This window comes from Methylobacterium sp. GXS13 (genome assembly GCF_001455965.1).
Taxonomy (GTDB): Bacteria; Pseudomonadota; Alphaproteobacteria; order Rhizobiales; family Beijerinckiaceae; genus Methylobacterium.
Genome location: NZ_LKKO01000023.1, coordinates 1 through 57671 on the forward strand (window position 1 = coordinate 1; position 57671 = coordinate 57671).

Annotated in this window: 49 protein-coding genes, 1 tRNA gene and 2 pseudogenes (1 of these 52 running past the window's edge); 25 read left to right on the top strand and 27 right to left on the bottom strand. The window is 68.0% G+C overall.

Annotated elements, in window-relative coordinates; all coding sequences use genetic code 11:
- From AO398_RS07580 to AO398_RS07610, 7 genes are all read right to left on the bottom strand, one after another.
- Positions 1 to 1931 (bottom strand): sensor histidine kinase KdpD (locus AO398_RS07580; protein WP_058191455.1); only part of this gene is annotated, 1931 nt, incomplete at its 3' end.
- Between the two features lie 166 nt (positions 1932 to 2097).
- Positions 2098 to 3357 carry a hemolysin family protein gene (locus AO398_RS07585; protein ID WP_280139119.1) on the bottom strand — a complete coding sequence of 420 codons (1260 nt, stop codon included), beginning with the start codon at positions 3355 to 3357 and terminating at the stop codon, positions 2098 to 2100.
- A gap of 274 nt (positions 3358 to 3631) precedes the next feature.
- Positions 3632 to 4237, bottom strand: coding sequence for a K(+)-transporting ATPase subunit C (locus AO398_RS07590; RefSeq protein ID WP_058191457.1), 606 nt, complete (start codon positions 4235 to 4237; stop codon positions 3632 to 3634).
- 22 nt (positions 4238 to 4259) lie between these two features.
- Positions 4260 to 6350 (bottom strand): potassium-transporting ATPase subunit KdpB, encoded by a 2091-nt coding sequence (kdpB, locus tag AO398_RS07595; protein ID WP_058191458.1) that lies wholly within the window; start codon positions 6348 to 6350, stop codon positions 4260 to 4262.
- A gap of 50 nt (positions 6351 to 6400) precedes the next feature.
- Positions 6401 to 6598, bottom strand: a complete 198-nt coding sequence (locus tag AO398_RS07600) for a hypothetical protein (RefSeq protein WP_058191459.1) — start codon at positions 6596 to 6598, stop codon at positions 6401 to 6403.
- Between the two features lies 1 nt (position 6599).
- On the bottom strand, positions 6600 to 8315 hold the full coding sequence (gene kdpA / locus AO398_RS07605; RefSeq protein WP_058191460.1) for a potassium-transporting ATPase subunit KdpA: 1716 nt from the start codon (positions 8313 to 8315) through the stop codon (positions 6600 to 6602).
- Positions 8316 to 8337: 22 nt separating this feature from the next.
- A complete protein-coding gene (locus AO398_RS07610; protein WP_007559906.1) occupies positions 8338 to 8427 on the bottom strand; it encodes a K(+)-transporting ATPase subunit F in 90 nt (29 codons plus the stop codon).
- Between the two features lie 472 nt (positions 8428 to 8899).
- Here AO398_RS07610 and AO398_RS28170 point away from each other — a divergent pair, with 472 nt between their 5' ends.
- Complete coding sequence (locus AO398_RS28170) at positions 8900 to 9535, top strand: hypothetical protein (protein ID WP_152997450.1); 636 nt, start codon at positions 8900 to 8902, stop codon at positions 9533 to 9535.
- Here AO398_RS28170 and AO398_RS07615 read toward each other — a convergent pair.
- Positions 9463 to 10311 (bottom strand): transglutaminase family protein, encoded by an 849-nt coding sequence (locus AO398_RS07615; protein WP_058191461.1) that lies wholly within the window; start codon positions 10309 to 10311, stop codon positions 9463 to 9465. The genes AO398_RS28170 and AO398_RS07615 overlap by 73 nt on opposite strands.
- 324 nt (positions 10312 to 10635) lie before the next feature.
- On the opposite strand from AO398_RS07615, the gene serA reads away from it, so the two are divergent.
- Both serA and AO398_RS07625 read left to right on the top strand, forming a co-directional pair.
- Entirely contained in the window at positions 10636 to 11886 is a 1251-nt protein-coding gene (gene serA / locus AO398_RS07620; RefSeq protein WP_058191462.1) for a phosphoglycerate dehydrogenase, read from the top strand.
- 136 nt (positions 11887 to 12022) lie between these two features.
- Complete coding sequence (locus tag AO398_RS07625) at positions 12023 to 12499, top strand: hypothetical protein (RefSeq protein WP_152997451.1); 477 nt, start codon at positions 12023 to 12025, stop codon at positions 12497 to 12499.
- A 51-nt stretch (positions 12500 to 12550) separates the two neighbouring features.
- On the opposite strand, the gene AO398_RS07630 is transcribed toward AO398_RS07625, so the two are convergent.
- A complete protein-coding gene (locus AO398_RS07630; RefSeq protein WP_058191464.1) occupies positions 12551 to 12820 on the bottom strand; it encodes a hypothetical protein in 270 nt (89 codons plus the stop codon).
- Between the two features lie 209 nt (positions 12821 to 13029).
- Here AO398_RS07630 and AO398_RS07635 point away from each other — a divergent pair, with 209 nt between their 5' ends.
- Complete coding sequence (locus AO398_RS07635) at positions 13030 to 13245, top strand: hypothetical protein (RefSeq protein ID WP_058191465.1); 216 nt, start codon at positions 13030 to 13032, stop codon at positions 13243 to 13245.
- 328 nt (positions 13246 to 13573) lie between these two features.
- Here the strand turns inward: AO398_RS07635 and AO398_RS07640 are convergent, their stop codons facing one another.
- The 3 genes from AO398_RS07640 to AO398_RS07650 form a co-directional block, all read right to left on the bottom strand.
- A complete protein-coding gene (locus AO398_RS07640) occupies positions 13574 to 13906 on the bottom strand; it encodes a hypothetical protein (protein ID WP_058191466.1) in 333 nt (110 codons plus the stop codon).
- A 415-nt stretch (positions 13907 to 14321) separates the two neighbouring features.
- Positions 14322 to 14900, bottom strand: a complete 579-nt coding sequence (locus tag AO398_RS07645) for an NADPH-dependent FMN reductase (RefSeq protein ID WP_058191467.1) — start codon at positions 14898 to 14900, stop codon at positions 14322 to 14324.
- Positions 14901 to 14921: 21 nt separating this feature from the next.
- Positions 14922 to 15527, bottom strand: coding sequence for a hypothetical protein (locus AO398_RS07650; RefSeq protein ID WP_058191468.1), 606 nt, complete (start codon positions 15525 to 15527; stop codon positions 14922 to 14924).
- Between the two features lie 933 nt (positions 15528 to 16460).
- Between AO398_RS07650 and rpsA the strand changes: the two genes are divergently transcribed.
- The 5 genes from rpsA (at position 16461) to AO398_RS07675 (ending at position 21715) form a co-directional block, all read left to right on the top strand.
- The gene (rpsA, locus tag AO398_RS07655) at positions 16461 to 18173 is read left to right on the top strand and encodes a 30S ribosomal protein S1 (protein ID WP_058191469.1); all 1713 of its coding nucleotides are present in this window, start codon (positions 16461 to 16463) and stop codon (positions 18171 to 18173) included.
- Between the two features lie 367 nt (positions 18174 to 18540).
- Positions 18541 to 19671, top strand: a complete 1131-nt coding sequence (locus AO398_RS07660) for an NAD(P)/FAD-dependent oxidoreductase (RefSeq protein ID WP_058191470.1) — start codon at positions 18541 to 18543, stop codon at positions 19669 to 19671.
- Between the two features lie 316 nt (positions 19672 to 19987).
- On the top strand, positions 19988 to 20950 hold the full coding sequence (gene sppA / locus AO398_RS07665) for a signal peptide peptidase SppA (protein ID WP_058191471.1): 963 nt from the start codon (positions 19988 to 19990) through the stop codon (positions 20948 to 20950).
- A 62-nt stretch (positions 20951 to 21012) separates the two neighbouring features.
- On the top strand, positions 21013 to 21324 hold the full coding sequence (locus tag AO398_RS07670) for an integration host factor subunit beta (RefSeq protein ID WP_007559930.1): 312 nt from the start codon (positions 21013 to 21015) through the stop codon (positions 21322 to 21324).
- Between the two features lie 19 nt (positions 21325 to 21343).
- Entirely contained in the window at positions 21344 to 21715 is a 372-nt protein-coding gene (locus tag AO398_RS07675; RefSeq protein WP_058191472.1) for a LapA family protein, read from the top strand.
- 10 nt (positions 21716 to 21725) lie between these two features.
- On the opposite strand, the gene AO398_RS07680 is transcribed toward AO398_RS07675, so the two are convergent.
- The 9 genes from AO398_RS07680 to AO398_RS07720 all read right to left on the bottom strand — a co-directional run bounded on the left by AO398_RS07680 (position 21726) and on the right by AO398_RS07720 (position 32070).
- Positions 21726 to 22385, bottom strand: coding sequence for a phosphoribosylanthranilate isomerase (locus AO398_RS07680; RefSeq protein WP_058191473.1), 660 nt, complete (start codon positions 22383 to 22385; stop codon positions 21726 to 21728).
- 18 nt (positions 22386 to 22403) lie between these two features.
- A complete protein-coding gene (locus tag AO398_RS07685) occupies positions 22404 to 23510 on the bottom strand; it encodes a DUF2125 domain-containing protein (RefSeq protein WP_058191474.1) in 1107 nt (368 codons plus the stop codon).
- A gap of 141 nt (positions 23511 to 23651) precedes the next feature.
- Positions 23652 to 24098 carry a hypothetical protein gene (locus tag AO398_RS07690; RefSeq protein WP_058191475.1) on the bottom strand — a complete coding sequence of 149 codons (447 nt, stop codon included), beginning with the start codon at positions 24096 to 24098 and terminating at the stop codon, positions 23652 to 23654.
- A gap of 148 nt (positions 24099 to 24246) precedes the next feature.
- Entirely contained in the window at positions 24247 to 25026 is a 780-nt protein-coding gene (locus tag AO398_RS07695) for a lysophospholipid acyltransferase family protein (RefSeq protein WP_058191476.1), read from the bottom strand.
- Positions 25027 to 25110: 84 nt separating this feature from the next.
- A complete protein-coding gene (locus AO398_RS07700; RefSeq protein WP_058191477.1) occupies positions 25111 to 25629 on the bottom strand; it encodes a hypothetical protein in 519 nt (172 codons plus the stop codon).
- 122 nt (positions 25630 to 25751) lie between these two features.
- On the bottom strand, positions 25752 to 28949 hold the full coding sequence (locus tag AO398_RS07705) for a multidrug efflux RND transporter permease subunit (protein ID WP_058191478.1): 3198 nt from the start codon (positions 28947 to 28949) through the stop codon (positions 25752 to 25754).
- Between the two features lie 107 nt (positions 28950 to 29056).
- Positions 29057 to 30214 carry an efflux RND transporter periplasmic adaptor subunit gene (locus AO398_RS07710; RefSeq protein WP_058191479.1) on the bottom strand — a complete coding sequence of 386 codons (1158 nt, stop codon included), beginning with the start codon at positions 30212 to 30214 and terminating at the stop codon, positions 29057 to 29059.
- A gap of 147 nt (positions 30215 to 30361) precedes the next feature.
- Entirely contained in the window at positions 30362 to 30682 is a 321-nt protein-coding gene (locus AO398_RS07715; RefSeq protein WP_058191516.1) for a rhodanese-like domain-containing protein, read from the bottom strand.
- Positions 30683 to 30789: 107 nt separating this feature from the next.
- A complete protein-coding gene (locus tag AO398_RS07720; RefSeq protein WP_058191480.1) occupies positions 30790 to 32070 on the bottom strand; it encodes a glycosyltransferase family 1 protein in 1281 nt (426 codons plus the stop codon).
- Between the two features lie 159 nt (positions 32071 to 32229).
- On the opposite strand from AO398_RS07720, the gene AO398_RS07725 reads away from it, so the two are divergent.
- Positions 32230 to 32306: transfer RNA gene (locus tag AO398_RS07725), tRNA-Pro, on the top strand.
- A gap of 106 nt (positions 32307 to 32412) precedes the next feature.
- Here the strand turns inward: AO398_RS07725 and AO398_RS07730 are convergent.
- Positions 32413 to 33315: an MBL fold metallo-hydrolase gene (locus AO398_RS07730; protein WP_058191481.1), complete on the bottom strand. Its 903-nt coding sequence runs from the start codon at positions 33313 to 33315 to the stop codon at positions 32413 to 32415.
- Positions 33316 to 33555: 240 nt separating this feature from the next.
- Here AO398_RS07730 and AO398_RS07735 point away from each other — a divergent pair, with 240 nt between their 5' ends.
- The 4 genes from AO398_RS07735 (at position 33556) to AO398_RS07750 (ending at position 36610) form a co-directional block, all read left to right on the top strand.
- Entirely contained in the window at positions 33556 to 34221 is a 666-nt protein-coding gene (locus tag AO398_RS07735) for an SCO family protein (RefSeq protein ID WP_058191517.1), read from the top strand.
- Between the two features lie 94 nt (positions 34222 to 34315).
- Positions 34316 to 35905, top strand: coding sequence for a glucan biosynthesis protein (locus AO398_RS07740; RefSeq protein WP_058191482.1), 1590 nt, complete (start codon positions 34316 to 34318; stop codon positions 35903 to 35905).
- 98 nt (positions 35906 to 36003) lie between these two features.
- Positions 36004 to 36234: a hypothetical protein gene (locus tag AO398_RS07745; protein ID WP_058191483.1), complete on the top strand. Its 231-nt coding sequence runs from the start codon at positions 36004 to 36006 to the stop codon at positions 36232 to 36234.
- A gap of 4 nt (positions 36235 to 36238) precedes the next feature.
- Positions 36239 to 36610: a hypothetical protein gene (locus tag AO398_RS07750; protein WP_058191484.1), complete on the top strand. Its 372-nt coding sequence runs from the start codon at positions 36239 to 36241 to the stop codon at positions 36608 to 36610.
- A 9-nt stretch (positions 36611 to 36619) separates the two neighbouring features.
- On the opposite strand, the gene AO398_RS07755 is transcribed toward AO398_RS07750, so the two are convergent.
- Positions 36620 to 36898, bottom strand: a complete 279-nt coding sequence (locus AO398_RS07755; RefSeq protein WP_058191485.1) for a hypothetical protein — start codon at positions 36896 to 36898, stop codon at positions 36620 to 36622.
- 355 nt (positions 36899 to 37253) lie between these two features.
- Between AO398_RS07755 and AO398_RS07760 the strand changes: the two genes are divergently transcribed.
- From AO398_RS07760 to AO398_RS29310, 9 genes are all read left to right on the top strand, one after another.
- Entirely contained in the window at positions 37254 to 37964 is a 711-nt protein-coding gene (locus AO398_RS07760) for a Crp/Fnr family transcriptional regulator (RefSeq protein WP_058191486.1), read from the top strand.
- Between the two features lie 331 nt (positions 37965 to 38295).
- The gene (rpoN, locus tag AO398_RS07765; protein ID WP_058191487.1) at positions 38296 to 39873 is read left to right on the top strand and encodes an RNA polymerase factor sigma-54; all 1578 of its coding nucleotides are present in this window, start codon (positions 38296 to 38298) and stop codon (positions 39871 to 39873) included.
- A gap of 78 nt (positions 39874 to 39951) precedes the next feature.
- Positions 39952 to 41331 carry a bifunctional UDP-N-acetylglucosamine diphosphorylase/glucosamine-1-phosphate N-acetyltransferase GlmU gene (gene glmU / locus AO398_RS07770; protein ID WP_058191488.1) on the top strand — a complete coding sequence of 460 codons (1380 nt, stop codon included), beginning with the start codon at positions 39952 to 39954 and terminating at the stop codon, positions 41329 to 41331.
- 149 nt (positions 41332 to 41480) lie between these two features.
- Positions 41481 to 43307 (top strand): glutamine--fructose-6-phosphate transaminase (isomerizing), encoded by a 1827-nt coding sequence (glmS, locus tag AO398_RS07775; RefSeq protein ID WP_058191489.1) that lies wholly within the window; start codon positions 41481 to 41483, stop codon positions 43305 to 43307.
- A 1279-nt stretch (positions 43308 to 44586) separates the two neighbouring features.
- On the top strand, positions 44587 to 45084 hold the full coding sequence (locus tag AO398_RS07780; RefSeq protein ID WP_058191490.1) for a PRC-barrel domain-containing protein: 498 nt from the start codon (positions 44587 to 44589) through the stop codon (positions 45082 to 45084).
- A 351-nt stretch (positions 45085 to 45435) separates the two neighbouring features.
- Positions 45436 to 47439, top strand: coding sequence for a PAS domain-containing sensor histidine kinase (locus AO398_RS07785; protein WP_244498695.1), 2004 nt, complete (start codon positions 45436 to 45438; stop codon positions 47437 to 47439).
- Positions 47440 to 47457: 18 nt separating this feature from the next.
- Positions 47458 to 48123, top strand: a complete 666-nt coding sequence (locus AO398_RS07790; protein ID WP_058191491.1) for a response regulator transcription factor — start codon at positions 47458 to 47460, stop codon at positions 48121 to 48123.
- Positions 48124 to 49201: 1078 nt separating this feature from the next.
- On the top strand, positions 49202 to 50602 hold the full coding sequence (locus AO398_RS07795; protein WP_082643174.1) for a DUF2254 family protein: 1401 nt from the start codon (positions 49202 to 49204) through the stop codon (positions 50600 to 50602).
- 115 nt (positions 50603 to 50717) lie between these two features.
- The gene (locus AO398_RS29310) at positions 50718 to 50933 is read left to right on the top strand and encodes a DUF808 family protein (protein ID WP_244498696.1); all 216 of its coding nucleotides are present in this window, start codon (positions 50718 to 50720) and stop codon (positions 50931 to 50933) included.
- A gap of 410 nt (positions 50934 to 51343) precedes the next feature.
- On the opposite strand, the pseudogene AO398_RS28180 reads toward AO398_RS29310, so the two are convergent.
- The 4 genes and pseudogenes from AO398_RS28180 to AO398_RS07815 all read right to left on the bottom strand — a co-directional run.
- Positions 51344 to 51850 (bottom strand): annotated as a pseudogene (locus tag AO398_RS28180) (integrase core domain-containing protein); the annotation flags it as partial.
- 65 nt (positions 51851 to 51915) lie between these two features.
- A pseudogene (locus tag AO398_RS28185) lies at positions 51916 to 52071 on the bottom strand (IS630 family transposase); the annotation flags it as partial.
- Positions 52072 to 52202: 131 nt separating this feature from the next.
- Positions 52203 to 52508 carry a DUF3862 domain-containing protein gene (locus AO398_RS07810; protein WP_058191495.1) on the bottom strand — a complete coding sequence of 102 codons (306 nt, stop codon included), beginning with the start codon at positions 52506 to 52508 and terminating at the stop codon, positions 52203 to 52205.
- Positions 52509 to 52581: 73 nt separating this feature from the next.
- Positions 52582 to 53790, bottom strand: a complete 1209-nt coding sequence (locus AO398_RS07815) for an efflux RND transporter periplasmic adaptor subunit (protein WP_058191496.1) — start codon at positions 53788 to 53790, stop codon at positions 52582 to 52584.
- Between the two features lie 136 nt (positions 53791 to 53926).
- Here AO398_RS07815 and AO398_RS07820 point away from each other — a divergent pair, with 136 nt between their 5' ends.
- Positions 53927 to 57076 carry an efflux RND transporter permease subunit gene (locus AO398_RS07820; RefSeq protein WP_058191497.1) on the top strand — a complete coding sequence of 1050 codons (3150 nt, stop codon included), beginning with the start codon at positions 53927 to 53929 and terminating at the stop codon, positions 57074 to 57076.
- A gap of 302 nt (positions 57077 to 57378) precedes the next feature.
- Positions 57379 to 57671: the 5' portion of a DUF808 domain-containing protein gene (locus AO398_RS07825; RefSeq protein ID WP_058191498.1), read on the top strand. It continues 700 nt past the right edge of the window; the window shows 293 of its 993 coding nt (coding positions 1–293); the start codon lies at positions 57379 to 57381; its stop codon lies beyond the right edge, outside the window.

Sequence of the window (57671 nt, forward strand, 5' to 3'; positions counted from 1 at the left end):
GCCAGCGCGTCGAGCAGGCGGCGCCCCTCCGGGCGCCGGATCGGCCCGGCGCCATCCGCGTCGAGGCCGATCACCCCGATCGTGCCGCGCCCGGTCCGCATCGGCAGGAACAGCCGCTTGGCGCCCGGCAGGGTGTCGGCGCCGCGACCCGCCGGCCTGTCGTTGTCGAAGGCCCATTGGGCCGCCGCGAGATCGGCCGCATCCAGCCGATCCTCCGGCGGGTAGCCGGCCCGCACGGTGACGGTTTGGCCGTCGGGCAAGAGCAGGACCACCCGGACCCGCAGCATGGCGGCCACCTGCGCGCAGGTCGCCCAGAGCACGTCATCCAGGGTGCCGCAGCCCGCGAGCTTGCGCGAGAATCCGAACAGACGCTCGGTGGACGTGGCCCGTCCCTGACTGACCAGGGCGATCCGGCGGGCGCGGGCGGCGAGGTTCGAGACCAGCACGGCGACCAGGGTGAACAGCAGGAAGGCCGCGACGTTGGTCGGGTCGGCGATGGTGAAGGTGTAGACCGGCGGCAGGAAGAAGAAATTGTAGGCGAGGGAGGCCGAGACGACGGCTGCCAGGGACGGCCCGAGCCCCCAGCGCACCGCCACCGCGACCACGCCGGTCAGCAGCATCAGATCGGCATTCTCGACGCCGGTATAGGGCTGGAGCAGCAGCGCCACGACGAGCGACGCCGCGGTCGCGAGCAGGGCCGTCAGGTAGGGGCCGGGGGCGACGGTCGCGGCCGGGGAGGCGGTGGCCACCGGCCGGCGCGACGGGGCCTCGGCCGGCACGGCCTCGCCGGGCACAACGTGGACGCTGATATTGCCGCTGCGGCGCACGAGGTCGTGGACCACCGAGCCGTTCACCAGCTCGAACAGCCAGGAGCGCGCCGCCTTGCCGACCACGATGTGGTTGACGTTGGCCGAGCGGGCATAGGCCAGGATGTCGTCGGCGACGCGCCGGCCGCCCGGCAGGGTGACGGCGTCACCCCCGAGCCGGTCGGCCAGCCGCAGGGTCTCGGCGATCCGGTCGCGCTCCGCCTCGCTGCCGGCACCGGCGCGGGGCACCTCGATGAACAGCGCCGTCCAGGGGGCGTGCAGCCGGTCGGCGACGCGCTTGGCGTAGCGCACCAGGCCGGCGGAGCGCGGATCGTCGCTGACGCAGACCAGCACCCGTTCGCCCGCGCTCCAGGGCCCCGCGATGGCGTTGGCCTGCATGTGGCTGAGCAGCTCGTCGTCCACCCGGTCGGCGGTGCGGCGCAGGGCGAGTTCGCGCAGGGCCGTGAGGTTGCCCCGGGAAAAGTAGTGCTTGAGGGCGCGCTCGGCATGGGTCGGGACGTAGACCTTGCCGTCCTTGAGCCGCTGGATCAGGTCGTCCGGGTTGAGGTCGACCACCTCGATATCGTCCGCCCGATCCAGAATGCCGTCCGGCACGGTCTCGCGCACGCGGATGCGGGTGATCTGCGCCACCACGTCGTTGAGGCTCTCGACATGCTGGATGTTGAGGGTGGTGTAGACGTCGATACCGGCATCGAGCAGCTCCTCGACATCCTGGTAGCGCTTCGGGTGGCGGGAGCCCGGCGCGTTGGTGTGGGCGAGCTCGTCGACCAGCGCCAGGGCGGGCTTGCGGGCCAGGAGGGCGTCGAGATCCATCTCGTCGAGATCGGTGCCGTGATAGGGCACGGCGCGGCGCGGGAGGACCGCGAAGCCGTCGAGCAGGGCCTCGGTCTCGGCCCGGCCGTGCGTCTCGACGACGCCCACCACCACGTCGAGGCCGGCCTCCCGCTTCGCGCGGCCGATGGTCAGCATCTCGTAGGTCTTTCCGACCCCGGGGGCGGCGCCCAGAAACACCTTCAACCGGCCGCGGGTCCGCGCCTCCCGGCGCGCCGCTTCGAGCAGGGCCTCGGGGGTGGGGCGGGTCGGATCGCGGCCGGTCTCGGGCATGGGTTTTCCGGGGGTCGGAACGCGACGGGTTCGGCGGGGCGATACGGCTCTGCGACCTGACTTCGCTGAAGTCAGCGATCGACTCACAGCGCGCAAGCGAAGGGAGACGTCACCGTCTCTCAATCTCCGGCGGCGACCGGGCCGCCGGGATCGTCGACCCCGACGTTCAGGCCAACTTGACGGCCAGGACCTTGTCGACCCGGCGTCCGTCCATGTCGACGACCTCGAAACGCCAGCCGCCGGCCTCGAAGGCGTCGCCGGCCGCGGGGATCCGGCCGAGCTGGAAGATCACGTAGCCGGCCAGCGTGTTGAAGTCGTCGGAATCGGGTGTCTCGGACAGGTCGAGCCGCTCGAACGCCTCCCGGGCCGGCATCATGCCGTCGATCAGCAGCGAGCCGTCGGCCCGCTCGACCACGTCGGGCTCCTCGCCCACTTCCGGAATGTCGCCCGCGATGGCCTCCAGCAGGTCGGTCTGCGTGACGATGCCCTCCAGGCTGCCGTACTCGTCGACGACCACGGCCATCCGCATCGGCTGGCTCTGGAAGGTCTCCAGCACCGCCAGGATGGTCATGCTCTCGTGCACCACGATGGGCGGCTGCGTGGCTGCGGCGATGTCGATCTCCTGGCCGTCGAGCACCTGATCGAGCAGGTCCTGCTTGCGCACCACGCCAACGAGCTCGTCCACGTGGCCGCGGCTGACCACCACCTGCGCGTGGTCGCAAGCGCGCACGGCCTTGAGGATCTCGTCGCGCGGATCGTCGGCGTCGACCCATTCGACCTCGTGGCGCGGGGTCATGATGTCCCGGACCTTGCGCTCGCCGATGGCGAAGATGCGCTCCACCGCCTCCTGCTGGACCTCGCGGATCAGGCCGGCCTCCTGGCTGGCCTGGATCAGCAGGTTGAGCTCCGCCGTGGAGTGCAGCGAGCCTTCGCCGTGCCCCGCCTTGAGGTCGAACAGCCGGAGCACGCCGTTGCCGAGGCCGTTCAGGATCAGGATCGCGGGCCGGAACAACAGCAGGAACAGGCCGAGCGGCCGGACCACCGCAAGGGCGGTGCGCTCGCTCCGCTGCAGGGCGAGGCTCTTGGGGGCGAGCTCGCCGAGCACGATGTGCAGGGCAGTGATGATCGAGAAGGCCAGTGCGATCCCGACCGTGTGGGACGCGACGGCGCCGAGGCCCAGCGGCAGCCATTCGAGGGCCGGCTCGATCAGATGCGCGAGCGCGGGCTCGCCGATCCAGCCCAGCGCCAGGGACGACAGGGTGATGCCGAACTGGGTCGCGGCCAGGTAGGCGTCGAGCCGGTCCGTCGCCCGCTGGAGGGCGGTGGCATTGGCCCGTCGCTCCGAGACCAGCTCGGCGACGCGGCTGCGACGCACCGACACGAGCGCGAACTCGGCGGCCACGAAGAACCCGTTGGCGAACACCAGGGCCAGGACCGCGATCAGCCCCAGTGCCGTCGACCACGCAGCGTCGGAAATAGACGTGAACCTTCTCGAATGCCCGACCCGTCTTAACAGCCAAGGCGGATGCGTGCCAAACCGGCGCGACCGACAAAATCCTGTCCGGCCGCGCCGATCCCCCGCCAAGGGCTCCAAGGTCCGATCTGAGCATTACGTCATCACGCGCCGCGAGGCAGCTTCCGTCGTTCCAGGTCGTCACACCGTCAGCGGGATCGCCTTGCGTCCCGCGCCGAACGATCCGCTAGCGACCGCCCAGCCCATCGAGAGCGAGGTTGAGCGCCAGAACGTTCACCCGGGTCTCGCCCAGCAGCCCGAACAGGCGGCCCTCGCTCTGCGCGGCGACGAGCTGGCGCAGGCGGTCCTCCGGCAGGTTGCGGGCCTTGGCGACCCGTGGCACCTGGAACAGGGCGGCGTCGGGCGAGATGTCCGGGTCGAGGCCCGAGCCGCTGGTGGTGACGAGGTCCACCGGGACCGGCTGGCCGGGATTCTCCGCCGCCAGCGCGTCGCGGTCACCCTTCACCCGCTCGGCAAGCGCGGCGCTGGTCGGGCCGAGGTTGGAGCCCGCGGAATTGGACGCGTTGTAGGGGGCCGGCACGGTCTTCGACGGGTCGGCCGGGTCCGCGGCGCTCGTGGCGGAGGGCCGACCGTGGAAGTAGGTGGCTCCGGCGAAGTTCTGGCCGATCAGGGTCGAGCCGACGACATGGCCGTCGCGCTCGATCAGGCTGCCGGCGGCACGCGCGGGAAAGATCAGGCCGGCGAGGCCGGTGACGGCGAGCGGGTAGGCGAGGCCGGTGATCGCCGTCAGGACGGTGAGCAGGACCAGGGCGGGGCGAAGCTGGCTGAGCATGGCGAGTTTCCAGAGGACTGGTTCAGGCGAGGTGCAGGGCGGTGACGGCGAGGTCGATGGCCTTGATGGCCGCGAACGGCACCAGGACGCCGCCGAGCCCGTAGATCAGCAGGTTCCGGCGCAACAGCGCGGCGGCGCCCACCGCGCGGTAGGTCACGCCCCTGAGCGCCAGCGGGATCAGCGCCACGATGATCAGGGCGTTGAAGATGATCGCCGACAGGATCGCGCTCTGCGGCGAGGCGAGACCCATGACGTTGAGCGCCTGGAGCTGCGGATAGAGCCCGAGGAACATCGCCGGGATGATCGCGAAGTACTTCGCCACGTCGTTGGCGATGGAGAAGGTGGTCAGCGCGCCGCGGGTCATCAGCAGCTGCTTGCCGATGCCGACGATCTCGATGAGCTTGGTCGGGTCGCTGTCCAGATCGACCATGTTGCCGGCCTCCCGGGCCGCGACCGTTCCGGTGTTCATGGCGACGCCGACATCGGCCTGGGCCAGCGCCGGGGCGTCGTTGGTGCCGTCGCCGCACATGGCGACCAGCTTGCCCTGGGCCTGCTCGGCGCGGATCAGCGCCAGCTTGTCCTCCGGGGTGGCCTGGGCGAGGAAATCGTCGACGCCGGCCTCCGCCGCGATGGCGGCGGCGGTCATGGGGTTGTCGCCGGTGATCATCACCGTGCGGATGCCCATCCGGCGCAGCTCCGCGAAGCGCTCGCGGATGCCGCCCTTCACGATGTCCTTGAGATAGACGACGCCCAGCAGCCGGCCGTCGCGGGCCACCGCGAGCGGCGTACCGCCGGCCTTGGCGATCGTCTCGGCGATGGCGCGGATCTCGGCGACGGAGTCGGGCTCCGCCTCCGGCTGATAGGCCAGGGCGGCGTTCGAGCCTCGGCTCGCCATCGGCTGCGCCGAGACCGAGGCGATCACCGCCTCGACCGCGCCCTTGCGGATCGAGACGCCGTCGAGATCGACCCCGCTCATGCGTGACTGGGCGGTGAACGGCACGAAGCTGGCGTTGAGGCCGGCCATGTCCCGGGCCCGGATGCCGTAGGCCTCCTTGGCGAGCACCACGATCGAGCGGCCCTCAGGGGTCTCGTCGGCGAGCGAGGCGAGCTGGGCCGCGTCGGCGAGATCGGCGGCGGTCACGCCGGCGACCGGCCGGAACTCCGTGGCCTGGCGGTTGCCCAGCGTGATCGTGCCGGTCTTGTCCAGGAGCAGCGTGTCGACGTCGCCCGCCGCCTCGACCGCCCGGCCCGACAGGGCGAGCACGTTGAAGCGCACTAGCCGGTCCATGCCGGCGATGCCGATGGCCGAGAGCAGGGCGCCGATCGTCGTCGGGATCAGGGTGACGAACAGCGCCACCAGCACGATCAGCGGGATCGCGCCGCCGGCATAGGCGGCGAAGCTCGGGATCGAGGCCACCGCGAACACGAAGACCAGGGTCAGCCCGGCGAGCAGGATGTTGAGCGCGATCTCGTTCGGGGTCTTCTGCCGGGAGGCGCCCTCGACCAGGGCGATCATCCGGTCGACGAAGGTCGAGCCGGCGGCCGCGGTGATCCGCACCCGGATCTGGTCGGAGAGCACCTGTGTGCCGCCGGTCACCGCCGAGCGGTCGCCGCCCGATTCGCGGATCACGGGGGCGGATTCGCCGGTGATCGCCGCCTCGTTGACCGAGGCGACGCCCTGGATGACCTCGCCGTCCGACGGGATCAGGTCGCCGGCCTCGACCAGCACCACGTCGCCGACCTTGAGGCCGGTGCCCGGGACGGTCTCGTAGCGGTCCCCCAGGCCGGTGAGGCGCTTGGCCATCGTCTCGGTGCGGGTGCGGCGCAGGCTGTCGGCCTGGGCCTTGCCGCGGCCCTCGGCCAGGGGCTCGGCGAAGTTGGCGAAGACCAGGGTGAACCACAGCCACAGGATGATCTGGCCGGAGAACAGCAGGTCGCCGGCGCCGGTGGCGACATCGCGGACGAACAGAACGGTGGTGAGCGCGGCCACGACCTCGACCACGAACATGACCGGGTTGCGGATCATCGCGCGCGGATCGAGCTTTTTCACGGAGCCGACGAGCGCCGGCCCGACCAGAGCGGGGCTGAACAGGGAAGTGGTCTTGCGGGACATGGATCGGGTGTCCGGAGAGGGGCGGGGAGGCGCGGGCGCGCCTCGGGATGTCAGGGGGCAAAGGTGCCGGCGGTGAGCGCGCAGGCCGCCATCAGCGCCAGGGCCGCGAGCAGCAGGACGCCGAGGAGCGCCAGCACGAGGTCGGAGGTCCGCGGCGGCCGCGCGCTGGCTCGGTGCCGAGGCGGTGGCACCCGGTGCAGCATCAGGTGATGGCGCGGCATGCGCCGGGTCGGGAGCGTGCGCGGCATCTCAGCCTCCTGTCGCGAAGGTCTGGCCGGCGGCACCGGCGAGGTGCTCGACCACCGGTCCCAGCGCCAGGGACGGGAAGAAGGTCAGCCCGCCGACGATCAGGATCACGCCGACCAGGAGCCCGATGAACAGCCCGCCATGGGTCGGGAAGGTCCCGGCCGAGGCCGGCAGGGTCTTCTTGGCGGCCAGCGAACCCGCGATGGCGAGCACCGGGATCTTCACGAAGAACCGGCCGACCAGCATCGCGAGGCCCAGCGTGCTGTTGTAGAACAGGGTGTTGGCCGTGAGCCCGCCGAAGGCCGAGCCGTTGTTGGCCGCCGCCGAGGTGTAGGCGTAGAGGATCTCGGTGAAGCCGTGCGGCCCGGCATTGGCCGGCCCGGCCAGCCCCGCCGGCAGCACGGTGGCCAGCGCCGTGCCGCCGAGCATCATCAGCGGCAGGCACAGGATGCCGAGCATGGCCATCTTCACCTCCCGCGCCTCGATCTTCTTGCCGAGATATTCGGGGGTGCGCCCGACCATCAGGCCGGCCACGAAGATCGCCACGATCACGAAGACCAGCATGCCGTAGAGGCCGGCGCCGGCGGCACCGATGACGACCTCGCCGAGCTGCATGTTGATGAGCGGGATCATGCCGCCGAGCGCCGTGAAGCTGTCGTGCATGGCGTTGACCGCGCCGCAGGAGGCTGCCGTCGTGATCACGGCGAACAGGGCCGAGGCGCTGATCCCGAAGCGGACCTCCTTGCCCTCGAAGTTGCCGCCGGTGAATCCGAGGCCGTTGAGCACGGAGCCGCCTTGCGCCTCGGCCCAGTAGGTGACGACGACGCCCGCCAGGAACAGGATCCCCATGGCGCCGAGGATCGCCCAGCCCTGGCGCTCGTCCCCGACCATGCGGCCGAACACGTTGGTGAGCGCGGCGCCGATCGCGAAGATCGAGACCATCTGGACGAAGTTCGACAGGGCGGTCGGATTCTCGAACGGGTGGGCGGCGTTGGCGTTGAAGAAGCCTCCGCCGTTGGTGCCGAGCATCTTGATCGCCACCTGGCTCGCCACCGGGCCGATCGCGATGGTCTGCTTGGCCCCCTCGAGGGTGGTCGCGTCGATCGAGGCGCCGAGCGTCTGCGGCACGCCCTGCCAAACCAGGAACAGCGCGTAGGGGATGCAGAGCGGCACCAGCACGTAGAGGGTGGCCCGGGTGACATCGACCCAGAACGACCCGATCGTGCCGGAGGAGGCCCGGGCGAAGCCGCGGATCAGCGCCACGGCCACGGCGATGCCGGTGGCGGCCGACAGGAAGTTCTGGTGCGTCAGCCCCACCATCTGGGCGAGATACGAGAGCGTGGTCTCGCCGCCGTAGGATTGCCAGTTCGTGTTGGTGACGAAGCTCGTGGCCGTGTTGAAGGCGAGGTCCGGCGCCACGGCGGCCGGCTCGGCCGGGTTCAGCGGCAGGAGCGCCTGGAGCCGCAGGATCGCGTAGAGCAGGGCGAAGCCGAGCAGGTGGAACAGGATCACCCCGCCGGCATAGGCGAGCCAATGCTGCTCCTGGCGGGGGTCGATGCCGGCGGCGCGGTAGAAGCCGCGCTCCACCGGCGCCAGGATCGGCGAGAGCCAGGTGCGCTCGCCGTTGAACACGCGCGTCATATAGAGCCCGAGGGGCTTCACCAGCGCCAAGACGACCGCGCAATATAGCGCGATCTGCATCCAGCCGTTGAGGGTCATGGGAGGAGTCCGTTCGGGCCGCTCAGAACCGCTCGGGGCGGACGAGGGCGTAGGTGAGGTAGCCGAGCAGCCCGAGGGTGGTGAGGGCGCCGAGGGTGAGGTCGAGGCTCATGGCGGCCCCCTCAGAAGCGGTCGCAGAGCAGGGCGTAGCCCTCGCTCAGGGCGAAGAAAGCCAGCCCCGCGGCGATGAAGATGAGGTCGAGCATGATGAATCCGCGTCGGTTCTGCGGGCGGCGCGGCGAGGCCGCGACCGATCCCGGCCGACCCGGAGTGTGGCCGGGAACCGCGTTAGGGTTCGAGACGGAGCGGGCGGCGAACTTATAAGGATCGCATGAGGATCGGTGGGAGCCGTGCTTTCATGGACATCGCAGGCCGCAAGGAGGCCGCTTTCCTTAAGGTGGGCGGGTTCATCCATCTCCGGGTGCGCCGCGGATCCCCTCTCTGGTTCGGGCTACGACGTCCACACATCGCACGGCAAAAGGCGGGACACGCTCTCCTCCCCTTGTGGCTACGGGCTACCCAGGGTTTGCTACGCTTTCCGCGTCGGAACGTTGTCAGTTTTTCCGTCAGGCGGGGAGGGGCGGATGGACGGGTTCGGCGGTGGGAACGTGCTGACGCAGGTGCGGGGCGCGTGGCTGTTTGAGCAGATTGTCGAGACCGGCAACGTGGTTCTGAGTTGCGCAGGCGGCGACCATGCCGGGGCGGCGGCAGTACACTGCTACCTCACCTCGCCGCAGAGCGACGGACCAACGATCGTGGAAGCATTGCGCACCCGGGCGGTGGAGGCGTGCCGGGGCCGGTGTGTGGTGGCGGTGCAGAATACCAGCACGCTGAGCTTTGCCAGGGCGCCCGGCCGATATGGTCTGGGTCCGGGCGGGGACGGCGTGCGGCCGGGCTTCTTCGTGCATCCGGTCGTGGCGGTGGACGCCGCCGATGAAGCAGTCCTGGGCCGGCTCGACGCGCAGACCTGGAGCCGAACGCCGGGCAAGGTGTCGGCGCGTCACGACCGGCCGATGGAGGAGAAGGAGCGCCTACGCTGGATCACGGTGGCACAGGCGGCGGCCGAGAAAGGAGGCGTCACCGGCAGGGCTGCATATCCCTTGCGCTACTCTCGCCCGCAAAAGCGGGACCGCTCCAATCCCCCCAATCAGGCAGCCCGGGCCAAAACGGCCTGCTCTTCATCAACCTCATCGGTGTGGACGTCGAACCGTACCAAGTAGGCGGTCCCGAAACTGGTGGTCAGGGCGCAGTCGGTGGCGTCGCGGCCCCGGGCCATGACGATCCGGGCAATCCGCGGCCGGTTGTGCCGGGCGTCGAACGTGTACCAACGTCCGCCTTCGGGGCCTTCCAGATAGACCTCGAACCACGCCGAGAAATCCATCGGCGCCGGGTCCTTCGGCACGCCGATATCGCCGAGATAGCCGGTGGCGTAGCGGGCCGGGATGTTCATGCAGCGGCACAGGGTGATCGCGAGATGGGCGAAGTCCCGGCAGACGCCGACCTGCTGGGTGTAGCCCTCGAAGGCCGTGCGGGTGGCGTCGGCCTGCTGGTAGTCGAACCGCAGGCGATTGTGGGCGAAGTCGACGATCGCCTGCACCCGCGCCCAGCCCTCCGGGGCTCCGCCGAACAGCGACCAGGCGATGCCCGAGAGCTTGTCGGTGTCGCAGTAGCGCGAGCCAAGCAGATACGGCAGCACGTCGTCCGGCAGGTCCTGGACCGGAATCTGTCGCGCCTCGGGCGCCTGCGCGTCCGGCAGCCCGCTATCGGCGATGGTGAAATCGGCCGCCATGGTGATCCGGCCGCCGGGGGCGACGATCCGGGTGCAGACATTGCCGAAGGCGTCGACGGACTGATGCGCTGCAACCGGCGGATCGAAGGTTATCACCTCCGGGGTGACGAGGTCGCTCCGGCGCTCGGGGCGCACGTTGAGCAGCAGGTTCATCGGCGTCGGGCCGAAGGTGTCGAAGGCGATGGTGAAGCCGGTGCGGACGTGCATCGTGAGGAACCGTGGACGAAGCCAGCACCGAGCGGCGCTGTCGGGTGGGCGCATGTAGTAATGGGGCCTAAAATACTCAGGCGGCGCAGTGGTTCCGCCCTGTATGCCAGTTGTCGGCTGTTGGCCTGCTCGAATTTGCGGCAGCTGGTGCCTCCCGGCCCACGGCGCTGCTGGCCCTGCGCGATCGTCGCGCAGCCCTGCCGTGCCCGGCGCCATGTTGCGTCGCACAGGGCAGGCTCGTATCGCTGCCGCCGATCAGAGACCCGCGGGCCGGGCCGCGCGCTGGCGTGCGGGCTCCGGTCCGCCGCCGGACGAACGACGCCCATGACCCTCGACAAGCTCTCCCTGCCCAAGGACAAGATCCGGGTCCTGCTGCTCGAAGGCATCAACGACAGCGCCGTCGCGCTGATGCAGGCCGCCGGCTACACCAACCTGACCCGGCTGCCGAAGGCGCTGGACCGGGAGGCCCTGCACGAGGCGCTCCAGGGCGTGCACATGCTCGGCATCCGCTCGCGCACGCAGCTCGACGCGGCGGCCTTCGCGGCGGCGGACCGGCTGCTGGCGGTAGGCTGCTTCTCGGTGGGCACCAATCAGGTCGAGCTGGAGGCGGCGCGCCATCGCGGCATCCCGGTGTTCAACGCGCCGTTCTCCAACACCCGCTCGGTGGCGGAGCTGACCATTGGCGAGATCGTGATGCTGCTGCGCCGGATCGTGCCGCGCTCGGTGGGCGCCCATGCCGGCCGGTGGGACAAGTCGGCGGCGGGCTCCCTGGAGGTCCGCGGCAAGACGCTCGGCATCGTCGGCTACGGCAATATCGGCACGCAGCTCTCGACGCTCGCCGAGGCGATGGGCATGCGGGTGCTGTTCTACGACCACACCGACAAGCTCCGCCACGGCAACACCGAGCCGACCAAGACCCTGCACGACCTGCTCGGCCAGTGCGACGTGATCTCGCTGCACGTCCCTGAGACCGACGCCACCGCCAACATGATCGGCGCAGCCGAGATCCGGGCGATGAAGCCGGGCGCGTTCCTGATCAACAACGCCCGCGGTACGGTGGTGGATCTCGACGCGCTGGCCGCGGCCCTGCGCGACGGCCACCTCAAGGGCGCGGCCATCGACGTGTTCCCGGTGGAGCCCGGCTCCAATGCGGAAGCCTTCGTGAGCCCGCTTCAGGGCCTCGAGAACGTGATCCTCACGCCGCATATCGGCGGCTCGACCGAAGAGGCCCAGGAGCGCATCGGCGCCGAGGTCGCCCGTAAGCTCGTGGACTATTCCGATATCGGCTCGACGGTGGGCGCCGTGAACTTCCCGCAGGTCCAGCTGCCGGCCCGGCCGACCGGCACCCGCTTCATCCATGTCCAGCGCAATCTGCCGGGCATGCTCGGGCGGCTGAACGACGTGTTCTCCCGCGGCCACGTCAACATCGCGGCGCAGTTCTACCAGACCGATGGCGAGGTCGGTTACGTGGTGCTGGAGACCGACGCCACCGATGCCGATGCCGAGGCTTTGCTCACCGAGATCCGCGCCATCCCGGGCACGATCCGGGCACGTCTGCTCTACGAGCGCCGGTGAACCGCCTCGATTTCGCGTCGGCCGCATCGAACGCGACGTCTGTTGCCGCGTTCGCCTTGCGCGGCGGCGCCAGGCGCTGTTCAAGTCGTGCCCGACCGCTTTGCTGATGGATCGGCCGGTCGGCGGAGGATGTGCGGTGACGAAGCGTATTGGATGCGGATTGGCCGGCCTCGTGCTCGGTCTTGCCGGGACGATCGCGGTCGTCTCCGATGCGTCCGCGGATTGCCTGCGCCGGATCTACAACCGCTCGACCTACGTGCTGGTCGCGCGCCAGGACGGCGGTCCGCCCGCGACCCTGCTGCCGGGCCAGTCCCTGCCGGTGCGGCTGTCGCGGCCTGGCCAGATCGCCATCTCGGCCTATTGCGGGCTTCCGGGCTCCGGTGCCGGCCCCGTCACCCAGGCCAGCTTCGATTATGAGGCCGTGCTCGACCGCTGCTTCATCCGGTTCGGAAGCGACGAGTTCTTCGCCTCGCAGCTCGGCCGCGGCTTCTTCGGCACGCAGGAGACCGCACCGTTCACGGTCAACAACCCGAAACAGGGCGATATCGTCCTCGGCCCGTCGGCCCTGCCCGTGTGCCGGGTGCCGAACGCGGTGCTCAGCCGGCGCGGCTGAGCAGGCGGGGTCGTCCTCCGAACGCGGGCGACCGCCGTTTGGGATGATACTCTAGAGAAAATGCCGGAAGACCACCCGCCGGTCCTCGGGGGCGCCCGGCGGGGGTGAGGCCGCCGGCGCCAGGAACGGGCTGGCGAGCCGCAGCGCGATCAGGCTGAGAGCCGCGAGCGCCGGGGCGACGTATCGGAACGGGCGAGCGAACATGAGCGCCTCCGTCGCGGCGTCGCCGATCCAGGCGATGACCTGGGTGCAGCCCTGCAGCGTGAACAGAGCATCGCATTGCAGCGCGGGATGCGGCGTGTTGAAGCGCACATGGGTCACGTTAAGCCGGCTTACCGATGCCCACGGCTCTCGACGCGCACGGGCCTGACGCTTCGATCCATCCGGGTTACGGACCTCCGATTGCGTCCGCGGCGTCGCTGGCGCCCGCCGGTGCACGCTCCTATGGTGGTCCTTCTGCGGAAGTCTCGCCGCGCACGCCGCGACGGTGCTTCCCTCGCCGAACCAACAGCGTGAACGAGGACGCGCGTATGCTGACCCAGACTGGCAACTCGATCCTGCGGGGGGAGCTCGGCGTCGAGGAGACCATCGAATCCGACAACATCGTCCGGTGGGACGGCGACCGGCTCTATGTCGAGCAGGACGTGTTCCACAACGGCCAACTCGTCCACCGCAAGTACCGGCGCACCGTGACCGAGCCCGTGGCCCAAGCGCTGTGGGCCATTATCAACCGGTCCAAGCAGTGAGGTTCTACGGTTAAGGTCTTGCGCCACGGGTTCGGGGCGCAGGCGTTTTCGGGGGGCGCGACGAGCCTTCATCCCCCGCAGGCCGCGTGACATAGAACATCGCCACGCGCGCTCCTCCCCCTCGTCGGGAGAAGCGGGGCGTGGGGGTGGTTCAGGAGGCACCATTGCGCCCCATCCCGGACCGCCCCCACCGCTCGCCCCTCTTCGCAGGGGGGGGGGCAAACGCGCGTGGTTGTCCGTGCTGAAGCCTGATACGCGACCTGTGAAGCGTTGAGCCCGCTGGGGCGACCGGACTGCGCCGCCCGCGTCGGAGCCGGCCCCGCCTCCCCTATGCCGCCGCCGCGTTCAGGGGCGCGGCAGCCGAGAGCGGCTCCGTCTGGATCGCGTCGAGGCGGCTATGGGCATTGCCGAAGGCGCTCCGGAGCGTCGTGCTCGCATCCTCCACCGCCACCAGCACCGCCAGCTTCTGGCTCGAGGCGCGATCCGCGATGCTGCGGGCGGCCGAGAGCAGGGATTGCTCCAGGCTCTGGAACTCCGCTGCGGCCTCCTTGCCGGTCTCCCGGGTGGCCGCCGCCAGACGCTCGAGCGCCGCCTCGAGGGCATGACGCAGGACAAGCGTGCGCACGCGCTCCTGAAGGAGCGCCCTCTCGTCGAGTTTCATCAGATTGGGTCCGCGACTGGGAACGCAGGGAAGATCTCATACTTCCCCGGACCCCGCAGCCACCTTTTTGCAACAGCGCAATACTGTTTCTCGATCCGCAGGGTGTTGCCCGAGGGCTCGGATCGTTGCTGATCTTTGGTGTGACTTGGATTTTTACCAATAACATTCAAGATTTAACGGGCTGTTTGCCCTGTTTGTGGATCGTTTGACTGGAATCGCGCCGGCATCGAGGCGTGTCGGCCGCAGCGGATTCAAATGGAAGGTGGATATTCGCCGCTTCCTCACAACCACGCGAACGCGGCGTGGACCGGATGACTGTGGCTTTCGGCGCGCGATCCCCAGGCGTTTTGGGCGCGTGGATCGCTTCGCCGTGCGCCAGGACGGTCGCGCGCGGGACGGACCCGTCGGACAGCCGTCAGTACGGTGTCCCGGCCTGCCGCCGCGCGCGCAGGGCCTCGGCGTACCAAGCCAACTCGTCCAGGAACTTGGCGGTCGCCGTGTCGATCCAGGCGTCCGTCGGCGTACCGGCCTCGTCCAGCACCTTCTGGAGGCGCGGGATCGGCAGGAGCGAGGGGATGCTGGGCATGCCGAGTTCGGCGAGCATCGCCCGGAGCGGCATCGCCGCGCGGACGCCGCCGAACTGTCCGGCCGAGTAGCAGCAGATCGCCGAGGGCCGCCAGTAATACTCCTCCAGGAAGTGGTCGAGTGTGTTCGACAAAGCCGGCGGAACGCCGTGATTGTACTCGGCCGAGACCACCAAGAAGGCATCGGCACCGCGGTAGAGCTGGGCGAGGCGCTCCAGCGGCTCCGGGGCGGTGCCGGCCGGGTATTCCTTGTACATGCGGTCGAGGAGCGGGACGCCGAGCTCGGCCGGATCGACCAGCGGGGCGACGTGGCCGCGCGCCTCGAGCCGGGCGATCAGGAACCGCGCCGCCCGGAGGCCGATGCGGTCCGAGCGGACGCTGCCGAGGATGACCGGAACGGTGAGAGGCATGGCGATCTCCGATCAGTGCGATCAGGTTTTCGACGTGGCCGTCAGCGCTGTGGCGGCCAGGCCGACCGGTCCGGTGGTCGCGTAGGCGGCGATCGCCTTCGTGACCTGCTGAAGCAACGATTGCAGGCCGTCCTCGATCCCGCTGAATGGGTTCGTCGCGCCGGCCGCGGTGCCGGAGGTCGAAGCGGCCGCCGTGCCGTCGCCGGTGGTCGGGGTCGCGCCCGTGGCGTTCGCGGTATCGGTTCCCACCGGACGAACGTGCGAACCGCGATGGTGGTGGACCGGCGCGGCATTCTGCGCGTCCTGGCCGTCCTCCGCGCCGGGATCGGCGCTGGATTGCTCGGTGATGCTCGACGCGCTGCTGGGTGGGGCAAAGCCGCCCTGGGCGCTGATCTGGCTGTAATCGGACTGCACCTGCAGCAGCGAGGCCATCAGGTCGCTCGACAGGGCCGGGCCGGAGGCGGTGCTGCCGGAGGCTTTCGCCGTGCCGGTCGATGCGCTCGCCCCCTGGCTCGCTGCTGCGAACGCGTTCGCGTCGGTCTGAGGCGCGGAGGCCGACCGCGTCTGCCGCAGGGCGCTGATCAGGTCCCGCTGGAGGCTGCTGCTCGTGACCGAACCGACCGACATGATACGTCCTCGCGAAGTCCTTCTGCGGGAGCAAGCACGGCGCGGTCCAGAATTTTACCAATGATTTCAAGGTCCGAAATCGGGATCGGGCCGGCAGGATCGGCCGCGCGGCAGATTTTGCCGGTGTTGGAGGCGTATCTTGGCTTCTGCGGCCGACCAATGGCGCTCGCCCTCCCCGCCTGAGGCAAGCGGTCCAATCCCCGCTAGCGAACGAGGCCGAGCGGGCCAAGGCGTTCGCACCTCGGTTTGTGCAGGCCGTGACGCGCTTCCTCTCCCGTGCGGGCTAACGGGGTCAAACATCACTTGCGTCCAACGACAAGCATTTAAAATACAATGCTTTCTCCTACCCCTTGCGCAGACGGGTCAGGGTTTTTTTTGGGGGGAGCGGTGCCGGATGAGGCGCTACGGTGCCTTCCGAGCCCCCCCCACCCCCACCTCCTCCCTGAAGGAGAAGGAGCGCGCGTCGCGCTTTCCTTGAGCCGTTGTGTGAACGTCGTAGTCCGCACGGGCGAGAGGACCCGCGCCACATCCAGCGACGGGTATTTTCGCCCGCGTCGCGACGGCGCGGTTAGGGGGCCTTCTGAGCGCCCGGTCGAACACCGTATCGGCAGCCGGCCAAGCCAGCCCATCCTGATAGGACAGCCCCATCAAACAGCGTCCGACGCCGGGAAACCCGCTCGGTTGAAGTCGTACAGCCGATGCTGTATGCAGCGCGCGTCCTCCCGGATTCCGCTCGCGCGCGCTCATTTTGGCGCCGCCGCGTCGCCGGCTGGATCGCCCTCGTCATCCGTATCGACGCGTCGGCAAGCCGGATCCCGCGGGACCGGCCGCCTCTCCCTCAAGGTTTCGGGAGCGGCCGCGGCGAACCGGGGGTGTGTGCAACGCGAGCCGCCGACGCAAAGGGCCTCCGCTGGAGGCCGTTCAGGAGAGAGAATGTCCGCAGGTACCGCTCTGGGGCGTGGCCCGAGCCGCGATGATTTCGCCGCCCTCCTCGAGGAAAGCTTCCTCGAACACGAGATCACCGAAGGGTCCGTCGTCAAGGGTCGCGTCGTCGCGATCGAGAAGGACGTGGCCGTCATCGACATCGGCGCCAAGACGGAAGGCCGTGTCGCACTGAAAGAATTCACCGGCCCGGGCCGCGAAGGCGAGCTGAAGGTCGGCGACGAGGTCGAAGTTTACGTCGACCGGATCGAGAACGCGCTCGGCGAAGCCGTGATCTCGCGCGACAAGGCGCGCCGCGAGGAGAGCTGGGTCAAGCTCGAGAAGTCGTTCGAGAACAACGACCGCGTCACCGGCACGATCTTCAACCAGGTCAAGGGCGGCTACACCGTCGATCTCGACGGCGCCGTGGCGTTCCTGCCGCGCTCGCAGGTCGATATCCGCCCGGTCCGCGACGTCACCCCGCTGCTCGGCACCCCGCAGCCGTTCCAGATCCTCAAGATGGATCGCCGCCGCGGCAACATCGTCGTGTCGCGCCGGACCGTGCTCGAGGAGAGCCGCGCCGAGCAGCGCTCTGAGCTGGTGGCCAACCTCGAAGAGGGTCAGGTCATCGACGGCGTCGTCAAGAACATCACCGAGTACGGCGCCTTCGTCGATCTCGGCGGTATCGACGGCCTGCTGCACGTCACCGACATGGCGTGGCGCCGCGTGAACCATCCGTCCGAGGTCGTCACCATCGGCCAGACGGTCAAGGTCAAGATCATCAAGATCAACCACGAGACGCACCGCATCTCGCTCGGCATCAAGCAGCTGCTCGCCGATCCGTGGGAGGGCATCGCCGCCCGCTACCCGGAGGGCGCCAAGCTCAAGGGCCGCGTGACCAACATCACCGATTACGGCGCCTTCGTGGAGCTGGAGCCGGGCATCGAGGGCCTGATCCACGTCTCCGAGATGAGCTGGACCAAGAAGAACGTCCATCCGGGCAAGATCGTCTCCACCTCCCAGGAGGTCGAGGTGCAGATCCTGGAAGTCGATCCGGTCAAGCGCCGCATCTCGCTGGGCCTCAAGCAGACCCTACAGAACCCCTGGGAGGCCTTCTCCGAGAAGCACCCGGTCGGTTCCGAGGTCGAGGGCGAGGTCAAGAACAAGACCGAGTTCGGCCTGTTCATCGGCCTCGAGGGCGATGTCGACGGCATGGTCCACCTGTCGGATCTCGACTGGAACCGTCCCGGCGAGCAGGTCATCGAGGAGTTCAAGAAGGGCGACATGGTCCGCGCCCAGGTTCTCGACGTCGACGTCGAGAAGGAGCGGATCTCGCTGGGCGTGAAGCAGCTCGGCGGTGACCCCTTCGCCGAGGCCGGCGAGATCAAGAAGGGTCAGATCGTTACCTGCGAAGTCGTCGAAGTGAAGGATTCGGGTGTCGAGGTGAAGATCGTCGACACCGATATGACCACCTTCGTCCGCCGCGCCGAACTCGCCCGCGACCGCGGCGACCAGCGCCCCGAGCGTTTCGCCGCCGGCGAGAAGTTCGATGCCCGGGTCGTGCAGTTCGACCGCAAGGCCCACCGCGTCCAGGTCTCGATCAAGGCCCTGGAAGTGGCCGAGGAGAAGGAGGCGATGGCCCAGTTCGGCTCCGCCGATTCCGGCGCCTCGCTGGGTGACATCCTCGGCGCGGCCTTCAACAAGAAGCGCACCGACGAAGATTAAGACGTTCCGCACCTCGCCGCCCGGCTCGACCGGGCGGCGGCTTCGAATCGATCAGAAAACCCGCGCGGGACACCTGTCCCGCGCGGGTTTTCTTTTGTGCCTTGTCGAAGCGGGGCGCACCACGGGGCGGATGCGGGCAGAGGGGTTGACCTTGCGCGGACCGGAGCCGGTTGTCCGACCCGGGACCGCGCGGTACGCTGACGATTGTCGCGAAAAACCGCGGCCCGGTTTCGGGCCGTCGCACACAGGCCGATCGCGGAAGTCACGCTGCTCGGCCAGCGTCTCCGGAACAGCAGCCCGACCCTGTCGGGCGCCGCAGCCAGCAACGCCCGGGGCGCTGTGAACCTGCGGTCGCAGGAGCGCACCCATGCGACAGGCGATTGCCATCATCGGCGCGGGCCTCGGCGGTCTCGTGCTGGCCCGTATCCTCCATCTCCACGGCATCGCAGCCACGATCTACGAAGCCGAACCGTCCGCGGAGGCGCGGGCCCAGGGTGGTCTGCTCGACCTTCATGAGGGCACCGGTCAGGCCGCGCTGAAGGCCGCCGGGCTGTTCGAGGGCTTCCTCGCCCGCGTCCGCCCCGGAGAGGACGCGAAGCGCATCGTCGGTGCGGATGGCGCCATCCTGTTCGACAGCCCCGGCAATCCCCTGGGCCGCCGCCCGGAGATCGGTCGCGGCGACCTTCGAGCGATGCTGATCGCCTCGCTGCCGCCCGGAACGATCCGTTGGGGCCGCACGGTGGTGTCCGTCACCGCCCGCGCTGCCGGACGCCACGCGATCGCCTTCGCCGACGGCGCGACCGTCACGTGCGACCTGCTGGTGGGTGCGGACGGCGCCTGGTCCAAGGTCCGCCCGCGGCTCACGCGGGCGCATCCCGCCTATACCGGCATCGCGTTCGTCGAGACGCGCCTGCACGACGGGGCCGCGCGACATCGGGACAGCGCGGAGGCGATCGGCACCGGCACGCTGATGGCCCTCGCCCCGGGCCGAGGTATCCTCGCGCACCGATATGCCGATGGGACGCTGCACGTCTACGCAGCCCTGCGGAAGCCGGCAGACTGGCTCGCCGCTCTCGACGTCCGGGATGCGGGCGGGACCCTCGCCCGCATCGCGGAGCAATTCGCGGGCTGGGCGCCGCATCTCACTGCCCTCGTCGGGCACAGCGACACGGCCCCGATCCTGCGGCTCATCCACGCGCTGCCGGCCGACCATCGCTGGGAGCCCGTCCCCGGCGTCACGCTTCTCGGCGATGCCGCGCACCTCATGTCGCCGTTCTCGGGCGCGGGGGCGAACCTCGCCCTGACCGACGGGGCGGAACTCGCCCGGGCCCTGGTCGCGACGCCCGAGGATCGCGACGCCGCGCTCACCACCTACGAGCGAGACCTGTTTCCCCGCAGCACCGCGGTCGCCACCGCCGCCGCGGCGAATCTCGCGCGGTTCTTCGGCGTTGGCACGCCCCTCAGCGTCGTCGCCCTGTTCGCGCGCGGCGCTTCATGAGCGATCCCGACGCGGCGGCCGGCGACCGGCGCGGGATCGCTCAGGACCACCGCCGCCGGAGAGGTCCGTCCCTCCGAACCGGCCGGATCGTCCTGGCACGACGCGGCCGAACACGGTCCGGCTTGAGGGTTTGCCCGGGGGGGCCGCATTTTCTTCGCGCGGCCCATATCCAGGCTCGCGGAAAATGCTCTAGAACACCGGCCTCGGGCGGCTCCGGCCGCGCGAGGTAAAGGAAACCAAGGACTTGCCCGGCGCGGGGCCTCGCCCCCGCACCCCGTCACGGGGGCGATCCGGGGAGGCGAAGGGAAGCGACCGCATGGCAGCCGACGCCGAACTGCTGATCGACCGCCGGCGCCTGCGCCGCAGGCTGTCCCTGTGGCGGGTGCTCGGGATCGGCGGCCTGATCGTGGCGGTGGGCGCGCTGGGCTACCGGGTCCGGGCCGGCGCCGACGGCGCCTTCGCGGTCGGCCCGCAGATCGCCCGCATCTCCGTCTCGGGCTTCATCGCCGGCAGCGAATCGACCGCCAAGCTGATGAAGCGGGTCGGCGACTCCGACGCCGTGAAGGGCGTGGTCATCTCGATCAACTCGCCGGGCGGCACCACCACCGGTTCCGAAGAGATCTTCCGCAACCTGCGGGCGCTGGCCGCCAAGAAGCCGATCGTGGCCTTCGTGGACGGCACCGCGGCCTCGGGCGCCTACATCACCGCCATCGCGGCCGACCACATCGTCGCCCGCGAGACCAGCCTGGTTGGCTCGATCGGCGTGCTGTTCCAGTACCCCGACCTCTCGGGCCTCCTCGACAAGGTCGGCGTGAAGGTCGAGCCGGTGAAATCCTCGCCGCTCAAGGCCGAGCCCTCGGGCTTCACGCCCACCACCCCGGAGGCGCGCGCCGCCCTCGCGGCCGTGGTCGGAGACACCTATGCGTGGTTCAAGGGCCTGGTCGCCGAGCGTCGAGGCATGGATCCCGGCCAGCTCGCCGTCGTCTCCGATGGGCGGGTGTTCAGCGGCCGCCAGAGCGTGCCCCTGAAGCTGGTGGACGAGCTGGGCGGCGAGCGCCAGGCCGTGGCGTGGCTGGAGGCGAACCGGGGCGTCGCCAAGGACCTGCCGATCAAGGACTGGAAGCCCAGCAAGGAGGGCGATTTCTCGCTCTGGTCGGCCGCCGGCGTCGGCGCGGACCTGCTGGGCTTCGATGGGCTCGCCGGGCGGTTGCGGACCGTCGGCACCCAGGCCGAGACCGCGAATGGCGGCCTGCTCGTTCTCTGGCGCCCGGAGCCCTGAGCGCCCCGCCGGAGACGGCAGCTCCAGTCGCCCGCCCCGATCCCCCGAGAAGACCAGACGCCATGATCAAGTCGGAGCTCGTCCTCAAGATCGCCGAGCAGAACCCGCATCTCTACCAGCGCGACGTCGAAATCCTGGTCAACGCGATCCTCGACACCATCTCGGATGCGCTGGCCCGGGGCGACCGGGTGGAGCTGCGCGGTTTCGGCGCCTTCTCGGTGAAGCGCCGAGAAGCGCGGAAGGGACGCAACCCACGCACAGGCGCGGCCGTTGCCGTGTCCGAGAAGGCGATTCCCGTGTTCAAGACCGGGAAGGAGATGCGCCAGCGCCTCAATGCCGCGGGCATCGGCGAGAGCGCGTCGGCGGCCGAGTAGGAAGAGGTCTGTGAGTGCGATGATCCGTTTCCTGAAAAGCCTCGTGCTGCTGCCGATCGCCGCCCTGGTGATCCTGCTGGCGGTCGCCAACCGGGCACCGGTCCCGCTGTCCTTCGACCCGTTCAACGCGGATGCGCCGGTGTTCAGCGTGAACCTGCCGCTCTACGCGATCCTGTTCGGCGCGGTGGCGCTCGGCATCGTGGTCGGCGGCGTCTTCACCTGGCTGGGCCAGGGCAAGACCCGGGCGAATGTCCGCTACCATCGCCGGGAGGCGACCCGCTACGAGCGTGAGGCCAATCGTCTGCGCGCCTACGCCCCGGAGAGCGAGACGCAGGGCACCGCCTACACGGTGCCCAATACCGGCCGCACCGCCTTGCCGGCGCCGCGCTGAGCAGACGCAGTCAGCGTGCGGCCTGCACGGCCGCCACGAAGGCCGCGATCTTCTCCGGATCCTTGAGGCCGGGCGCCGATTCGACCCCCGACGACACGTCCACGGCGCCGAGCCCGGTGCGGATCAAGGCCCCACCGACGTTGCCGGCGTCCAATCCGCCCGACAGCATGGTCCCGGCGGGCAGGACGGCATCGGCCAGGATCGCCCAATCGAATCGATGGCCATTCCCCCCGGGGAGCCCGCCGCCGGCCGGCGGCTTGGCATCGAGCAGGATTCGGTCAGCCACCGCGTCGTAGGCCGGGATCGATTCGAGATCGGCCCGGGTCGCGACGCCGATCGCCTTCATCACCGGCCGTCCGGCGAGCGCACGGATCGCCGCCACCCGCTCCGGGCACTCGCGTCCGTGCAGCTGGATCAGGTCCGGATCCACAGCCTCGACCGCCGCGCGCACAAGGGCATCGTCCGGATCGACGAGAAGGACGACGCGTTCGGCTCGTCCGCGAGCCCGCGCTGCCAGCTTCGAAGCCTGTTCGAAGGTTACGTGGCGGGGACTTCGAAGAAAGTGAACGAGCCCGATCCAGTCGGCGCCAGCCGTCAGCGCCGCGTCGACGGTTTCCGGCGTGCTGAGCCCGCAGATCTTGACGCGGGCCGAAAGGGTCGGGGCTGACATGGGACCCTTGTAGCCGATCTAGTACAGGACCGGCAGGTAGAGGTTCGGGATCGGGAAGCCGCTGAACACGATCCGCCCGTTGACGAACTTCAGCGGCGGCAAGGGCTTGAGCGGCGCCGTGTCCGCCGGCGCGTCCGGCCCAGGCTGCCGGCCCAACCCCAGCAGGCCGCCGACCAGCTGGCCGATGAGCGCCCCCTTCTCCGATCCGAAGCGCTGACCCACGACGCTGCCGATCAGAGCATCCACCCCGGCCGCCCGCAGATCGAGCTGCCCGACCGGGCGATGAGCATCGTCCAGAGCGAGCGTGCCCTTGGCCTGGACGCGCTGTGCGCCCTTGGCCAGCGACAGCGCCGTGAGATCGAGCGTTCCGCCCGCCTGGCGCCAGCGCTCGAGCTCCCGCGGTACCGGCCCGGTCCGCAGGACGGTAGCCTGGGTGAGCGTCGCGTCGAGGGACAGGTCGGCGGGGGCAGGATTGCCGGTGAGCGCGTCGAGCTGCGGCACGGCGGCCTGAGCCAGCTGCAGGCTCACATCGATTGCGCCCTCCGATTCGTACCGGCCCGGGGTCGGCCGCGCATGCAGCTCCAGATGCTGGCCCGCGACCGCGATCGGACCCGGATCGGCGCCGGTCACGGTGACGTTCGGGCCGTCCACCACCAGCGAGGCGCGGGTGAAACCGTCCGACGCCCCGTGGACGCTGCCCTGGAGCTTGCCCCAGGACGCATCACCGGTCAGCGCGCCCTGCTCGACATGGAACGGGCCGGCGCTCTCGAACAATACCAGGCGCGGCTGGTAGATCTGCGCCACCGCGGTGGAGGGGCCGAGGCGGAAGCGGCCGTCGGACCGTTCGAGGGTGACGGCGCTGCAGCGCAGCTCGATCCGGAACGGATAGCCGGTGAGCGACCGGTCGGCACAGGCCCAGTTGCGGCCCGCAGCTGCCTCGCGAGCGATCCAGCCATCGATCTCGGTGCCGGCGCGGCCCCGGATCCAGAACCAGGCGATCGACCAAGCGACCACGAGCAAGGCGAGCAGGATATAGGGAAGGAACAGCCCGAGCCGGAACCGCCGCACCGTCTGCGCCAGCGAGGCCTGCCCATCACGGCCCGGCTGCGTCCGATCCTGATCCATGCACTCCGCTCCCCGTCATCAGCCCCGGCTTGGGCGTTACAGCCCTCGCCTTGAGGCCATGCACCGGGCGAAACTGGGGCGGTGCCGGAGTCGGTCGACGGTGGGGCGGACGGATCCGCCCCTCCAGACGCGATTTCCCGGTCAGGCCTGGGCCGGCTCGATCGTATCGAGCTGCAGGTCGTTGACGATCGCCACCCGTTCTGCCGCATCGTCGGCCAGGCGATGCACGTGCAGCTCGGTGGCGCCGCGGGTTCGCACGCGGTCGAGCCAGGTCCGCCGGAGATGGTCGCGCGGGCTCTCGTTCGAGGTCGCCACCGAAACCATCTCAGCGATGCCGGTGTCGTCACGGCGCACGGCGATCACCACGGCCTCCGCCATCTCCTCGAGATCGAAGGCGCCGGCCGGATGGACCCCGACCACGTAGCGCCGTCCCGAGCGCCCGCGCCAAGCCGAGAGCGGGAGGGCCGGCGTGCCGCGCAGGCCAGCGGTGGTCTTGAGGCGTTCTTCACGCACATCCTGTCTCCGCGTGCGATCGTCCTTCAGGTCGCGAAGCGCGGCCGACCAGGACAGGGCTCTTCTGTTCGCCATTTGTTCCAACCTACCGCGCGATATCCACAGGCGTCAAGCGCAATGTTCCTGAGGAAGGATGTGGTGATCGCGGGAGTTATCCACAAGCTGCGAACCGGCCCATCGTCATGCTGGCGCTGGCAAAAACGCTCCGACGCCCGGCAATGCATCAGCGGCGCTGAGCCGCCCCGGCCGGAGCCTCCTTGGCCGACGCCCCACCCGCCTCGGCGGCAACCGCCTTCGGGTTTTCGGCCAGCAGGGCGTTGGACGCCACCTCCAGACGTTCCTGGGCCAGCGCCTGGAATTCCTGGCGGCCCATGCCCGGGGGGATCGGCTCCAGGAAGTGGATCACGGCCGTACCCGGCCGGCGCATGAGGCTGTTGCGCGCCCAGAACTGTCCCGTATTCAGCGCCACCGGCAGGCACGGCACCTTCAAGGCGGTGTAGAGGTGTGACAGACCCTGCTTATAGGCGGGCGGCGCGCCCACTGCACGGCGGGTGCCTTCGGGGAAGATGATGAGCTGGCGGCCCTCCCGGATGGCGTCGGCCGCCGCCGCGTTCATCAGGCTCATCGCCCGGGCACCCTTGGACCGGTCGATCGCCACCATGCCGCTGCGGGATAGGTACCACCCGATCAGCGGGATGAGCAGCAACTCACGTTTCAGGATGTAGGCGAATTCCGGAAAAACCGTACAGAGCGCCAGGGTCTCCAGAGCCGATTGGTGCTTGGCCGCCACCAGCAGCGGCCCCTTCGGGATGTTCTCCAGGCCGCGGAACTCGACCTGCATGCCGGCGACCCTGCGCAGCAGCCACAGGGTCAGGCGTCCCCAGAGCCGGGCCAGCTGCAGCACCGCGCGGCGGGAGACCAGCGTGGGCAAGCCGCCGAGCGCCAGCAGCGTGGTCATGGCGTAGAAGCAGACGTTGAAAGCGAGGGAGCGCAGGGCGAGCATCGGAATCCGCTTCGTGGCGGTCTTCCTCTAGCGCGCAGAGGCGCCCGCGGCCAAGCGCGGACGGTCCGACACCGGACCAAACGTTCATGCGCCCCCGGTATGCCGTATGGGCCGCGCGAACCCGGCACTGCGTCCCGCGACCATCCAGTAGATCAGGCTGGCGCTGGCGCCGACCACGAACAGGATCAGCGTCAGGCGCGCCTCGGCGGCGAAAAGGCCCGGAGCGGTGCCCGTCGCCTCAGAACGGACGGCACCGCGCGCCAGCCAGGGCAGGGCGGCAGTCAGCAGGCCGCCCCCGGCGCCGTACCAGAGGAAGCCGCGGCGCGCGAAGATCTCCCCGGCGAACCCGACCAGGGCTGGCGGCACGAACAGCAGGACGAACAGGGCCTGCGCGAGGCCGGCGATCAGGAGGGCCAGCCCTTCCGGCGGGAGCCCGGCCGAGAGATCGGACAGGGCCATGTCCACGCCCGCGAGCGCCCCGCCGGTGAGCCAGGCATTGGCCGTCGGGTCGACGAGGAGCGCGAGCACGAGGATCGCGGCGCCGGCCGGGACGGCGAGCAGGAGGGCGAAGGCTCCGAGGAGCAGGCGGCCGAGGACGTGCATGGCAGGCTTCTACACCGAAGACGGCAGGCCTTCGTAAAACAAAGCCGCGCCGGACCGGTCAGGGTCGGGCGCGGCTTCGAGAGGGCACGATCTTTCGGTCGCCGGCAGAACGGCGTCCCGCCTCAGCCGTGGGCCGGGGCCGCCCCGCCATGGTCGCCATGCGATGACTTTCCGCGCAGGCGGCCGAGCCAGAGCGAGAAGTGGCGGATCACCACGTAGAAGACCGGCGTGAGGAACAGGCCGAAGAAGGTCGCGCCGATCATCCCGAAGAACACCGCGGTGCCCAGCGCCTGGCGCATCTCGGCACCGGGGCCGGTGGCGATCACCAGCGGCAGGGTGCCGAGGATGAAGGCGAAGGCGGTCATCAGGATCGGGCGCAGGCGCAACCGGCAGGCTTCCACCGCCGCATCGACCGGGCCCCGGTGCTCGCGCTGCTCGATATCGTGCGCGAACTCGACGATCAGGATCGCGTTCTTGGCAGCCAAGCCGATCAGCACGATCAAGCCGATCTGGGTCAGGATGTTGTTGTCCTGTCCCCGGAACTGCACGCCGGCGAGCGCCGCGAGCACGCCGGTGGGCACCACCAGCAGGATCGCCAGCGGCAGCGCCCAGGATTCGTACTGCGCGGCCAGCACCAGGAAGACCAGCAACACGCCCAGGGCGAAGACGGCGCCGGCGGTGCCGCTCGCGGCCTTTTGCTGGAAGGCGATCTCGGTCCAATCGTAGGCGTAGCCGTCGGGCAGCACCTTTTTGGCGATCTCCTCCATGGCGGTCAGGGCCTGTCCCGTCGAGACGCCGGGCTTGGCCACGCCCTGGATGGGGACCGAGTAGTAGAGGTTGAACCGCTGAACGATCTGTGGGCCGGTCACGTCGCGCACCGAAGCGAGCGTGCCCATCGGCACCAGTGCGCCCGTGGAGGAGCGCACCTTGATCTGCGAGATGTCCTGGATCGAGGAGCGGAAGGCGGCATCGCCCTGCAGGCGCACCTGGTAGATGCGGCCCAGGGTGTTGAAGTCGTTCACGTAGGTGCCGCCGAGATCCGCCTGGACCGACGAGAACACGTTGGCGAGCGGTACGTTCAGCATCCGCGCGATGGTGCGGTCGATGTCGAGGAAGAGCTGCGGCGTCGCGTTGTCGAAGGTCGTGAACACGCGCTGCACATCCGCGCTCTGGTTCGCCTGGCCGATCACTTCGCCGGCGGCGGCCATCAGCGGACCGATCTCCGAGGATTGGCGGCTCTCGATCTGCATCTTGAAGCCGCCGCCGTTGCCGAGACCGCGCACCGGCGGGGGCGGGATCACGATGACGCGGGCTTCCTGGATGTCGGAGGTCGCCTTGAGCACCTCGCCGGTGATCACCCCGGCGCTGCGCCCCTGACCGGCGCGTTCCTTCGCCCCCGTAAGGGTGAGGAACATCACGCCGGCATTGGTGGTGTTGGTGAAGGTCGCTCCGTCGAAGCCCGCGATGATCACAGCGTTGGCGACACCCGGCACCGTCCTGGCCTGCTTGGCGGCCCGCAGGATCACGTCGGTGGTGCGATCGAGCGAGGAGCCGGAAGGCAGCTGAACGACACCGATCAGATAGCCCTGGTCCTGGTCCGGAATGAACCCCGTTGGCGTCGTCTGGGCTAGGTGCAGGGTGCCGGCGATCACCGCGGCATAGACCAGCAGCATCGCCGCCAACCCGACGAACCCGCCGGTCAGGACTCGGATCGTGCGGCCGTAGGCGTTCGACGTGGCGTCGAAGGCGCGGTTGAAGCCGTTGGCGAGCCAGTTCACGAACCGGGTCAGGAAGAACTTCGGCTCCTTGCGCGCATGGTGCGGCACGAGCAGCAGCTTGCACAAAGCCGGGGACAGGGTGAGCGAGTTGAACGCGGAGATCAGGGTCGAGGCCGCGATCGTGAGCGCGAACTGCTTGTAGAACTGGCCCGAGATGCCCGGGATGAACGCGGTCGGCACGAACACCGCGGCAAGCACCAGAGCGATGGCGATGACCGCGCCGCCGACCTCGTCCATGGTCTTGTGCGCGGCATCGCCGGCCGAGAGTCCCTCGGCCATGTTGCGCTCGACGTTCTCCACCACCACGATGGCGTCGTCGACCACGATGCCGATGGCGAGCACCAGCCCGAACAGGGTCAGGTTGTTGAGCGAGAAGCCGAAGGCCGCCATCGCCGCGAAGGTGCCGATCAGCGACACCGGGATCGCGATCACCGGGATCAGGGCCGTCCGCCAGCTCTGCAGGAACACCAGCACCACGATGACCACGAGGCCGACCGCCTCGAACAGGGTCTTGTAGACCTCCTGGATCGACTCCTCGATGAACTCGGTCGGGTTGTAGGCGATGCGGTACTCGACATCCGGCGGGAAGTTCTTCTTGACCGTCTCCATCACCTGCTTGACCGAGGTCGCCGCCTCGAGGGCGTTGGTGCCCGGCCGCTGGAAGGCGCCGATGCCCACCGCGGGCGTGTCGTTCAGGTAGGAGTTGGTCGTGTAGTCCTTCTGGCCCATCTCGACGCGGGCGATGTCCTTGACCCGGACAAGGCGTCCGTCCTGGGCCTTGATGATCACCTCGGCGAACTGTTCCGGCGTCTTGAAGCGGGCCTGCGACTGGACGACGAGCTGGAACGCCTCGCCCTTGGCCGCGGGCGGACCGTTGAGCTGGCCGGCAGCCACCTGGACGTTCTGCTCCTGCAGGGCCGTGGTGACGTCGGTGACCGAGAGGCCGTAGGCGGCGAGCTTGTTCGGATCGACCCAGATCCGCTCGGCATACTCGTTGCCGCCAAACACCGTGATGTCGCCGACGCCGTCGAGGCGCAGCAGCTCGTCGCGGATGTTCAGGTAGATGTAGTTGGCGAGGTAATTCTGGTCGTAGGTCTTGTTCGGCGAGAGCAGGTGCACAACCAGCATCAGGTCGGGCGAGGCCTTGCGCACGGTAACGCCGAGGTTGCGCACGTCCGGCGGCAGGCGCGGCTGGGCCACCGAAAGCCGGTTCTGCACCAGCACGTTGGCGATATCGAGGTTGGTGCCGACCTTGAAGGTCACGGTCAGCAGCATGTTGCCGTCGTTGGTCGACAACGACGTCATGTACAGCATGTTGTCGACGCCGTTGACCTCCTGCTCGATCGGCGTCGCGATCGTGGCGGCGACGGTCTCGGCGTTGGCGCCCGGATAGGAGGCACGCACCGTCACGGTCGGCGGCACGATCTCGGGGTATTGCGAGACCGGAAGGCTCTCGTAGGCGACGAAGCCGAGGATCAGGAAGACGATCGACGTGACCGACGCGAAGATCGGCCTATCGACGAAGAAATGGGCGAAACGCATCGGTCAAACCTCTGAGGCCCGCCGGTCACCCGGTCGGGGCCCTGCGTCGTCGGTGCGGCGCACGCGGCGCGGCGCGCGCGCATGCAATCGTGTCGAGCCGATCGGGCTCACGTCTTGCTCGGGGGCAGCTCGACCGTCTCCGGGGTCACCTTGGCCCCCGGGCGGACGCGGGCGATGCCGTTGACCACCAGGGTCTCGTCGCCCTTGAGGCCGCTGCGGATCACCCGGTAGCCGTCGACCTTCGGACCCAGCACCACGTCCTTCTGCTGGATCACGTTGTCGGGCCCGAGCACGTAGACGATGCGCTTGTCCTGGTTGGCGGCCACCGCCTCGTCGGGAATCATCACGCCCTGGAACGGCTTGGTGGCGGGCATCGAAACGATGCCGAACAGGCCGGGCTTGATGTACTGGTCGGCGTTCGGGACGGTGGCGCGCAGCAGGATCGTGCCGGTGGCGTTGTCGACGCGGTTGTCGACGAAGTCGAGGGTGCCCTTGCGGGTCGGCTTCGCCTCGCCGGAGAGGGATATCATGATCGGCACGCCCTTGCCCTGCTGGGTTTGGCCCATGCCGATGCCGAGGCTGTTCTGATACTTGAGGAAGGACTTCTCATCGACGGTGAAGCTGAACCAGATCGGGTCGAGGGACACGATCGTGGTCAGCATCGTCTGGTCGGCGCTGACGATGTTGCCCTCGGTGACGAGCCGCCGGCTGATCCGGCCGTTGACCGGTGCCTTCACCTCGCTGAAATCGTAATTGAGCTGTGCGTTGTTCAGCGCCGCCTGGGCACTGTCGACGTCGGCCTGGGCGGTCAGCGAGGCCTGCCGGCGCTGGTCGGTCACCTGCTCGGAGATGTTGCCGCTCCGGGACAGGGTCTGGGCGCGCTCCAAGTCGGTCTGCGAGAAGGACTGGCGGGCCTTGGCGGAAGCGAGGGCGGCCTGGGCCTGCTCCAAGGCCGCCTTGTAGGGGCGCCGGTCGATCACGAACAGCAGATCGCCCTTCTTCACCGTCTGGCCGTCGGTAAAGTTGATCTTCTCCAGGTATCCGGTAACCCGGGCGCGGACTTCGACATACTCGATCGCATCGAAGCGGCCGGTATACTGGTCCTGCTCGACGATCTCGCGAACCACCGGCTTGGCCACGGTGACCTTCGGCGGCGGGCCGCCGGGTGCCTGGGCGTGAGCGATCGGTGCCAGGGGACCCGCGAGCAGAACGCCGGCAGCAAGACCGGAGAGCACGGGGAAGAGGCTGGAAAGCCGGCTGCGCATCGGGTCCTGCTGTCCGTTGGCCGACCCGTCGGTCGAACCGAGCTTGACGATAGCGTCCTTGGTAGACGCGCCCTAACCCGCGCGCCCTCCTGCTTCTTGTGCGAGAGCGCACATCGCGCCCCGAACAGGGCGGATTGTTTTAAACGGCTACTCGATTGCTTCGCCGGCCGCGTACCAATCCTTGAAGCCACCCTTGTAGTGCTCCGAGATGTCGAGTCCGGCGTTCTGTGCGGCCATCAACGCGTGGACCGACCGGACGCCCGACCCGCACGACAGGACCGGCCTACGGCCATCGGCGGCGATCAGGGCCGCCACGGCCTGCGGGTCGAACGTGGAGAGCGGATGCGAGACGGCGCCGGGGATGTGCCCGGCCTCGTATTCATGGTCCTCGCGCACGTCGATGATCAGCATTGTGCTGTCACTCAACCCGCGCTTGACCGTCTCGCGATCGAGATCGACCACCTGCATCGACAGGATCTCCGTAACGTCCAACCGGGGTCGGCCTTTAAGGCTGACGCTTTCCCTTATTCGTCAGGCCGGGGCGGCGCAACTCGCGGTGCCGACGTCGGGTCCGTTCAGATCGCCGCCAGCGTCGGTGCGATTGCCGCGAAATGGCCATCCCAGTTCGGCGGCGCGTAGCCGTCGAGGCGGCCGGCGAGTTCAGCCCTGAGCGGAGCGTCCGGGCGGGCGAGCGCCTCGATCGCGTCCAGCCAGCCCGGGCCGTCGAGGGGATCGCGGAACAGGGCGAAGCCGCCGGCGATCTCCCGGTGGACGGGAATGTCCGAGGCCACCACCGGCAGGCCGGAGGCCGCCGCCTCAACGATCGGGATACCGTAGCCCTCGGTGAACGAGGGCATCAGCAGCGCGGTGCAGCTGCGGGTCAGCGCAGCCAGACCGTGCGTCGAAAGGCCGGTGACCTCGACGGCATGGGCGCGGACGCCGGGGCAGCGCTCGAGCATGTCGATGGCGCTCTCCGCCTCCCAGCCCCGGCGCCCGACCACCACCAGGCGCGGCGTCACGGTCCCATGGCGCTCGGCCAGGCGGCGCCAGAGCTGGAACAGCAGCAGGTGATTCTTGCGCGATTCGATCGTGCCGCAGACCAGGAAGGTCGGTCGGTCCGGCCGGAATCGCGGCCCGGTGCGCCCGAAGGCCGGCTCGACGCCGAGATGGCCCACCGCCACCGGATCCCCGCCGAACCCTTCGGTCGCCAGATGATCGAGGGTGCGGGCGCCGGTATCGGCGGAGTTGACCAGGATCGCGGCGGCGTGCCGGCCGATGGTGCGCATCCGGACACGGTGGCGGTCGGCCTCGCCGTCGCGCCCGTATTCGGGATGCGTGATCGGGATGAGGTCGTGGACGAAGAACGCTGCGCGCACATCCCGCCGATCGTAAAGCCAGTCGAACCGGCCGGGCTTATCGAGGCGCAGGTGCGAGGTGTGCAGGTAGAGGGCGTCCCGGGGCAGGGCGGTGAGGGGGCGCCCCCGCAGGGCGATATCGATCGCCGTCCGGGCCTGGATCCGGCGGCGTTGTGGTCCGCCTGTCCGCGGGCCCGGAGCCGATGGGGCGGCCGCCACCGGGCCGCCGAGCCGCGCCGAGAGGCCACGATAGACCGGATCCGAAAGCGCGTCCCGATCCTCGACCCAGCCCGCCGCCACCGCCTCCACGATGCCCAGAGCCAGCGCGCGGTCCAGGACCCGCGGCCCGTAGGCCGTCGAAACCACGCCGACACCCGGCCCGGGCTGGCCCAGGAAATGGCGCGCATAGGCGAGATCGACCCGGTCGATTCCCGACGGGCTCGCATGGCGCAGCCGCGTGACGAGGCGGGTGAGATCGAAGGCGATCGGTCGGTCCGTCATGGTCCTCGTTGGCGTGGCGCAGGCGTCTCGGCGCGCGAAATAGAGCGGGAGACGATCCCCGTACCCGGCCGGACTGGAGAGGGCTAGCGCCGCCGATCCACCGTGAAGGGCTTGCGCGGAGAGGGCGCGACGGCTAAGAGCGCCGGGCCCACGTGGCGTCGGAGTGTAGCGCAGCCCGGTAGCGCACCTGTCTGGGGGACAGGGGGTCGTCGGTTCAAGTCCGGCCACTCCGACCATATCGACCTTGCCTAGCGTGACCCCGGCGGCGCGGGCGACCATCTCTCTATATCCGGACGGTGAGATAGGGCTTCGGTGAAGCCCATCGCCGTATGCGCGCGGCGTTCAGTGCGGTGGCGCGTAGGCCGAACCGTCGGCGGCCCGCAGAGGCGTCGCCACGTAACGTCCGTGCTCGGGAACCGCGACGCGTTCGAAATCCTCGGCCAAGACGTGGATCGCGCGGCGCATCTCTTGACCCTGAAGCGGGCGGCCATGGCCTGTGATGACGCGCTCGGGTTCCAGGGCTGCGAGCGCTCGGACCGAATGGTGCGCCGCGCCCCAGTCGATCGTCAGATACATCGGCGGCCCGTGGAGCTCCGGCTCCTGCAAAGCCACTGCGTAGGCCGATTCCTGCGCCGTGGTGACGAAGGCGTCGCCCACGATCAGGGTGCGGTCTGCCTCGCGCCAGAGCGAGACGTGGCCCGGCGCGTGGCCGGGCGTGTGGATCCAGCGCCAGCCTCCCATCGGTGGGATGGCTCCGTCCCCCGGCAGATCCTGCAGGCGGCGGGATACGTCGACGGGTTTCGTCGGGAAAAGGGGCGACAGGCGGCCCAGCAGGCCGCCGCCGACGCTCGGATCGGGTGCCGGATAAGACGCACTGCCATCGAGATAAGGCCGCTCCAGCGCGTGCGCGAAAACCGGGACGTCCCATTCCTCGGCCAGATCCTCCAGCACGCCGACATGATCGAAATGGCCGTGGGTCAGCACGATCGCGGTGGGCCGCGCGCCGGCGCCGAACCGTTTTTCGGCCGCGGCCTTGATCGCGCCCTTGGCGCCCATCACGCCGGCATCGACCAGAACCCAGCCGCGGTCGCCGGCCCCGGGGGCGCCGACGAACACGACGTTGACGAGGACGAGCCGCTGATAGGCGACGTCTCCGGTGATCTCATGGGTGGAATCGTCCCGCTCGGCATCGCGTGCCGGATCGTCGGCGCGGGCCTTCGGATCGACCGGAATCTGCTGGGCCATGCGGGGCGGCTCCCTTGGGGGCTGCCCGGGCAGACCGGTATCGGCAAGGCTGCCCGGGTCGGCGCGACCGGGAGGTCTTCCCCGCCGCGGCTGCATCCGCTCTGGCAGGGGAAGCATCGGCCGCTGGTGTACCGCAAACCGGACTCGTAGAAGTGAGTTCCCGGATCGCCGCAGCGGGATCGCGCGGCGCGATCCCGACCCCATATGGATCCCATCGACGCTCCCGCCGCAGGTCACAGCATGGCACCGAGCCCGCTCGCCCTCATCGCGTCCGCCGCACTCGTCACCCTGGTCGCCACCGGCACGGGGGCGATCGTTCTGCAGCAGAGCTCGCAGTTCAGCCATCCCCGCCGGGTCGGGGGCAGCTTCGCCATGGCGGATCTCGACGGCCGCCCGGTGAACGAGGCCGACCTGCGCGGCAAGCCCTCCGCCCTGTTCTTCGGCTTCACCCATTGCCCGGAGGTCTGCCCGACGACGCTCACGACGCTCTCCGGTGCGCTGGGCCGGATGGGCCGCGACGCCGACCGCATCAACGTCGTGTTCGTCAGCCTCGACCCGGAGCGCGACACGCCCGAGAGCCTGCGGGAGTACCTGACCGCGTTCGATCCGCGGATCCGCGGCTTGGTCGGCACCCCTGAGCAGGTAGCGCGCATGGCCGACGCCTACCACGTCGCCTACAAGCGCGTGCCGGTTCCGGGCGGCGACTACACGATGGAGCATTCCGCCACCGTCGGGCTGTTCGACAAGGCCGGCCGGATGGTCGGGGAGATCGGCTACGGCGAAGACGAGGATCGCACCCTGTCCAAGCTGATCACCCTGGCGCTGCCGGGCCAATGCGCTCCCGGGGGCGGCGCCGCGCTCTGGGAAACCGACGGCCCCACCAACGCCTGCGGCCCGCGAAGCTGAACGGAGGCCGGCGCCGCGGTCAATTGCGTGGTCATGCAAGCGTGACTAGAGGGCGAAGCAGGTCGTCCGACCGGCGATTCCCGGAGATTCGAGCTTGATCACGCGACGCGCCCTGACAGCCGTGGGCCTATTGGCCCTCTCGCCCCTTGCGCGTCCCGCCCGGGCCGCGTCCGGCGGTCCGCGCCTGGCGCCGCCGGAGCCGATGGATTTCGAACGGCTGAAGGCGCTGGCTCGCATTCTGCGCGATCGCCCCTACGCGCCCCCTCCCGAGGCACCGGCCTCGCCGACCCTCGACGCCTTGACCTACGGGCCCCTCCAGGAGATCCGGTATCCGCCGGCGCACGCGCTGTTCCCGGAAAGCCCGTACCCAGTCACCTTCTTCCACCTCGGCAACTTCTTCCGACATCCGGTGAAGATTTTCGCCCTCGAAGGCGGCCAGGCCCGCGAGGTGCTGTATTCCCGCGATCTCTTCGCCTACCCGCCCGGCAATCCCGGCAAGGACCTGCCCGACGGCGCCGGCTTTGCCGGCGTCCGCTTCCAGAAGGTCCCGGCCGACCAGCCGGGCGCCGACGGCGACTGGCTGGCCTTCCTCGGCGCCTCCTATTTCCGCGCCGCCGGCGACGGGGCGCAATACGGCGCCTCGGCCCGGGGTATCGCCATCGACACGGCGCCGGGACCGGGCAAGACGGAGGAGTTCCCGGTCTTCACCCGCTTCTACGTGTCGCCGGCCTCGGACGGGGTGGTCACGATCCTGGCCCTGCTCGAAGGTCAGAGCCTCACCGGCGCCTACCGGTTCACCGCCCGCAAGGCGCCGCACGTGGTGATCGACGTCGCCTGTACGCTCTACATCCGCAAGGCGGTCGAGCGGTTCGGCGTCGCGCCCCTGACCTCGATGCTCTGGTACTCCGAGGGGATGAGCCGGTTCCTCGCCAGCGACTGGCGGCCGGAGGTGCACGATTCGGACGGGCTGTTGATGCAGACCGGCGCCGGCGAGCTGATCTGGCGTCCGCTCAATAACCCGCCGCGCCTCAGCGTCAGCGCCTTCGCGGACCGCTCGCCCAAGGGGTTCGGCCTGCTCCAGCGGGACCGGTCGTTCGAAACCTATATCGACGACGGGTTCGAGGAGAACCGCCCGCATATCTGGGTCGAGCCGCAGGGCGACTGGGGGGCCGGCAGCGTGCAGCTCGTCGAGATCCCGACGCACCAGGAGACCGACGACAATATCGGCGCCATGTGGGTGCCGGCCGATCCGCCGGCCGCGTGGGCGGAGCGCAGCTTCGCCTATCGCCTGCACTGGCCGGTGACCGAGCCGGTCGCCACCGATCTCGCCCGCTGTGTCGCGACACGGGCGACCAAGGCGTCCTGGCTGTCCGCCCCGGACAGGCGCCCGGGCCGGGCGAACCTCGTTCGCCAGTTCGTCCTGGAATTCGAGGGGGCGGCCCTGGCGGGCCTCGATCCAGAGAAGGCTCAGGTGGTGTTGACGCTGTCGCGCGGCCGTGCCGAGGAGGTCGGGGCGACCTGGGCGCCCTACGGCAAGCCGAGCCCCTGGCGGGTCTTCCTGAAGGTTTTCGCGGACGGGCCCGATCCGGTCGAGATGCGGCTCAAGCTCAAGAACGGGGACCGCCTGCTCTCCGAGACCTGGGCCTATCAGTATTATCCCGAGGCGCCGGGGACGGTGCTGTAGGCCGAAAGGCTGCTCCGTCGCATTGCCGGCCCGGGGCGGCCGTCTGTAGTAAGGTCATCCCGGGCGGCGTCGAGCCGCCCGCCGCATCCGAGGCCGTCATGAACGGCGAACCGCCGCCCGGCCTCACTCTACCCGAGGCCCTGACCCGCCTGCTGAAAGCGCCCCGCGGCGCGATCTGGCCGACGCCTGAGGATCGGAACCGACTGCGCCTCGGTCGCCAGAGTCCGCGCGAGCCGAGCCGAGCCGTGATGGGCGTGTGGATCTGGGCGATCCTGTACAACGTGATGGGCTTCGCGATCCTCGCGACCCTATGGCGGACGATGCACTGACCCGATGAACACACCCACGTCGCGCTATTCCGGCCTGCTTTCCGCGGTCCTCGTCACACTGCCTCTTCTGGCGGCGCCGGCCGGGGCCCAGACGCCGGAGAGCGCCCTGAACGCGGATGACGGCACCGGAGCGGTCAAGGTCTGCGCGCCGGTGGCAATGCCGCGCTGGCGCTCGATGACCCCGGTCCCGAAGACCTGGACCTTCCTGGATTGCATGGGCTTTTCGGGCGAGATGGGCGCCAGCCATTTCCAGCTCGGCTGCCTGTTCGCCAACGTCACCCCGCACGCGCAGAAATACGCCTGGGGTCCAATGGTGGCGATCGAGAAGGCGGCGCTGGCCAAGCCACAACCGCCGATCCCCAATTGCGGCTGGTGACCGGCTGGGTCAGCTCGGGGCGGCCACGCTCTCTGGCCAGTCCAGGACAAGAGTGAGGTGAGCCCGGAAAACGATCGTTCCGGCTTCGTTTCGCACCTGCGCCTCCAAATGGAGACCGATGGGATCGGAGGCAAACGGCGCGTTCTGTTTGACGCGGAGCGTATCGTTGGCGACTTCCACCAACGCTTCTGCAGCGGATCGGCACGCATCCTGCCGGCCGGAGAATTCAAGGCCTTCCTCGTCGCGAGAAAGCACCTCGCCCTCGATGAAATCGGTGAAGTAGCGCACGGCACACCGGCTCCTGAGGCAAAGGAGATACTAGCCTCGCCGAACGATTATTGTCGCTAACGTGGGTCAAGGCGTCGTGCGCCATCACTACGCAGGCACCAAAGTTGTTTGGCGTTCTACGCTGCGGACGCGGAATGTTCCGCATGGGAACGAATGCTGTCTCCAACGTTTGATCGGAACAGATCCGGTATGCGGACCCGTTATCGTCTGAAACCGTACATAGACTGGAAGTCAGCTTAATTTTGCTTGTGGTCAAGCTGCGGCCGTTTACCTCGATCCGATCGCGAGCTGACACGCTTGAGCGCCGATGATTGTGAGACCGTCCGCGCCCTAACCCCGACTGTGGAGCGGAGCCTTGGATCGACCGAAGCAGGACGGCGTCCGAAATCGGCTGCTCCGTCTCATGACACCCGATGATTTCGCCCGCCTCGCGCCGGCGCTCGAGACCGTCTCGGTGCCGCTGCGCGAGTTGCTGATCCTGCCGCTCGAGCCGATCGCCCACGCCCATTTCGTCGAGGAAGGCATCGTGTCGCTGGTTGCCGACACACTCGAAGGTCGGATCGAAATCGGGGTTGTCGGATACGAGGGGATGTGCGGCGCGCCGCTCGTGCTCGGCACGGACCGTACGCCGCACACGGCCCTGGTCCAATCCGATCTCGTGGCCCTGCGGCTTCCTGCGCAGGCCCTGCAGACGGCACTGGCCCAGAGCCCGACCCTGCGCAGCCTGCTCGGGCGATACGTCCAGAGCCTGATCGTGCAGGTGGGACATACCGTCTACGCGAACACGGATCTCACCATCGAGGCGCGGCTCGCCCGATGGATCCTGATGACCCACGACCGGCTGCAGAAGGACGAGTTGATCCTGACGCACGAATTTCTGGCGATGATGCTCGGCGTTCGGCGTCCCGGCGTCACGACCGCGACGCACGTGCTGGAAGGCTCGGGCATGATCCGAGCCCGGCGCGGGCGAATCATCGTGATCGATCGCGACAAACTCGAGGATCTGGCTGGGGACGCCTACGGACCGGCCGAGGCCGAATACGAGAGGCTCCTCGCAAAGGATTGACGCCTCGACGGTCGTGGCGCGTCCTCACGTCTGTGCCGAATGGCATGGGATCCAAGCGGCACGGGATCGCGTGCCGCCGGCACCAGACCATTAGCGGCGGCGTGGATGCACAGCTTCGTTAAACGCTCTCCGTGACACTGAGCGGTGGCCCTCTGTGGCCTGCGCACCACGCGCGCACCGTTCGATCCGTTGCCAACACCGATCAGCGTCGGCGATCTTTGACGCGCGCATAAGATCGGTTTAGAGGTGATCGGGCACGAGATGCAATAACCATGCCGCAAGCAACGTTGCTCGGCTGGTCAATAACGCTGAAAGGGCATCGGGGCCTCTTATGAGTTTGGTGCAACGGCTGGAAGTGCGTCAGGGCCAGGCCCTGGTGATGACGCCGCAGCTCCTGCAAGCGATCAAACTCCTGCAACTGTCGCACCTCGATCTCGCTGCCTATGTCGAGGCTGAGCTGGAGCGCAATCCGCTACTGGAACGCGCTGAATCCGAAGGCTCAGCACCGACCGACGCAGCCGAGGCGAGCGGCCCGTCCGACGAGGCGGCCTCCGGTGACGGCTTTGATGGCGCCGAGTCCGATTCGTGGCTCGCAACCGAGCTCAACCCAAGCCGCGGCGAGATCGAGACCGATTTCGATACGCGGCTCGACAACGTCTTTCCGGACGACGCCCCGACGCAGGTCCAGGAATCCGCCGCGGGCGACATGCTTTCGCTGACGCCGCCGCCCTACGGCAGCAGCGGCGGCAGCTTCGATTCCGACGCCCCCGACTTCGAGGCCGCCCTGACGGCCGAGATTTCCCTCCGCGATCACCTCGCGGGCCAGCTTGAGCTGGCAACCCGCGATCCAGCCGAGCGGCTGATCGGCGGTTTCCTGATCGATGCGGTCGACGAGGCCGGCTACCTGCGCGAGACCGTCGAAGGCGTGGCCGAGCGCCTCGGCGCCGAGCCCACCACGGTGGCCCGGGTCCTGACCCTGGTGCAGAGCTTCGACCCGCCCGGCATCGCCGCCCGGGACCTCGCTGAATGCCTGGCGATCCAGCTGCGCGAGCGCGACCGGTTCGACCCGGCCATGCAGGCCCTCGTCTCGCGTCTTGACCTTGTCGCCAAGCGCGATTTTAGCGCCCTGCGCCGCCTCTGCGGCGTGGACGACGAGGACCTCGTCGAGATGCTGGGCGAGATCCGCCGGCTCGACCCGAAGCCCGGCCGGGCCTTCGGATCGAGCGGTGTCGAGGTGCTGATCCCCGACGTGTTCGTGCGCGCCGCCCCGGACGGATCCTGGCTGGTGGAACTCAACGGCGAGGCCCTGCCGCGCGTGCTGGTCAACCAGAGCTATTATGCCCGGGTCGTTCGCGGCGCCTCGGCCGACGGCGACAAGGCGTTCCTGTCGGAGGCGCTGCAGAACGCCAATTGGCTCACCCGCTCCCTGGAGCAGCGCGCCCGCACGATCCTGAAGGTCGCCACCGAGATCGTCCGCCAGCAGGATGGATTCTTCGTCCACGGCGTCACGCATTTGCGCCCGCTGAACCTTAAGACCGTGGCCGAGGCGATCGGCATGCACGAATCGACCGTCTCCCGGGTCACCTCCAACAAGGCGATCGGCACCAGCCGCGGCACCCTGGAGATGAAGTACTTCTTCACCGCGGCGATCCCCGGCGCGGCCGGTATGGCGGCCCATTCCTCGGAAGCCGTGCGTCACCGGATCAAGCAGTTGGTGGATGGCGAGACGCCGGACGACGTGCTGTCGGACGACGCACTGGTGCAGAAGCTGCGCAGCGAGGGCGTCGACATCGCCCGTCGGACCGTAGCCAAGTACCGGGAATCTCTCCGGATCCCGAGCTCGATCGAGCGCCGCCGGGAGCATTACGCCCACGGCTCGGCCCATCACGGGGCGCTGGCCCTGCGCTGACATCCGCCGGGACAGTCTTGCGTCGCGCCGGCGTCCGGCCCATCCGGGGCGCGCCGAATCATGACGCCCGGACCCGCAATGACTCCTCCCGCCACGCCCCCGCGCAGCCTCACCGCCATCGTGCTCGCGGCCGGGAAGGGCACGCGGATGCGCTCGGACCTGCCGAAAGTGCTCCACCGGATTGCCGGGCGGACCATGCTCGGCCATGTGCTGGCGGCCGAGCAGGCCGCGGGCGCCGGCCGGATCGCCGTGGTGGCCGAGCCCGGCCGTGAGGACGTCGCCGCCGAGATCGCCCGGGAGGCGCCCGGCGCGCAGGTTTTCCCGCAGGCCGAGCGGCTCGGGACCGCCCACGCGGTTCTGGCCGCCCGGGCCGTGCTCGAAGCCCCGGACGACGACGTGGTCATCGCCTTCGGCGACACGCCGCTGATCAGTGCCGAAACCTTTTTGAGACTCCGTGCGCCGCTGGCGAACGGCGCAGGCGTCGCCGTCCTGGCGTTCGAAAGCCCGAATCCGACCGGCTACGGCCGGGTGCTCACCGAAGGCAGCTGCGTCCTGGCGATCCGCGAGGAGAAGGATGCGAGCCCGGCCGAGCGGGCCGTCACCCTGTGCAATGCCGGGCTGATGGCGCTCGCGGGGCAACACGCGCTGGCGCTGCTCACGCGCATCGGCAACGACAACGCCGCCGGCGAATACTACCTGCCCGACGCGGTGGCGCTCGCCGTTGCCGAGGGGCTCTCCGTCACGGTCGTGCCCGTGGACGAGGCGGAGGCGCAGGGCGTCAACGACCGGGTGCAGCTCGCCGTCGCCGAGACCGCGATCCAGGCCCGGCTGCGCCGCAGCGCCATGCTAGGCGGCGCCACGCTCGTCGCCCCCGAGACCGTGTTCCTCAGCCACGACACCATCCTCGGACGCGATGTCGTCGTGGAGCCGCATGTGGTGTTCGGGCCGGGCGTCCGGGTCGCGGACGGCTGCACGGTGCGGGCCTTCGCCCACCTCACCGACACCGTTCTCGAAGGAAGCGTACGCATCGGGCCCTTCGTCCGGCTGCGTGGCCATGCCGTCCTTGAGGCCGGCGCGGAACTCGGCAACTTCGTCGAGCTCAAGAACGCCCGGATGGGACCGGGGGCCAAGGCCGCGCACCTCACCTATCTCGGCGACGCCGAGGTCGGCGCGAAGGCCAATATCGGCGCCGGCACGATCACCTGCAATTACGACGGCGTGCTCAAGCACCGGACCACGATCGGCGCCGGTGCCTTCATCGGTTCGAACTCGGCCCTGGTCGCCCCGGTCACGATCGGGGAGGGCGCCTATGTGGCCTCCGGCTCGGTGATCACCGACGCCGTGCCCGATGGCGCGATGGCGATTGCCCGCGGCCGCCAGACGGTGAAGCCAGGGTGGGCAGCCGAGAAGCGCGCGGCCCTGCTGGCCGAGAAGGCCCGACGCGGCAAGGGTTCCTGAAGCCGGGACGCCGAAGCGCGGTCAGGGGTGGCCCTGCGCCGTCACCATCCGGTACAAGGCACGCTCGGCACCGCATTGCGCGGGGCGGCCTGGACCTTGCGCGGCGTGCCCGCGCTCAACGGCCGGGCGTTACAGCGAGAGACACGTCCATGTGCGGCATCGTCGGCATCGTCGGGCGCGACGCGGTGGCGGGGCAGGTGATCGAGGCCCTGCGGCGGCTCGAATACCGCGGCTACGATTCCGCCGGCATCGCCACCCTGGAGCACGGCCGGCGCGCCGGCCGCCGCGCCTCGGGCAAGCTGATCAATCTGGAGGCGCGGCTCGCGCAGGAGCCGCTCACCGGCACGATCGGCATCGGCCACACTCGCTGGGCGACGCATGGCCGACCCAACGAGACCAACGCCCACCCGCACGCCACCAAGCGCTTGGCCGTCGTCCATAACGGCATCATCGAGAATTTTCGCGAGTTGAAGGCCGAACTCGAAGCCGATGGCGTCGTGTTCGAGAGCCAGACCGACACCGAGGTCGTGGCCCAGCTGGTCAGCCGCAATATGGATCGGCAGATGAGCCCGGTCGACGCGGTGGCCGCCGCCCTGCCGCGACTGCGCGGCGCCTTCGCGCTGGGCTTCATCTTCTCCGGGGAGGAGAACCTGCTGATTGGCGCCCGCCACGGCGCGCCGCTCGCGATCGGCTTCGGCCAGGGCGAGACCTATCTCGGCTCGGACGCCCTGGCGCTCGCTCCCTTCACCGACGCGATCACCTATCTCGACGAGGGCGACTGGGCGATCCTGACCCGGGACGGCGCCGAGATCCGCGACGAGGCGGGCGCCCGCGTCGAGCGCCCGCGCCAGAAGATCGCCACGCAGGCCTACCGGATCGACAAGGGCGAGTACCGCCACTTCATGGCTAAGGAGATCCACGAGCAGCCCGAGGTGGTGGGCCGCACGCTCGCCCACTACGTCGACATGGCCAACGGCCGGGTCATGCTGCCCGAGGCGCTGCCCTTCGATTTCGCCAAGCTCAGCCGCGTCTACATCACCGCCTGCGGCACGGCGTTCTACGCCGGATTGGTGGCGCGCTACTGGTTCGAGCAGGTCGCGCGCCTGCCGGTGGAGATCGACGTCGCCTCCGAGGCCCGCTACCGCGAGGCGCCCTTGGAGAAGGACGGGCTGACGCTGGTCATCTCGCAATCGGGCGAGACTGCCGACACCCTGGCCTCGCTCCGCTACGCCAAGAGCCAGGGCCAGCACACGCTCTGCGTCGTGAACGTGCCGACCTCGACGATCGCGCGGGAATCCTCCGTGGTGATGCCGACGCTCGCCGGCCCCGAAATCGGCGTCGCCTCGACCAAGGCGTTCTCCTGCCAGCTGACCGTGCTGTTGTGCCTGGCCATTGCGGCCGGCCGCGCCCGCCGCGCCCTGGACGAGGCCGGGGAGCGCCGACTGGTGGACGCGCTGATCAAGGCCCCGGGCCTGATGGCCGAGGCGCTGACCCGGGAATCCGAGATCGAACTCCTGGCGCGGGACGTCGCAAAGGCCCGCGACGTGCTCTATCTCGGCCGCGGCACCAGCTACCCGATGGCGCTCGAAGGCGCGCTGAAGCTCAAGGAGATCAGCTACATTCACGCCGAGGGCTACGCCGCAGGCGAGTTGAAGCACGGGCCGATCGCTCTGATCGACGAGAGCGTGCCGGTGATCGTGATCGCGCCCCATGACGCGGTGTTCGAGAAGACGGTCTCGAACATGCAGGAGGTCGCGGCGCGCGGCGGGCGCATCGTCCTGATCGGCGACGCCAAGGGCGCGGCCGAGCACGGGCTCGACACCATGGCCACCGTCACCATGCCGGATCTCGACGCCACGGTGGCGCCGATCGTGTACGCGGTGCCGATCCAGCTGGTGGCCTACCACACCGCGGTGTTCATGGGGAAAGACGTCGACCAGCCCCGGAACCTCGCAAAGTCCGTCACCGTCGAGTAACCCCACCGCCGATCAGGGAATTTCGTCCGCGGCCAGTCGAATCGCGTGGCATCTGTCGTGCATAAGATGACGTTGCCATGAGACGTTCAGTTTGTCGGAGACTAAAACTGACGCAAGCAGCCTCATGAAGATCTGCGAGCGGGGTGGCGTCACGCTCGCAAGGCTTGTCTCGGCATCGGCATCGCGAGGCCCAGGCAAAGGACCGCTCGACCAAATCGGCAGGCGATGGCAGCACGTCCTTCGACACGCTCAGGCACAGTCCACTGCGCGCGATGTTGACGGCTTTGACAGGCGTGCGATGTGGCGAGCGCGCGATGGGTCCCTCGAGTGCGTCCTTGCCGCGGACGGATTCCGGAGGGGCTCGTCGCGGGGCACGACAGCGATATAGCATCTCGGTTCCGAAGCGGATTGCAGGGAGGACTTTACCTGACAAGCAAAGCCAGGAGTGGTCGTTTAAAGACGAGCCTGTCGGTCTCAAGCCGATGACGTCTACGCCACTGTCAAATCCCCCGATCAACCGACGCTGGCGTAGACGTCTTCATCCCCGACCACGCCCTTCGCTGGTCAGAACGGCATTCTTGAACCCAAGCCTAAGCCCTGTGGCGCAAGCCCGGGGCTTTTTTGTTGCCGCCTTGGGCCAAAAGCAATCGACGATCGATAGTATCATTCATGGAACATGGAAGAGACTGATGACAAGCCTTCCCTGGACGTGGATCGGGCCGACGTTAGCACAACATTGCCTGGAATATCGGTTAGGGCCATTGATACCGATACCCTTGTTCAGCTGCGCAATAGGACAGAGCTACTCCGAAGGATGAATGCTGCCATACCGCATTGAGCCGTCAATGAATTGCTCGTCGTCTATGGCAACGCCCGTGCTAAGATCTTATCGATTCAACACGCCCAACCATCTTTTCTCTCAGGTCGCCGCTGGTTCGTCAAACCAGATGAATGCAAAGGCTCGATGTCGAGCAACGCACCGTCGGCGATGCGTTTCTACGTCTCCGACAAGCGGCATACGACGGCGAACCGAGCGGATGTCAGGATTGTCCTGACGGGACTGCGGTCTTCTCTGACTGCAATCCCAGTCTGCGAGTCACAGATTGTTCCGTGAGCGATACGAGGGTTCCAAAAAGCCTCGCCCATCACTCGCGCCTCAAACGGTGCTTTACGCCCCGATACGGTTCGTCACGCCCATCGCCGATTGCGTCGCCCGACGGCGCAAGTCCGACGTTCGGTACACCGCTCCGAATTCAATCATTGAGATCAAGGTTCGACTATGAAGAATATCGTTTGTCTTGCATTCATCGCAGGGTCGTTGCTTGCCGGCCCGGCGTTCGCCGAGGATAAATCGACGTCCCATCCCGACGCGCAGGCGAAACCGATGGCAGCGCCGCCGGCCGGCACAGCGATGCCGACTGCGATCGACGGCGCTGGCGGCATGACGATGGCCAACTCTGCCACGGTCAAGATCAGGTTCATCACGGCCAAGCCGGCGGACATCATGTCCTCGAAGCTCGTCGGAAAGACACTTTACAACAACAAGAACGAAAACGTCGGCGAAATCGAAGATCTGGTGATCGACAACGGCAAGACCGTTACGGGTGTCGTCGTGAGTGTCGGCGGTTTCCTCGGGTTGGGCGAACGATACGTGCTCGTCGATCCAGCGACGATCTTCCTGCATCAGGCCGATGGATCCATCAAGGCGATCGTCGACACCGACAAGGATACTTTGAAGAACGCACCTGCGTTCAAATACAACAAGAAGAATACCTGATCTTCAACCCGCGAGGGCGCGCCACTCGCAGGCGCGATCCCTCGCGGCCTCTGCCGGGCAGTGGGCTCGGCGAGACGGTACGATCACTCCCCTTGTTCCCGTTTTTATTTCTCGATCCTTGGAGCTTTTAGACAACGGTCCGAGTTGCAGACGTCACGTGCAACATCCAACGGATCTATCGAGGCATATGGTCGGACTGGAAATGACCGAACCACGCGATCAACTCCACCGACAAGGAGGGGGCGTCGCGTGCAAGGGATCCTCGAACACGTGCCTCTGAATATCCGGGGCGTAGGCCCGGCTGAGAAGACAGGCCGGCGACGCTTGGGCCGGGGCAGCGGCCGAACCCTGGTGGCCTTGGCTCTGGCGGCCGCCATCCCGGTCCTGCTGCTGAGCGGTTGGGTCGCCACGGTGATGGCGCAGCAGCAGCGTGATCTTACCCGCCATGCCGCCGTTATCAGTGCGGCCCGCGTGGCCGAGCGGGTTGCCGCCGACATCGCCATGCAGATGGCCGCCCTTGAAGTCCAGGCCGCCGCAACCAGCCTCGATCAGCCGGATTTCACCATATTCTACGCCGAAGCGGAGCGTTTGAAACGCGCGCACCCGTTATGGGAGACCGTCGAACTTTCCGGGGCCGACGGCATTCAAGTCGTCAACCTTCTTCGAGCCCTCACGGATGGACTCGGGCCGACAGCCGATCGAAAGAGCTTCGACGAAGTCATGAGGACGAGACGCCCCACCGTGGGCGGCATCGGTCCGATCGGGCCCATCTCGGGCAAGCGTCTCGTCGCCCTGCGCGTCCCTGTCATCCGCGGCTCCGCCTTTCCCTACGTTCTGTCCATAGGTCTGGCCACAAAGGCGGTCAGCGCGATCCTGCGCAACGCCTGTGCGCCGGAAGGTTGGGTCGGAACGATCGTCGATGCGGACGGAAACACCATTGCCCGGACCCGGGCGGAAGCGGAGGAACTCGGCCACCCGGCCGACGCGGCCCTGCTGGCGGCCATCCGACGCGCTCCGCAGGGATTCTACATGGGCTCGGCGTTGGAAGGCTCCGACGTCGAGGTGGTGTACCGGACCCTCAAGGATACCGGCGGCTGGTCGGTCCATTTCAGCGTGCCGGCGGCAAAGCTCGACGCACCGGTCGCGCGTTCGTACTACGTGCTGGCTGGAGGAAGCGTGCTCAGCGTCGGGCTGGCCCTTGCACTTGTCGGGCTTGTGGGCCGGGACATGGCGCAACGGCGCTCTGGAGAGCAGGCGCAATTCGCCCTGGCGCTTCGATCGAGCGAGGAGCAGGGTGCAGTAGCCGCCGAGGCGGCGGAACTCGGCACGTTGCGGTGGGACACGGCGCGGGGACGCGTGACCGGATCCGCACGAGCCGCTCACCTTCTCGGATGGAAGGCGGGCGTGACGGGCCTGCGCGAGACCGAAACCGATGCGCATGACGCCCTCAGTGCGATCTCCGTCGACGACCGGCAGCGCCTCGCCGAAGCCTTGCGCGGAAGCCTCGCGGACGGAACGACGCTCGACGTGGAGTTCCGCGTCAACCGGTCGGGATCGGAGCCGAATTGGGTCCGTTTGACCGGTCGTACGCCTGTGTTGGACGCAGACACCTCGACCAGCCTCTTCTACGGGGTCGTATCCGACATCGAACCGCGCAAGCGTGCCGAGGCCGATCACGCGGAATTGCTTCGCAAGCTCAACGAGGCGCAGGAGGATGAGCAGCGCCGCATCGCGCGGGAGCTTCACGATCAGGTCGGGCAGACCGTCACGGGCCTCTCGCTTGGCCTGAAGAATTTGGAAGGGCTGTTAAAGAGCTCCTCCCCGCCACCGCAGGCTCTGGAGCAACTCCACTGGCTGCAAATCATCGCCGGTGAGATCGGTCGCGACATTCACCACGCCGCCGTCGATCTCCGGCCGACCGCCCTGGACGATCTCGGTTTGCGCGAGGCCCTCGGGACGCTTTTGCGCGATTGGAGTGAGCGGCATGGCATCCGCTCAGACCTGCAGTTTATCGGTGACAGCGTTCGCCTGCCCACGCGAATAGAGACGGCAATCTACCGGATCGTGCAGGAGGCCCTGACGAATGTCCTCAAGCACGCGCAGGCCTCCGACGTCAGCGTGTCCGTGGAACGACGCCCGGAGCAAGTACGGGTCATCATCGAGGACGATGGCGTCGGCTTCGATACAGATGCCTGCCCTGTCGGATCTCCGGAAGGATCAGGGCCGAAACCCCGGTTGGGATTGTCCGGCATTCGCGAGCGCTTGTCCCTCCTCAACGGCAAGCTCACGCTCGAATCCTCGCCCGGATCCGGCGCAGCGCTCTTCGTTTACATCCCGCTTTCGCGCCCCGCCTGACGCCCGAGGAATAGCATCTTGGATCGCATCCGGGTCGTTCTGGCTGACGACCACCCTATCGTCCTGGCCGGGATCCGAGCATTGCTCGCCGCCGACCTGGACATCGTGCTCGTCGGTGACGCCACCTGCGGGAGCGAAGCCTTATCGCTCATTCATGCCGCAAAGCCCGATGTGGCCGTGATCGACATTTCGATGCCCGGCCTCAATGGACTGGCATTGACGGAACGGATCTCGGTTGAATGCCCGGGAACCCAGGTGCTGGTTCTCACGGTTCATGAGGACGCTGCGTACGTCCAGCCCCTCTTGCGGGCTGGTGCGCGGGGGTATCTGCTGAAGCGCTCAGCGGCAGAGGATCTCCTTCGCGCGCTGCGGGCGGTCGCGGCTGGCGGCCTGTACCTGGACCCATCCATTGCGGGCCATGCACTTGCCGACCAGCCTTCGGCCAAGAGCAGCGTTGGGGGCGGCCAGGGGCGGGAGACCCTCAGCCCGCGCGAGACCGCAACGCTCCGATTGATTGCCCAAGGGTTCAGCAACAAGGAGATCGCGCATCGCATGGAGGTCAGTATCAAGTCGGTCGAGACCTACAAGGCGCGCGCTGCCGAGAAGCTCGGCTTGAAGACGCGTGCTGAGATCATCCGCTACGGTGCGGCCCATGGCTGGCTTGATGCGCTGACGCTGCGCTAGGCCCCGGAACGCTATCAGCCCGGGTCCATCTACTCAGAAACCCCGGCTCTGTAGGACTTTACCTGACAAACCCGGCAGGAACCCGCTCGTTGTAGAAATGTTCGATCGCCAGTCCTCGCGGACTTTTCCGCGGACCTGGGAGCAATACGATCTATGGCGATCAAAATGTTGACCGCAGCAGCCGGTCTGATCCTCCTTGCTGGTGTCTCCGCGCCGGCCTCTGCCGGAGAGACCGATCACGGCGTCCGGATGACCGGCGCACCGACGACGTGGGTGCGGATGAGCCGTTACCGCAAGAATGCACATCGCGCGCGCATGCCGCGTAACGGTGCGGGCACTGCATCTTCCTCGGCGCCAAACGGCGTTGGATATGGCATGGGCCCGACCGGGCAGCCGAGTGGCGTGAAGTAACGCACGCCCTTTTCTACACGCGCACCGTCACGAGGACTGTTCCGGGTTGGAACTCCGTACCTCGTCTCGGTGCGCCGTCGCAATCTGGGAAGCTCCACGGGAACCGGATGTTTCACGTGGGGCTCCGAGATCAGCCCGTCAAAGAACTAACCGACGCGATGTCTTCCGTGCACGTCGCGCATCGCAGATCGTCAACAGTTCATTCAAGGAAATCTGATGCCTCGCGTTCGACACGGGCACGGCCTGCCAGGCGCCTTGCGGGCGTTCGGCGTCCTCGGGGTATGTGTCACGATGGTGTGTGGCACGGCGCAGGCGCAATCCGTCAAGAGCCGCATCGACCAACCGACACCGGCCACTTTGCCCCACGGGACCCATCACACTGAGAGTCCGGTCTCTCCGGACGATCAGCATACGGGTCGCGTTGCTCCGCCAAGCGCAATCAAGTCGTCGACCGATGTGATCAAGGGAGGCTCCCTCCAGGGCGGGGCCGGTAGCGGCAAAGTCAACCCGATCGAGCACCTGCCGAAAGACATGCAGCGCTGATCACCCCGCTCCCACCTGCGCGCTCAACCGCTGGACGGGAGCGGGCACTTCTGAGGGGCGCCGGTCCTGTCGAGCGAGGCGCCCGGGTGATGCACGAACTCCAGACCGATTCGGTGATCGTTCGATGAGCCATGCACACCATGCCCGAGATGGTATCCTCGTGGTCATCCGTCGGTCATTGCGGGAGTTCATTGGCCTTCCGCTGCTGGTCGTGGCCGCGTTCCTTAGCCTCTTCGCGCTGACCTATCTCTTGGACGATCTTCTTTGGAACCAGCCTGGGGCGGAGCCGCTGCCCTGGCTGGCCCACGTCCTGGGCGAGACCTCTGCCATCGGGAGCCTGCTGAGCACGATCGCCTCCGGCATGATCACCGTGACGTCGATCACCTTCTCGCTCTTGCTGATCGCCGTTCAGCAAACTGCCTCCACGCTGTCCACACATGTCTACGACCAGTTTATCCAGCGCCGCTTGAATAAGCTCAGCTTCGGCTTCTTCGTCGGGCTCAGCATCTTCGTCCTGCTGATGCTGGGCAGTGCGACGCCCGGACACAAGCCGGTAATCGGGGCTTTGCTTTCGCTCGTGATGACCCGGGCTGCTCTGTGCTTGGTGGTCATTCTGATCTACAGCACCATTGATCAGATGCGACCGTATTCGGTGATCACCACGATCCATGATCATACGATTAAAGCGCGCGCGGAGGAGCGGCGCCTGATTGAGCGTCCGCGTCGGGCACCGCGAGATGACCTGTCGTGGTCGCGGACCGTCCGAACGGACACCTATGGCGTGGTCTGCGACATCGACGTCTCAGCCCTGGAGCGATCTGCGTTGGATCATGACGCCGAGATCGAGTTCATCGCACGCATCGGGACCAACCTGGCCTTCCACGATCCCTTTTACCGTCTGCACGCCGCCCGTCCTTTGACGGTCGACGCTCAAGCTGCCCTCGATGCCGCAATCGACAAAGCCGTCACGATCGAGCCGCGACGGACGACCGATAAGGATGCGGGTTTCGGGATCGAGCAGCTTTACTCGATCGCCTGGACCACAGCATCGACATCGAAGCAGAACCCGCAGCCCGCGATCCTCGTCTGTCACTGTTTACGCGATATCATCGCACGCTGGAGCCACGCGGATCCGATCTCCGAGCGTCCCGCGTCACGCATCATCTACGTCGACAGAGCAGTGGAGGACGCTGTTCGCGCGATTGCCTCGATCGGTGTCGTCACGTCGGAGAGCATACAGAACACCGTCGTCGCGGAGGTCTGGCGGACCCTCGCGACACTCATCGATGATGTGCCTGCCGAACGATTGCCGGCTCTGAAAGACACGGTCCGTCGGCTGCTGCCATCCCTAGGGGATCATGTGCTCACGTCCGACTTGGAGGAGGAACTGATCCGATGTCAGCTTGCCCTCAAGGCCAGAGGTGAACCGCATACGGCCGCCGAGATCGGCGAGGCGACGGGCAAGCTGGCAGAGAGCATCGGCGCGCTGAATTCACGCGGGACGCGCGTGCCCGCGGGCGCCTGACAGAGGGATTGGCACGGCCGTGCGTTCGCTCCGTTTGCCCATGAGGGAACTGCAGGATCTTGCGGCCAGCGGGCGAGCCTTCCTTCGCGGTCTCGGTCGCGGCGTGGCCCACGGCATGCCGATCCTGCTCAGGCTTCCGGCCATCCTCGGGACGGCTTCGATGATCTGGGTCGGCGGCGGCATCCTGATGCACGGGCTGGTGACCTACGGGTTGTCGGCCCCGGCCCACGCCGCGCACGAAGCCGCATTCAGCGCGGCCTCGTATGTTCCGTTTGCCAAGGGCTCGGTTGCGTGGCCGGTCACCGCGATGGCGCCGGCGCGATCGGATTGACAGTCGGCGCTCTGTTGATCCTGCCGATGCGCTTCGTCCTGGCCCCGGCGTGCCAATACCTGTCCGGCTTGTGGAGGCAGGACGCTCGAACACGGGTCGCGGTCGAATTACCCAGCGGTCGACGATCGGCCCGACTTCAAGAAATGCGGTACGGCGCTCGACAAAAGACTTCCCAATGTCGGCTTTAAATCTTTCTGTCTGGCGTTCTCGATAATCAACATAGATGTAGTTTTTACTATCTTTTTTTAAAGTCGCCGGACTATGTGGGAGAAGGGCCAAATATAAAATTGCTAGTTCTGTTGACTGAATTGGTAATTTTGATTGGGCTGGATGTCACGCGGCTGCATGGTAGCGGCCCTGGGTCGCCGGAGGGGCAAATCTGGGCAACTGACATGCCCAAGCGGGAGGTTACCCAGCGACGAATGTGGTCGGACGCAAGTGCACGTGTTCTGCCACTGACCGATTCCGATCTGCGCCTCCTTGACCGAGTATAAGATCTCCTGGCGTAGGCACTCGTCGCGCAGTTTGCCGCTGAAACGCTCGCAATACCTGAACCTTTTACGGCGATCCGGGAGCGATGGACTGGACTTGCAAGCCTACGTCGGCTGCCCATTTGGGCGACGACGTTGAGCTCATCTCGCTGCGAGGTCCTTCAGTTCCGGACCATTGTCGCGGCGGATATTTTACGGGTTGCCGTGGAGGCACATCGCCTCCGCCTGGGCCTCGATCACGCCGAGGCTGTTGATGCGCCGCGTGACCTTTAGTGCCAGGTACGCCCGGCTGTGCGCATCGATCAGCATGCGCGGGCGCCGGCCGTCGTGGGTCTGGGCCTGCACGAAGTCGAAGCTCCAGACGTGGTTGCGGGGGAGCGGCCGCAGGTGTTTGCCCGAGCCGTCGTTCAGCCACATGCGGCTGCGGGTGCAGCCTACGATTCCAGGTGCTGCACTTTGGAGCCGCAGCAAATGCGTTTGGGTGCGAACGTGATCTGTCCGCCCTGTCGGAAGCGCCCATGCAAACGGACCGCGCTGGCAGCCCCGACCCCGAAGCGTTTGGCCGCCTGACGCGACGTTGGATCCGCTTCAATCGTGGTGGCCACACGCTCGCGCAGATTGATCGACAGGGCTGAAGGCCTGGCAATCTACTATTATGAGCTCATCCATTGGCTCTTAAGCGAGCCAGATCACCCACCCCAACAGCATCGATCTGCCAGCGCACAGCTCTAGTATTTTTCCTCCTGATCGCCATCGAATACATGGTCGGAGCCAAATTTTATTGCAGTCCGAGTTGCGACTTGCTCGTGAGCCGATCGTTGCGGAAGGACAGAGCGAGATTCGCGCCGGTGCGGCCAGTGCCGCGCCAGAAATACGTTGCCCGCCGAACCTTGCCGATGGTCATATGGGTCATCCGACGGCCCGGGCAGCCGAGGATTTTCTCGGCGTGACGGTAGCTCATCCCGTGCTTCAATGCCGCATAGGCCTCGTGGGTGACGCGGCACTCCGACTGGCGTGCGCTGACGGACGGTCCGCCAAGGGCGAGGAGAGCGGCGGCGGCGAGGGCAAGACGAAGCTTCGACATGGAGGACCGGTCCGGTGACGACAGGATCTATAAACGTCGCGGAGACGGCGACGAATCGCGCGACGAAACATTCTCAGCCAGGTTCGCCCGACGCCGGCGCATCCGCACCCGCCTTGCCATCAACCTTGACGTCCCCCGCCGGCTGGGTGACGACCTTCAGGTTCTGCCGCATCTCCTGGAGATGATCCACGACCACTTGGTCGCCGTCCGAGAGCCCGTCCAGAATCGCGGTGTTCTCGCCGTAGGTGTCCCCCGTTGTGACGGGCTTCTGCTGAACCTTGCCGCTCGCATCGACCGCGTAGACGATCTGTTGGGCGAGCTGCGAGTCGAGGGCGGCGGTCGGCACCAGGAGTCTCTCCTTCGTGCCCGTCCGGATGCTGGCGCGGACGAACTGGCCGGGCAGGAAGCGCTCGTCGTCGTTCTGCATCAGGGCCCGGACGAGGCGTCGGGCCGTCCGGGGATCGAACCGGTTGTCGAGCTGGTAGATCTTGGCCTCCCGCACCGGCTTTCCGTCTTCGCCGAGCACAGAGACGGTGACGCCTCCATCCCGCATCGCCGCCCGGACCGCTTCCGAATCCTCGGACGACAGGGCCATCTGGATGTCGATGGGATCGAGCTGGACGACGGAGACCAATTGGGTCTGGTTCTCGATGACGAGATCGCCGGGATTGATGGTCGACAAGCTGGCGCGTCCGTCGAACGGAGCGTTCACAACCGCGTAGTCGAGATTGAGGTTCTGCCGGGCGATGGCGGCCTCCGCCCCCTGCACCTGCGCGACCGCCGAGGTCCGGTTCGCCTGGAGTTGCTGGAACCGCTGCTCGGTGGCGTAGCCCTTGTCGGCCAGCGACTCGGTGCGGTCCACCTCGGCCTGGGCGAAGGTGAGCTGGGCCTCAGCCTGGGCCTGCTGCGATTTGGCGGTCTGCAGGGCCACCTCGAAGGGCCGCGGATCGATGCGGAAGAGGATCTGCCCTTTCTTGACGTGGCCGCCAGGCTCAAACGGGCGCTCCGTGACGTTACCGGTCACCCGCGCCTGCAGAGTGGCATCCTGCTGGGAGATGATCGTTCCCGTGTAGGTAAAGGCGATCGGGACCTTCACCTTGCGGACGGTGACGACCCGGACCTGCAGCGGCGGCTCGGCCGGCTCCTTAGCCGCCGTCTCGCCCAGGAACGGCAGCGCAGCAACGATGTGCTCCGGCGAGGGCCGCCCGGCCGCGTACCAGCCCCCCGCACCGGCCAGGATGACCAGCCCCACCCCGACACCCACCTTGACTGCTGTCCGCACCGCTGACGCTCCCGAGACCGACGGCGCCGGCCCATGAGATCGCGACAGTCCGGCGGCAGAGGAACACGCTTACGGGCCAGACGTTGCAACGCCGCCGCCACGATGCTGGCTCACGACCGGAAGCCCCGACCTTCGCATGTTCGCCCGCTTCGTCGATCGGCCGGTTCTGGCCGGCGTCATCTCCGTGCTGATCACGCTGATCGGCGCCGTCGCCGGCCTGACCTTGCCGATCGCCCAGTTCCCCGAGATCGCCCCGCCGATCATCAACATCCAGGCGACCTATCCGGGGGCCAGCGCGCAGCAGGCCTACGAGGCCATCGCGATCCCGCTGGAGCAGGAGATCAACGGGGCGCAGAACCTGCTCTACATCAATTCGACCAGCAACACCGACGGCAGCGTCAGCATGGACGCGACCTTCGAGGTCGGCTCCGACCTCGACGCCGCGGCCGCGGAGGTCCTGACCCGCGCCAACCGGGCGGAGGCCAAGCTTCCGCCTTCGGTCAACGCGCAGGGCCTCGAGATCACGAAGAGCTCGCGCCAGCGGCTCGGCAATATCGTCCTCTACGCGGAGGATGGGGCGCCCTACGACGAACTGTTCCTGGCCAACTGGGCCGAGACGCAGGTGATCAAGCCGCTGCGCCGCGTTCAAGGCATGGGCCGCATCGTCAACTTCTCGAACAAGCGCTACGCGATGCGGATCTGGCTGGATCCGCTGAAGATGGAAGCGCTCGGCATCAGCCCTGGCGCCGTCACGACCGCCATCTCCCAGCAGAACGCGCAGATCACCACGGGCACCCTCGGCAAGCCGCCGGTCGATCAGGCGACCGCCTTCGAGTTGCAGCTTGTGACCCAGGGTCGTCTGCGCCAGCCAGAGGAGTTCGGCAACATCCTCCTGCGTGCGAATCCGGATGGCTCTGTGGTCCGCATCCACGATGTCGCGCGGGTCGAGCTGGGCTCGGAGCAATACGGCGTCCGTTCGAGCTTCGACGGGGCCCCCTCGGCCACGCTCGGGCTCTACCAGAACCCGGATGCCAACGCCGTGCAGGTGATGGACGGCGCCCGCGCCACCATGGCGGACCTCGCCAAGCGCTTCCCGCCGGGCTTGAAATACAAGATCGCCCTCGACCGCACCGAATTCGTCAAGGAGGCGATCTTCGAGGTCGTGCGCACCTTGTTCGAGGCGCTCGTCCTCGTCGTGATCGTCACCTACCTCTTCCTACAGAATTGGCGTGCGACCCTCATTCCCGCCATCGCGGTGCCGGTGGCGCTGGTCGGCACCTTCGGGCCGATGGCCCTGCTCGGCTTCTCGTTCAACACCTTGAGCCTCCTCGGTATGGTGCTGGCCGTGGGCCTCGTGGTCGACGACGCGATCATCGTCGTCGAGAACACCGAGCGCCTGATGGACGAAGGGATGGCGCCGCGCGAGGCCTCGCGCGAGGCCGTGACCGAGGTCGCCGGGCCCGTCATCGCCACCACCCTGGTCCTGGCCGCGCTGTTCGTCCCGGTGGCCTTCATCCCCGGCCTCACCGGCAAGCTCTACAACCAGTTCGCCCTGACCATCGCCATCTCGGTGATGATCTCGGCGGTGGTCTCGCTGACATTGACCCCCGCCCTGTGCGCGCTGATCCTCAAGCACCGCGAACCGGACGCGAAGGATGAGAGCCGCTGGCGGGCGCCCCTGCGCTGGTTCAACGCCGGGCTGGAGGGCGCGAGCCGCCGCCTCGTAGCCGCGATCGGCTGGCTGACGGGCCACGTCGCCCTCGTAGCGATCGTCTTCGTGCTCTTCGCCGCCGTTACCGTGTGGATGACCATGCAGCGCCCCTCCGGCTTCGTGCCGGACGAGGACCAAGGTTACTTCTTCGCCGACGTGGTTCTGCCCAAGGGCGCCGCGGTGGCACGCACCGACAAGATGGTCGACCGTGTCGGCGAGGCCTTGCGCGCGATTCCGAGCGTGGAGCACACGATCGGCGTGACCGGCCGCAGCATCCTGGCCGATGCGATCGCGCCGTTCTACGGCTTTCAGATCCCGACGCTGAAACCTTGGGGTGAGCGCGACCAGAGCGTGAACGACGTCATCGCTACGGTCCAGAGGCGCTTCAAGCACGACCCCGATGGCCAGATCCGGGTGGTGAATCCCTCGCCGCTGCCCGGGCTTGGTTCGCGCAGCGGCCTCACCCTGGAACTGCAGGACCGGAGCGGTGCCGGGGGCCTCAAACTCGCCGAAGCCGCCCAGCGCTTCATCGCCGAGATGGAAAAACTGCCCTCGGTCGGGCGCGCGATCCCGACGACCAGCTACGGCGTGCCGCAGATGCGCCTGGAGATCGACCGGGCCAAGGCCGAGCAACTCGGCGTGCCGCTCCAGAACCTGTTCGACGCGCTGGGGACCTATGTGGGTTCGACCTTCGTGAACCTCTTCAACCGCTTCGGCTACGTCTACCAGGTCTACGTCCAGAGCGAGGCCTCGGGACGCCGGACGATCGAGGATGTCGAGGCGCTGACCGTGCTCAACAACAGGGGCGAGCCGGTCCGCGTCGGCTCACTGATCCAGACGCATTTCGTCACCGGCCCGACCGCGGTCCTATCCTACAACACCTACCCGACCATCGAGATTGCCGTGGACACGGCGGCCAACGCCAGTTCCGGCACCGCCATCGCGGCGATCGAGGCCCTGGCCGATGCCAAGCTACCGTCCACCTACGCGGTGGAATGGACCGATGTCGCCTACCAGGAGAAGATCGCCGGCGGCTACGCGCCGCTGATCTTCGGCCTCGGCACGCTGATGATCTTCCTGTTGCTGGCCGGGCAGTACGAGTCCCTGCGCCTGCCTTTCGTGATCCTGCTCGGGACGCCGATCGCGATCTTCGGCGCGGTGGGCTTCCTCGCCATCCGTGGCCTCGCCCTCGACATCTTCGGGCAAGTCGGCCTCCTGCTCCTGGTCGGGCTGGCAGCGAAGAACTCGATCCTGCTCGTCGCGTTCGCGGAGGACCTGCGCAAACAGGGCGAGGACGTGCTCCAGGCCGCACAGGATGCAGCGCGGCTGCGCATGCGCCCGATCCTGATGACGTCGTTCGCCTTCATCATGGGCTCGGTGCCGCTCGCCATCGCCAGCGGTGCGGGTGCCAATGCCCGGGTCTCGATGGGAACCGTGGTGATCGGCGGCCTGCTCGTGGCAACCTTCATTACGCTCTTCGTGACGCCGACCTTCTACGTCGCCTTCGAGCGGCTGCTGGGCAAGCCCGCCGCACCCCAGGAGCGGGATGGCCCCGCACCTCAGCCCGCCGAGTGAACCGCTCAATCGAACGATCGATCGCGATGGAGCGAATCAAGCTGGTTTTGAGCTAAGCGCATACGCCCCATCCAGCCCCGTGGCTCTCGGAGGGTTACGGCTGAAGATCCGGCAGCAGCTTGAGAGCCGACGCCGAACAATGCCGGCATCCGGTCTGCGATGCGACAGATCCAGATCCGGGGTCGTTTCGCTTCAAGGCACGGGTTTTCGGCGATCCGGCCGCCTCGATCGTCGGGTGTGACGGATCAAATCCGGCCGCGGATCGTCTGTCTGGCGGACTCATTGCTGACGAGGAAAGACCTGTGAGCGTTGGATTGATCGCCCTCTTGGACGATGTCGCGTTCATGGTGAGGACGGCGGCGGCATCCCTGGACGACGTCGCGGGTCAAGCCGCTAAGGCCGGGACGAAGGCGGCCGGCGTCGTCATCGACGATGCCGCGGTCACGCCGCGCTACGTCGTCGGTTTTGCGGCGGAACGCGAACTGCCCATCGTCGGCAAGATCGCCCTGGGATCGCTCCGCAACAAGCTCCTGTTCCTGCTGCCGGGCGCCCTTGCGCTCAGCGCCTTCGCACCTTGGGCGATCACCCCGCTCCT

What these genes read in the sequence shown, in the direction of transcription:
- AO398_RS07590 (WP_058191457.1), bottom strand. Translation starts at nt 4,237, where the DNA reads ATGCTCAGCCAGCTTCGCCCCGCCCTGGTCCTGCTCACCGTCCTGACG.
- kdpB (WP_058191458.1), bottom strand. Translation starts at nt 6,350, where the DNA reads ATGTCCCGCAAGACCACTTCCCTGTTCAGCCCCGCTCTGGTCGGGCCG.
- AO398_RS07600 (WP_058191459.1), bottom strand. Translation starts at nt 6,598, where the DNA reads ATGCCGCGCACGCTCCCGACCCGGCGCATGCCGCGCCATCACCTGATG.
- kdpA (WP_058191460.1), bottom strand. Translation starts at nt 8,315, where the DNA reads ATGACCCTCAACGGCTGGATGCAGATCGCGCTATATTGCGCGGTCGTC.
- AO398_RS07610 (WP_007559906.1), bottom strand. Translation starts at nt 8,427, where the DNA reads ATGAGCCTCGACCTCACCCTCGGCGCCCTCACCACCCTCGGGCTGCTC.
- AO398_RS28170 (WP_152997450.1), top strand. Translation starts at nt 8,900, where the DNA reads ATGGACGGGTTCGGCGGTGGGAACGTGCTGACGCAGGTGCGGGGCGCG.
- AO398_RS07615 (WP_058191461.1), bottom strand. Translation starts at nt 10,311, where the DNA reads ATGCACGTCCGCACCGGCTTCACCATCGCCTTCGACACCTTCGGCCCG.
- serA (WP_058191462.1), top strand. Translation starts at nt 10,636, where the DNA reads ATGACCCTCGACAAGCTCTCCCTGCCCAAGGACAAGATCCGGGTCCTG.
- AO398_RS07635 (WP_058191465.1), top strand. Translation starts at nt 13,030, where the DNA reads ATGCTGACCCAGACTGGCAACTCGATCCTGCGGGGGGAGCTCGGCGTC.
- AO398_RS07640 (WP_058191466.1), bottom strand. Translation starts at nt 13,906, where the DNA reads ATGAAACTCGACGAGAGGGCGCTCCTTCAGGAGCGCGTGCGCACGCTT.
- AO398_RS07645 (WP_058191467.1), bottom strand. Translation starts at nt 14,900, where the DNA reads ATGCCTCTCACCGTTCCGGTCATCCTCGGCAGCGTCCGCTCGGACCGC.
- AO398_RS07650 (WP_058191468.1), bottom strand. Translation starts at nt 15,527, where the DNA reads ATGTCGGTCGGTTCGGTCACGAGCAGCAGCCTCCAGCGGGACCTGATC.
- rpsA (WP_058191469.1), top strand. Translation starts at nt 16,461, where the DNA reads ATGTCCGCAGGTACCGCTCTGGGGCGTGGCCCGAGCCGCGATGATTTC.
- AO398_RS07660 (WP_058191470.1), top strand. Translation starts at nt 18,541, where the DNA reads ATGCGACAGGCGATTGCCATCATCGGCGCGGGCCTCGGCGGTCTCGTG.
- sppA (WP_058191471.1), top strand. Translation starts at nt 19,988, where the DNA reads ATGGCAGCCGACGCCGAACTGCTGATCGACCGCCGGCGCCTGCGCCGC.
- AO398_RS07670 (WP_007559930.1), top strand. Translation starts at nt 21,013, where the DNA reads ATGATCAAGTCGGAGCTCGTCCTCAAGATCGCCGAGCAGAACCCGCAT.
- AO398_RS07675 (WP_058191472.1), top strand. Translation starts at nt 21,344, where the DNA reads ATGATCCGTTTCCTGAAAAGCCTCGTGCTGCTGCCGATCGCCGCCCTG.
- AO398_RS07680 (WP_058191473.1), bottom strand. Translation starts at nt 22,385, where the DNA reads ATGTCAGCCCCGACCCTTTCGGCCCGCGTCAAGATCTGCGGGCTCAGC.
- AO398_RS07685 (WP_058191474.1), bottom strand. Translation starts at nt 23,510, where the DNA reads ATGGATCAGGATCGGACGCAGCCGGGCCGTGATGGGCAGGCCTCGCTG.
- AO398_RS07690 (WP_058191475.1), bottom strand. Translation starts at nt 24,098, where the DNA reads ATGGCGAACAGAAGAGCCCTGTCCTGGTCGGCCGCGCTTCGCGACCTG.
- AO398_RS07695 (WP_058191476.1), bottom strand. Translation starts at nt 25,026, where the DNA reads ATGCTCGCCCTGCGCTCCCTCGCTTTCAACGTCTGCTTCTACGCCATG.
- AO398_RS07700 (WP_058191477.1), bottom strand. Translation starts at nt 25,629, where the DNA reads ATGCACGTCCTCGGCCGCCTGCTCCTCGGAGCCTTCGCCCTCCTGCTC.
- AO398_RS07705 (WP_058191478.1), bottom strand. Translation starts at nt 28,949, where the DNA reads ATGCGTTTCGCCCATTTCTTCGTCGATAGGCCGATCTTCGCGTCGGTC.
- AO398_RS07710 (WP_058191479.1), bottom strand. Translation starts at nt 30,214, where the DNA reads ATGCGCAGCCGGCTTTCCAGCCTCTTCCCCGTGCTCTCCGGTCTTGCT.
- AO398_RS07715 (WP_058191516.1), bottom strand. Translation starts at nt 30,682, where the DNA reads ATGCAGGTGGTCGATCTCGATCGCGAGACGGTCAAGCGCGGGTTGAGT.
- AO398_RS07720 (WP_058191480.1), bottom strand. Translation starts at nt 32,070, where the DNA reads ATGACGGACCGACCGATCGCCTTCGATCTCACCCGCCTCGTCACGCGG.
- AO398_RS07730 (WP_058191481.1), bottom strand. Translation starts at nt 33,315, where the DNA reads ATGGCCCAGCAGATTCCGGTCGATCCGAAGGCCCGCGCCGACGATCCG.
- AO398_RS07735 (WP_058191517.1), top strand. Translation starts at nt 33,556, where the DNA reads ATGGCACCGAGCCCGCTCGCCCTCATCGCGTCCGCCGCACTCGTCACC.
- AO398_RS07745 (WP_058191483.1), top strand. Translation starts at nt 36,004, where the DNA reads ATGAACGGCGAACCGCCGCCCGGCCTCACTCTACCCGAGGCCCTGACC.
- AO398_RS07750 (WP_058191484.1), top strand. Translation starts at nt 36,239, where the DNA reads ATGAACACACCCACGTCGCGCTATTCCGGCCTGCTTTCCGCGGTCCTC.
- rpoN (WP_058191487.1), top strand. Translation starts at nt 38,296, where the DNA reads ATGAGTTTGGTGCAACGGCTGGAAGTGCGTCAGGGCCAGGCCCTGGTG.
- glmU (WP_058191488.1), top strand. Translation starts at nt 39,952, where the DNA reads ATGACTCCTCCCGCCACGCCCCCGCGCAGCCTCACCGCCATCGTGCTC.
- glmS (WP_058191489.1), top strand. Translation starts at nt 41,481, where the DNA reads ATGTGCGGCATCGTCGGCATCGTCGGGCGCGACGCGGTGGCGGGGCAG.
- AO398_RS07780 (WP_058191490.1), top strand. Translation starts at nt 44,587, where the DNA reads ATGAAGAATATCGTTTGTCTTGCATTCATCGCAGGGTCGTTGCTTGCC.
- AO398_RS07795 (WP_082643174.1), top strand. Translation starts at nt 49,202, where the DNA reads ATGAGCCATGCACACCATGCCCGAGATGGTATCCTCGTGGTCATCCGT.
- AO398_RS29310 (WP_244498696.1), top strand. Translation starts at nt 50,718, where the DNA reads ATGCCGATCCTGCTCAGGCTTCCGGCCATCCTCGGGACGGCTTCGATG.
- AO398_RS07810 (WP_058191495.1), bottom strand. Translation starts at nt 52,508, where the DNA reads ATGTCGAAGCTTCGTCTTGCCCTCGCCGCCGCCGCTCTCCTCGCCCTT.
- AO398_RS07820 (WP_058191497.1), top strand. Translation starts at nt 53,927, where the DNA reads ATGTTCGCCCGCTTCGTCGATCGGCCGGTTCTGGCCGGCGTCATCTCC.